Genomic DNA, 52,853 nt, shown 5'->3' with positions numbered 1-52,853 from the left:
TTGCGCTTCAGCGCTAAAGAAGGCGCTGAAGCGCAACAACGTACTAGAAAGTCTTAACTTTCTAAAGAGAGATGAATTTACTCAATGGCTTTGATTTGCTGGGGGAGTAGGAATACTCAAGATACAACTTTGACGATGAATTATTTAGTGGCAGTTTTGTCCGATCGCATCCAGGTAGAACAAGCATATACTGAACTGGAGAAACAAGGAATCCCAACGCAGCAAGTAAACATTTTGGGTAATGGTTACAAAAGTGCTGATGAGTATGGCTTAATTAATCCAAATCAAAAAGCACGTCAAGGTGCAACTAAACTCGCTGTTTGGCTAGTACCATTTGGATTTGTCGCTGGCTATGCCTTTAACCTTTTAACGGGGATTAGCATTTTTTCCACATTAAATGCCTTCGGTAATCATGTTATTGGAGGGCTTTTGGGTGCTGCTTCTGGGGCTTTGGGTGCTTACTTTGTTGGTGGTGGCGTTGGTTTAACGGTGGGTAGTGGAGATGCTTTGGCATATCGAAATCGCTTGAATGCTGGCAAGTATTTAATTATTGTCCAAGGTACGGAAGAATTAACTCGTCAAGCAACTCGCGTGTTGCGTCAGTTTGAACCGGAAAATATTCAAGGATACGCAGAACTAAAAGGTGCTTAAGGAGAAAGAAATCATGCGCTTAAATTTAATGCTGCTGTGGGTAACTCTGTCTTTTGTGTTAGTTGGAACCATTATGTTGTTACTTCAACCACAAATAGACTTTCATTAATGATAAGACAAAGAATTTTCTATTTTGATTTTTCCGCTTGCTCTGAGAGTCCCCCTGCTCCCCTGCTTTAGTTTAGTCTTTTTTTAAGATCGATTAAAAAGAATTTTGTCTTGGCTCTAAGAGTTCACTGTCATGAGATCCTAGATTATGGTCTCATGGTCATTAAGAGTTGGAAGACAATGGAACAAAATCGGAAGTCAACTGTTGTAATTACAGGTGCCTCTTCTGGAGTTGGCTTGTATGCTGCTAAGGCATTAGCGAAACGGGGATGGCACGTAGTTATGGCTTGTCGGGATTTAGCGAAAGCTGAAGCAGCTGCCAAAAGTGTGGGGATGTCGCCGGATAGCTACAGTCTGATGCACATCGATCTGGGTTCCCTGGACAGTGTTCGCCAATTCGTGAAAAACTTCCGGGTAAGCGGTCGATCGCTAGATGCTTTGGTGTGCAATGCCGCAATTTATATGCCTTTAATAAAAGAGCCATTGCGAAGTCCAGAAGGTTATGAGCTCACTATGACTACTAATCACCTGGGTCATTTCCTACTCTGTAATATGATGCTAGAAGATTTGAAAAAATCACCAGCACCGGATAAGAGAATGGTGATTTTAGGCACTGTAACCCATAATCCAGATGAGTTAGGTGGGAAGATTCCTCCCCGTCCCGATCTAGGAAATTTTGAGGGTTTTGCCTCTGGATTTAAAGATCCTGTCACTATGATTGATGGGAAGAAGTTTGAACCCGTGAAGGCTTATAAAGATAGTAAAGTTTGCAATGTGCTGACTATGCGAGAATTGCATCGTCGCTATCATGATTCAACGGGGATTACTTTCACTTCTTTATATCCGGGATGTGTGGCAGATACACCTCTGTTCCGTAACCATTATCCGTTGTTTCAAAAACTTTTCCCTTGGTTCCAAAAGAATATTACTGGAGGTTATGTTTCTCAGGATTTGGCTGGCGAAAGAGTTGCTATGGTAGTGGCCGATCCTGAATATAAACAATCTGGTGCTTATTGGAGTTGGGGAAATCGACAAAAGAAAGATGGTAAGTCTTTTGTGCAGAAGGTTTCTCCCCAAGCGCGTGATGATGAAAAGGCTGAAAAGATGTGGATTTTCAGTCAAAAGTTGGTCGGATCTTTTAGTTAATCCGATCGCCATAGTTTAAGTTTGTTGTGAGGACTTTAGTCCTAGTTGTGTCAGCATAATTAGGACTGAAGTCCTTACAACGAACAAGCGAAATCTTTATTATTAAACGACAGCGTTAGGAATGGTTAATTTAGCAGTTTGATGGATGGGAATGGCGATCGCAAATTCTGTACCTTTGCCTAATTCCGATTTACAAGTTAAACTTCCTCCATGTTTTTCGACTACAATTTGACGACAAATTGATAAACCTAAACCTGTGCCTTTACCAATTGGTTTGGTAGTAAACTGATAATCAAACAATTTTTGTTGCACTTCTTGAGACATTCCTGGGCCATTATCTTGAATCGAAATTACCACAACTTCTGCTGTTTCAACAGTTGTACGAATCGTAATTTGATTAGGATGAGCCTGAATATCGGCAAAAGTGCGGTTAACATTTTGTTCTTCTAGGGCATCGATCGCATTAACTAAAATATTCATAAAAACCTGATTAAGTTGTCCAGCATAACACTCAACTAAAGGTAAGTTTCCGTACTCTTTAATAACTTGAATTGCTGGACGTTCCGATCTAGCTTTTAACCGATGTCCTAAAATCATTAAAGTGCTATCTATTCCCTCATGAAGATCTACAGTTTTCACTTCTGCTTCATCTAGGCGCGAGAAACTTCGCAAAGATAAGACAATGGCGCGAATTCTTTCTGTACCTACTCGCATTGAAGACAGTAATTTAGGTAAATCTTCCTGAATAAACTCTAATTCGATTTCTTCTGTTAGTTCCTCAATCTTAGGCGGAACTTTGGGAATTTCAGCTTGATAAGTTTCTACGAGTTCAAGTAACCCCGTAACATATTCGCTGGCGTGTTCTAAATTGCCATGTATAAAGTTAATTGGGTTGTTAATTTCGTGAGCAATTCCTGCTACTAATTGTCCTAAACTAGACATTTTTTCGTTCTGCACAAGTTGAGTTTGTGCTTGTTGCAAACTACTCAAGGCTTGTGACAATTCAGATGTACGTCGTTCGACGCGCATTTCTAATTCGTGAGTTAGTTTTTGTAAGGCTGCTTCTACTTGTTGGCGATCGGCAATTTCTTGTTGCAGAAGTTGATTTTGTTTGTCTAGTTCTTCTTCAGCTAATTCCCGGCTTTCTTCACTCAAAACTAACCACCAAGTAACAATTCCGGTTACAACTAACAAAGCAGCATATACAACTATAAATATTTTCAGAATTGGGTAATGAATGGCTGTTGGTACTTCTGGTGAATTTAACACTCCTTCATAGTAAACTAAACCCATAATTGTGCCAATTAATCCAGCACTCAGGGAAAATATGCCGCCAAATCTAATTACTCTTATTCCCATTTTAGGAGAGAGTTTACCATCTAGGACGTGATAATAAAGGTTTTTTGTCAGGGTTTTGATATAGCTATCAGAGGGTTTACATTTATCATGACAATGGGCATCTAAACTGCAACATAAAGAGCAAATTGGCCCATCATAAACTGGACAAAATGCTGTATCAGCAAGTTCATATTCCTGTTCGCAAATACAGCAGGTTATTAAAGAATTTATATCGTTTGTTTGGCAATGCGTGTTTTCCCTAGCAATGTAGTATTTGCCTTTGGTAATAACGGCAATAATTGGTGAGAGAACAAAGGCTACACCCAAGGCGATGAAAGGGGAATAGGCTTGAGCATAATTGCCAAAAGCGCCGATAAAGGCGATTATTGCCACTCCAGAAGCGATCGCCATTGCCCCAAAACCAACGGGATTAAAATTATAGAGGTAAGCTCGTTTAAATTCAATGTAAGAAGGGCTTAAACCCAAGGGTTTATTGATAACTAAATCTGCAACTACAGCGCCTACCCAAGCGATCGCAATATTAGAGTATAAACCTAAAACGGCTTCTAAAGTTTGAAATACTCCTAACTCCATTAGTAGGAGTGCGATCGCTACATTAAATATTAACCAAACTACTCTTCCGGGATGGCTATGAGTTAATCTGGAGAAAAAGTTTGACCAAGCTAAAGAACCTGCATAAGCATTAGTTACATTGATTTTAATTTGGGAAATAATTACAAATAACGTAGCAACAGATAACACCACTTTTGGGTCAGAAAAAATACTCGCAAACCCCGCCAAATACATTTGAATTGGTTCTTTAGCAACCGAAACTTCCACGCCATGTTTAATGGCTAAAGTAGCTAAAAAAGCCCCGCCTAACTGCTTTGCACATCCTAAAATAATCCATCCTGGACCCGCTAAAATTACCGCAAACCACCACTTAAATCGATTTTCTTTACCCAGAGTAGGCAAAAATCTGAGATAGTCTACCTGTTCTCCTAATTGAGCAATTAAGGAAAATGAAACTGTTGCGGCTGTGCCAAATAATAAAGGATTAAAAGCTGCTCCGCTTGGTGAGTTTCCCGCAAAATTTAGCCAGTTTTCTAAAGCATTTGGTTCTTTGTAAAGGACAAAAATATAGGGTAAAATCATTAATAAAAGCCAAATTGGTTGTGTCCACAACTGCAATTTGTTAATTAGCGTAACTCCGTAAAAAACCAAAGGTATTATTACTAAGGAACAAACTAAATAGCCTATTGACAAAGGCAAATTGAAATAAAGTTTCAATGCCTGAGCCATAATTGCTGCTTCTAAAGCAAAGAAAAGAAAAGTAAAAGACGCATAAATTAGAGAGGTAATTGTTGAGCCAATATAACCAAAACCTGCGCCTCTGGTTAATAAATCTATATCAATATTGTATTTAGCGGCGTAGTAAGTAATTGGTAAACCTGCGAAAAAAATAATTGCACCAACAACGAGAATTGCCCAGCAGGAATTAGCAAAGCCATAATTAATAACTAGTGAACCGCCAATAGCTTCTAAAGCTAAAAAAGAAATTCCACCTATGGCAGTGTTTGCTACCAGGAATTCTGACCATTTACGAAATGATTTCGGAGCATAACGTAAAGAGTAATCTTCTAAGGTTTCGGTGGCGACCCAAGTGTTATAATCTCTCCGTTCTTTGACAATTCTTTTAGTAATTTTAATCATGGTTGAATCTTTCCCCTTGAACCTTTTCCTTGCTTGTCTGAGATCTTGCCGCAGGGGAGGTAGAACCTCCTGTGTCCTCGTTCCCAGGTTCAACCTGGGAACGAGAAACAGAGGCTCTGCCTCTTGGTGGAAAATTTGAGTTTGTCGAAGGTTGTTTAATTTGAATCTTTTGCGGTATTGATAGTCGTTCAATTTATCTCCTAATTAGTATGTCCATGTGGACCAAAATAAATATGTTACATTTCTTCAAGTTAATTTGAGACAGTAAGATTACTAGTTTAATAAATATTTTGTTACAACAAATCCACTATAAATACGTAATTAAGTCGCTTGTAACGACTAGCACTAACGCGCCGCTATCACTAACAGTCGTGTTATTTGAAAAAGAACGACTGAAGTCGTTACAACGGACTGGATTTAATTGGTTTGATTATGCGATCGCTTTGAGAAAGAACGACTGAAGTCGTTACAACAAACTTGATTATTGGGAGTTGATTAAGCGATCGCAGCTACTTTACCTTTAAACTGACTTATGTAAAGATCATAATAGAATTGATGTTTTGCCATTAATTCTTCGTGAGTGCCTCGTTCAATGATTTCTCCGGCTTTAATTACTAATATTTGATTGGCATCTCGAATTGTACTTAATCGGTGAGCAATTACAAAACTTGTGCGTCCTTGCATTAACCGATTTAATGCTTGTTGAATCTTTTCTTCGGTGCGTGTATCTACGTTGCTGGTAGCTTCGTCTAAAATTACCATGCGGGGATTTGCTACCATCATTCTAGCGATCGTTAATAATTGCCTTTGTCCTTGACTAAGATTACCTCCTCGCTCGGTTAAAACTGTGTCGTAACTGTTAGGTAAACGCAAGATAAATTCGTGAGCATTTGCCTGTTTTGCGGCGGTAATACATTCTTCATCTGTTGCGTCTAATCTAGCGTAACGCAGGTTATTCATTACCGTATCTGAAAACAGGAAAGGTTCCTGTAATACAATGCCAATTTGCCGACGCAAACTGTCTTGTTGTACATCATAAATACTGTGTCCGTCGATGGTAATGTCGCCTTTGTCGATGTCATAATATCGAGTAATTAAGTTGATAATTGTACTTTTGCCTGCACCTGTTGGGCCACACAAGCCAATTTTTTGACCGGGTAAAGCTTCAAAGCTATTCTGTTTTAGAATTGGTCTACCTTGAACATAGCTAAAGTCTACATCTTTAAATACAACATGACCTTGTATTGGTGGCAGGGGAAAAGCGTTAGGTTTGTCTACAATTACTGGTTTTTCATCTAAAATGGCAAAGACTCTTTCGGCAGATGAAATTGATGCTAACAAACTATCTAAAGTATTAGCTAGGTTGGTGATGGGAATTCCAAATTGTCTTGTGTATTGTAAAAATGTGGAGACTATACCCACATCTGCTTGATTATTTAATACTAACAAACCGCCAACTAAGGCTACTAATGCAACATCTAAGTTGGTCAAAACTAGTGTAACTGGGCGACTGAGTAAGGCAATAAATCGGGCTTTAATTCCCGCTTGCATTGCGGCTAAACTGATTTCTTGAAAGTTGTCGATCGCTTCCTGTTGCCTACCGTAGGCAATGACTACTTTTTCGCCGCTGACTGTTTCTTCCATTAAGCCATTGAGTTCGCCAATTTGTTGTTGCAAATTATTAAAAATCGGCCCTGATACTCGACTAATAAAGCCTAGTAATCCCATGACTAAAGGTGAAATTACCAATGCTGTAATTGCTAATTTCCAGTTCAGCCAAAACATGGCGATGACAATAAAAACTAGTTTGATACTTTCGCTCAATAACAGATTTAAACCACCGCGAAAGAATGTAGCAATTACTTCTGTGTCATTGGTGACACGGCTCATTAATTGTCCGATCGGTTGTCGATCGAAAAAATTGATAGAAAGGGTTTGGATATGCTCAAACAAATCGCGCCGCAGGTTATACAAAGCCCGTTGCATTACTTTAGCTATAATTAGCCCTTGTAGTAATAATCCTACCCAGCTTCCGACTGATGCGATCGCCATTAATATGACAATATTTAACAGCACTTTTAAGTTCGGTGAAGTGCTTAAATTGTTGAGTCCTTCTCCCAAAAGATAAGGAATTAACAAATTGAATGTTGTACCGACTAACAACAGTAGTATTACTAATAAGATTTGCCCAGTGTAGCGGGTTACATAACCTAACAACCGAGGCAAAACTTTTCCGGTAGATTCTTTTGGAGGTTCTCCAGCTTTGGAGGGATATTTACGATGCAAAAAAGGTTTAGTCATTTTCTCTATTTTTAGTGTGAATAGCTTGGCAAAATTATTGGCTTTTCCCCAATACTGCTCGGGTTTTGGGTAGGGGCGAAGCATTCGGGCAACAATTTATGACTCAAACCCTAGATTTTCTGCTCCGAATGCTTCGCCCCTACAGACCACAAATTTGCTTAACCGAGCAGTATTGGGCTTTTCCCTATTAAGCTGGTAAGCCTCCGAGTTGAGATTCGTAGATTTCTTGATACAATGAACTAGTGCGAAGTAAGGTTTCGTGATTGCCTTGGGCGACAATTTCTCCAGCTTCTAAAAGGAAGATGTTATCAGCAGTAATTACGGTGCTAATACGTTGAGCCACAAATAAAATTGTGCTATCTCCCATTGAGTTTTTAATCGCATCTTGAACCCTGGCTTCTGTTGCCATGTCTAAAGCACTTGTACTATCATCAAAAATCAAAATTTTCGGCTTGATAGTGAGGGCGCGAGCGATCGATAACCGCTGTCTTTGTCCCCCTGAAAAATTAGTTCCCCTTCTCGCTACATTAGCATCATAACCTTCAGGAATTGCACTGACAAAACCGTGAGCATCTGCGGCTTTTGCTGCTGCAATCATCTCATCTTCGGTAGCTTCCGGTTTGCCGTAACAAACATTTTCCCGCACTTTCCCACTAAACAAAACTGACTCTTGCAAGGAAATTCCTACTAGTTGATGCAAGGTTTCCAAAGGAATATTTCGCACATCTACACCATCGATCGTGATTCGCCCACTCGTCACATCATAAAAGCGAGGAATCAAGTTCACTAAAGTAGATTTTCCCGATCCTGTAGCCCCTAAAAAAGCAACTGTTTGTCCCGGTTCGATGACTAAATTAATATTTTTAAGCACCAATTTAGAATGATTTTCTTCCGGGTTTTGACTGGGGTTAGCAAAATAGCTAAAGCTAACATTTTCAAATACAATGCGTCCTTTAGCAGTAGCAATATCGAGTTCCAAAGTATGGGGTGAATCTGGTATCGTTGGGATTGAATCTATGACTTGAAATATTCGTTCGGCTGAGGCTTCTGCTGCGGTAATTTGCGGTGTAAGTACTGCTAGTAAAACTAGGGGAGTTAAAATAACTGCTAAGTACTGAGTAAAAGCGAGAATTTCACCAACTGTAACTTGTCCTTGGGTGACGGAAACTCCACCAAACCAAAGTATACTGGCTATTGCTAAGTTGACAATTAAATACAGTGTTGGTTGCAAGAAAGAAATGTACTGCATGGGGCGCAGAGATGCTTTGCGAAATTCTCGGTTGGCGCGATCGTAACGGTGGTTTTCATATTCACTTTGTACAAAAGCTTTGACTACTCTCACGCCTGCTAAATCTTCTTGCAAAACACTGTTTAAATTATCAAGTTTTTTCTGTACTACTTGAAAAAATGCTCCAATTTTGTTAATGAAAAATGCTAGCAGAATACTCACAACCGGAATCACAATTAACAAGATCCATATAAGGCTGGGGCTGTAGAAATAAATTAGAATTAATGCCCCAATAAACATCACAGGAGCTTGCGCTAAAGATAAAACTATCTGTTGTATAGCTCCTTTAATTGCATCCACATCACTAGTCATTCTTACCATCAAATCACTAGTGGGAAATTTATCTAAATTGCCAAAGGAAAACTGTTGAATTTTTCGATACAAGTTCATCCGCACCGCATGAGCAGTAAATTCGCCAAATAACACTCCATACCAAGCGTTTGCAATTGTAAATATGGCACTCAAAAAGGCAAATATTACCATCCATAAAACACTCTGTCCTAAAGCATTTCGATCGCCACCTAGTAACCCTTCGTCAATTAGTTCCTGCGTCATTAACGGTATCAGCAGCGTGAAAATATTGGCGATCGCTAACAATATTTGCGATACCCAGAATGGTCGTTCGTAACCTCGATAAATTGTGATAAAACGTCTAAAATTCGGTAACATAGCTGATTTTCTCAAGAATTTGAATCTGCTGTTAGCTATTTCCTTTTTTATGATTTATGTTGCCATAATTTCTTTGATCTGGCAATAATTCTTTAAATTAAAATTTGTTCATGAACTTTTACAAATCATCTTAAAGTTATATTTTGCTAAAGCAAGGTAGAGAAAATAAGCTAAAATTTATTTAGGAATTTATGAAAATCGGAAATAATTTCAGTATTCGCTCTATTAACCAAGAAAACTTCAGAGTCGTGAGGTACTACTGATGGACTCCCAAGCAGTTGCCATTGATCGATCGCAGTCACCATTAACCCCATCTTTCCCCGAACAAACCTTACCGCTAGGCACAGGTAAACCCAAAATTGAGTTAGTAAATGAACAGTTGTTTTTAGAATGGGTAACTTGGTTAAGTTCGCAGCGAATTTGGATGAAGTTATCGCAACAAACTTTAACAGAACTTGTTCATTGCTTACATTATTTTACAGTAGAAGCGGGAACGCCAATTTATCAAAAGGGGCAGAGTCCGATCGGTTTTTATTTCCTCAAATCTGGTACAGTAGAAATTTCCCATTTACTACCAATTTGCCATTCAATTATCCGCTATTATCACCCAGGCGAACTATTTGGCTATGCTAGTTTAGCAGAGAACTGTACAGAAACTTATCAAAGTAGTGCGATCGCTTTAACCAACTGCGAAATCGGCTTTTTATCATTAACTGAATTCCCGGAATTATCCACTAAATATCCCGAAATTTCCCAAACAATTAACGCTATTTTAGCGGAAGAGTTAAACACATTTACCCTGAGAATTTGCCACGAAAAAACGCGAATTCAAACGTGGCAACCTTATATTCAACCAGTACCTAAAGCCGAAACAATTTTAGGTAATAGCAAAGCCACAAAAAAATTAGCTAGCCAAATTCAACAAGCTGCTAATAATCTCCAACCTGTTGTATTTCAAGCGCAACCGGGTACAGGTAAGACTTTTTTAGCCGGAATGATTCATGCTCATTCAGAAGTAGCCGCCCAACCATATATCGAAATAGATTGTGCAGAATTACCCAGCCGAGAAGATGGGACAATTAACACGGATATTTTGTTTGGTAAAATAGGAAAAGAACCGGGAATTATGGCGATTTTAGAAAGAGGAACTTTATTAATCGATCATGTGCAATTGTTGAGTATTGCCGATCGCGATCGGTTAATTCACTATCTAAAAACAGGTTATATTATTCCCAATGCAGAACAGATCGATCGGGAAAGCAAAGCCGAAGATTTAAAATTAGGTAATTGTTGGGGGAAAATCCCAAATCAACCTTTACAATCTTCGGTAAGATTAATTTTAGCTTCTCCCGATTTCTTAGAGTTTCCCGAAATAGAAACAATTCAAATAAAACTATTTACCTTAAACCAAAGAAAGGCAGATATTCCCGAATTTGCAAAATATTTTCTCCAGAAGATTTGCCGAGAAAGCGATCGACCAACCTTACAATTAAATCGCGCCAACTTGCGGCGTTTATTGAGTTATAATTATCCCGGAAATTTAACCGAACTCGCAGAAATTTTACATCGCGCCGTCCTCAACACACCCACAGAAGAAACAACAATTCCCGAACAATTATTTTGGTCTGTACAATCAGATAAAAACGCCTTTCGGATTGACTTATTAACTCATGTAACTTGGTTGCGTCCCTTATTACTAAGTCGTTGGTATCCTGAAGGATTATGGGGAATTATGATGGCAATATTTAGCCCCGTAACTTTGTTAGGATTTTTCGGCCCCCAAACACGAGATAGTAGTATTACTTTAAACTTATTTTGGGCTTGGTGGTGGCCCATGTATTTATTTTTCTTTGCTTTTGTTGGTCGTTTGTGGTGTGCAGTTTGCCCATTTATGGTGACAGGAGAATGGATACGTCGCTTCTCTTTATGGTTGTTTCCCCGTCAGCAACTCCCCTGGAATAACAAATGGTTAAATCGTTGGGGTGCGTGGATTTTATTTGCAGGATTTGTAGCAATTTATTTATGGGAACAACTGTGGGATTTACCCCATAAAGCTTATCTTTCTGCTTGGTTGCTAACAATTATTGCACTAGGAGCAGTAATTTTTAGTTTAATTTATGAACGTCGATTATGGTGTCGCCACTTATGCCCAATAGGGGGAATGAATGGTTTATTTGCCAAACTTTCTATATTAGAATTACGTTCAACTCAGCAAATTTGTGCCAGTCAATGTCAAACATTTAGCTGTTATAAAGGTAGCACATCGACTGCGATCGCTTATGGCGAAGCCCTACCCACAGAAGGACAAGCAACCGCAGGTTGTCCCCTGTATTCTCACCCAGCACAACTATTAGATAATCGAGATTGTATACTCTGCATGAGTTGTTTAAAAGGTTGTCCCAACCGTTCCGCCCAACTAAACTTAAGATTTCCCGCCTCAGATTTAATCGACCATCATCGAGGTTTTGCAGCGGAAGTTGCCTTACTATTATTATTATTAGGCGGCGTGTTTATGCACCATGCCGAAAAGATTTTAACTTGGTTAGGATGGTCTAATTTAGCGATCGACTCAGAACATTTACTAATTTCAATTCCCCTAGTTATTTTGTTGCTGAGTATTCCCACAATTTTGACATATTTTACTCATGCGATCGCACATTGGCAAGACCCTGAAATGCCCGATTATCTCACAGTAATCTACGCCTATCTTCCCTTCACCTTAGCCGCAAACTTAGCCTACTATATTCCCTCTGGAATTACCGAAGCCGGAAAAATTCTCCCCGTATTCGCCCGAACTTTAGGTTACAGTGGTGTAGGATTACCCACACTTACTTGGAGTGCAGATGTAGCCACTTTTCTCCAAGGTTTAACCTTACTCTCAGCCCTAGTTTTTAGTATTTATCCATTACTCCGAATTACTCACCGTCCTTGGTTAAGTAATTTACCCCATTTCTGTTTACTAATTGCTTTGACAGTGACTTGTTTTTGGTTAATTTGAGAGCCAAGTTTTATTTTTGTTCTCTGTTCCTTTGTTTCGTTATGAAGTAGTCTTCTATCATCTGAATAAATGAAATGCTTGATTTATCAGGAATCCTAGTCCCCTTGCACTCCAAGAGCCGAGAGTTTGACTCGTGCCGTACTTCTAGGACAGGGCTTGTATCCCATTATTTCCGGTCAACCAGATGTGGTGGGCAAAGGTATTGTTGGCTGAATACTAGGTGGATTGGGATTAGGTATGGGGGTATTGAGCGAAGGATTTTGGGGATTTTGGTTAAAGTACTGATAAGTAGTGCTAGAGATTTGTTGAATAATTTTTTGGGCGCGGACATCTCGGCGGGGACGTTGTACCATGACAGCAATTACATATTGCTTACCAGAAGGTAAATTGACTATTCCCACATCAGCCAACATGGAACCGATGTTACCAGTTTTATGAGCGATTTTCGCTCCTTCACCGATTCCTTTAGGTAAGAGGGAGTCATTTTCTGTTTGTTGCATAATTTCGATCATGCGATCGCGCGAAGCCGCTGACAACAACTCACCCCGCATCACTCGCGCCATTAACACCGCCAACTCTTTAGGACTACTAGTATTCGTCCCTTGCACATCTGGTAATGGGTTACGCAGTGTAGTTGTAGTTAAACCCCACTCTTGAAACCGCCGATTTAAAGCTTCAATTCCACCCAAGCGATCGATCACCATATTAGTAGCCGTATTGTCGCTAATGGTAATCATCCTCGTCAATACATCCAAAGCAGTGTATTCAGTGCCAATTTTCCGATGCCGCATATTGCCACTACCCGAAGCACGAAACTCCGATTTTAGGGTCAATTTTTCCGACCATTGAATTTTCCCTGCTTCCACATCTTGGAGAAAAGCAATCAAAATTGGCACTTTAATTGTACTTGCCGAAGCAATAGCATTATTGGCATTCAAATCTGCATAATTACCAGTTTCTACATCAATCACAAACACCCCTGGCGTAAATAACAGATTTTCCGCAGATAAAGCCGCAATCTGCGTTTTTAGAGGCGTAATTTCTTGGGTGAGATTGAAAGTTGCAGTGCTACTAGGTACAGAACTTTCCGGGTTAGCCGGACTTATTACAGCCCCTGTAGTGGGCGGAGTTTGTCCTGTAGGAGTAGCCCCAGATGGTTGGCGTGTTGCTGGGTCTAAAATTGACAACAGCGTACCCACAAACACACCCAAACCAATTCCCAAAATTAGCAACCTTGCACCATACACCAAAGGTGAAAGTGGCTTTTTTTGGGGACGAGGTTTGCTCCTTTGAGAAGATGAAATCGCACGAGGAGTGGACTTGTAACCATTTTCCCAAAACTCATAACTACCATTACCGGAGACGGGAGGCTGTCTACCCACAGGCTTAATCAGCTCTAATTTTCGTTGTTGTCGCTCTTTAGGATTATTGTTATTTCTGGGTTTTAATTCCGTGACCGAGGCGTAGCGAGGCGGCGTATCCACTGCCACTAAATTGCCTCGACCTTTCTGGGCTTTTCTAGCGGGCGATTTGGTTTTTTGAGAAAATAGTTTCTCCCACCAGTTGCGACTCTCAGCAGAAGTAGAACTTTGCCTTGGTTGATTTGGTTGCGCTTCCTTTGGGGATAGCCTTTCCAAGATTTGTTTAGCACCAGACGACCCAGACCGCTTGCTTGGTGTCTTGGCTGGTTGCTGCCGTTGTGGTGCTTGCTGTTGTTTTGTTTGCTGTCGCCGTTGGCGGCGCTTAGGGCGATTATCGAAAGCTGCCACTAATGACACCTCTTAAAAGTATTCCACCAAGAACAAGAAAATGCAGGCGATCGCTCCCACTATACAAAGTCTTTGGGAATGATGCTACCGAAAATCAATACAAAGGAAATTTACACCAAAATAGCCTCAAATCGATAAGAATAATTACTGATTTTTTAACTTGTTGTCAGGGAAAGGGGACTGGGGACTAGGGGTTAGGGGGTAGGGGGTAGGGGTTAGGGGTTAGGGAAGAATTCCCTTGCTCCCCTGCTCCCCTGCTCCCCTGCTCCCCTGCTCCCCTGCCTAATGCCCATTCCATTTGGCTGATAATACCTTTGAGCATTGCTACTTCGTTGGCAGAGGGTTGGGCGCGGTTGAATAGTAAGCGGAATTTTACCATGCGGCTTTCTGCGGTGTGGGGGTAAAGATAGCCAATTTTTAAGAGTAAGGATTCTAATTGCTGATAGTAGCGCTCTAAAGCATCTAAAGAGGCGGTTGTGTCTTCGGTTGTTTTTTCCTCTAAATATGTCTCAACTACTCCTTGGTTTTCTAAACAGTTTTGGTAAAGCTCGTAACAGCAAACTGCTACCGCTTGCGCCAAATTTAATGAGGGATAGACTGGACTCGAAGGAATTTGCACAAATCGCTGGGCATATTTTAAGTCTTCGTTAGATAAGCCTTTGTCTTCCGGGCCAAAAATTAAGGCTGATGAGTCGGCACCGAATAACCAGGGTAAGGCTGTACGCGGGTTTTCTGGGATGACGGATAAGTGACGAGAACGGGCAGAAGTGGCGATCGCTCTTTGGCAACCAGTCAATGCTTCTGGTATACTCTCCACTATCCTCGCCGCTTCCAGAACATCAAGCGCGTGCAGTGCCATTTTCCGCGCCTCTTCCCCCAAAGGATCGCATTGCGGTTCTACCAGCACTAACTGACTCACCCCCATGTTTTTCATCACCCGCGCCACAGACCCCACATTCAAAGCGCCAAGGGGTCTGACTAGCACTATTTTGATTCGGGCTAAGGCTGTTTCATCCATGTTAAATACTGGGGATGACAGGCAAGATGCCTATCCTACAAGACTGGAATTCTTTAAAATTGGAAAGAGCAATTTATTATAAAACATCGTTTAATTGATTATGGCAAGGCAGCGTTCTAAATCTGACTTACCAACGAAAATTTGTCCAGTGTGTGAAAGACCTTTTGCTTGGCGTAAAAAGTGGGCCGATTGCTGGGATGATGTGAAGTATTGCTCAGAACGTTGTCGTCGTCGTCGCACGCAAGCTTCTAGTTACGAAGATTGAACCGCTCAAGGCGCAGAGAACACAGAGGAAGAACTAGAGAGGTTAATTGTAATGTCAGCACAGCAGGTGCAACCTAAACTTATTATTCATGGCGGTGCCGGAAGTTCTCTCAAGGGTAAGGGAGGAGTTGAGATTGTTCGTAAATCTCTTTATAAAGTGTTGGAGGAAGTTTACCCGATGTTGTTGGGGGGCGCAAGCTGCTCCTTAGCTGTGGTTCGTGGGTGCCGTTTGTTGGAAGATGATCCCCGGTTTAATGCTGGTACGGGTTCGGTTTTACAATCAGATGGTCAAATTCGCATGAGTGCGTCTTTGATGAATGGCGCAATGCAGCGTTTTAGTGGTGTGATTAATGTTTCTCGCGTCCAAAATCCGGTTTTATTGGCTGAGGCTTTACAAGCTTCTGACGATCGCGTACTCTCAGATTATGGTTCGGGAGAACTTTTGCGCGAGTTGCAACTTCCGATTTATAACCCTTTGACTGATATCCGTTTACAAGAGTGGATGCAGGAACGGGATGAGAATTTTGTCAAGGATGCTGCGGGAGTTGTGGCGGAAAAGGCTTTAGTTGATAGTGAGGCGGGACGTGGCACTATTGGCGTGGTAGCTATTGATAGTGAGGGAAATATAGCTGCGGGAACTTCCACTGGTGGTAAGGGTTTTGAACGCATCGGTAGAGTCAGTGATTCGGCTATGCCTGCGGGTAATTATGCCACAACTCAAGCGGCGATTAGTTGCACTGGTATTGGTGAAGATATCATCGATGAATGTTTGGCGGCGAAAATTGTGATTCGGGTAACTGATGGTTTGTCTTTGCTGCAAGCTTTTGAGAAGTCTTTTGCTGAAGGTGCAAAGAATAAGCGCGATTTTGGCGCGATCGGGATCGATCGCTCTGGTACAATAGCCTGGGGCAAAACGAGCGAAGTTCTCTTAGCTGCCTATCACACTGGCGAAAGAATCGGTGATACTTTGGAATGGTCTGGAACTAATCTTACAGATTCTATTTCCTAATTTTAATTAATTAACTAATTAATTAACAAATGGTGGGCTATGCCCACTTTTTTTGTATTAATTCAAATTTTCAATCCAACAAACTTGAGAAAAAAGTACATCTCTCGAAAGCGCATTATAAAATCTTTCATCTGCTGTTACCATTTGACATTGATTTGTAACAGCTAAGGCAAGATAAACACAATCATAAACAGCTTGGTCAATTCGCACCGCAATTTCTAACGCCAATGGCATTAAAGACTGCGAAGAATACACTTGTAAATCACCGCTCATCAATACAGCTAAATCATGTTGAGCTTGTTCTAAAGTTGTTTCTCCTCTCCGTACTCGTTTCCATAAAATATTGCCTATTTCTGAGAAAAAGAAATCAGGGACCAGTAATTCATAAGAGTCGTCTAAGAGACGCATAGCAATTTCAGAATGAACCTCAGATAATACCCATTTGATTGCTACATTGGCATCAACAACAAATTTAGTCAACGGTTTCTATCCTCTCTTAGCAGTTCTACGCTATCACTAAACAACTTATTGCCATGTCTTTGCCTTGCTTCTGCAAGTCTTTCCCGAAAACTTGCTCTAACCGAGGGTTGAGAAGGGATTTCTGCTGTAGCTTGGGCGAGAATGCTTTTAATTTCATCCTCTAAGCTTTGGTTATGCTTTTGCGCCAAATTGCGGATTTTTTCTAAAACATCTGGATGAATATTGTCTAAAATTATTTGAGCCATATTGCCTCCTAAATAAGCTTTGAGTTCTGATTTTTATAAATCTCTGTCTGTTTAGATGAACTTAGCATAATTTCGAGATCTTGTCTGCTGGGAATTTCAACCAAGTATTCCGCAGGAAGTAAATTAATAAACTGACTTCGAGATTTACCTTTGTGCTGAGAATCTCTCAGAAAAGTCGAAATAAACAAATGTTTCTTTGCCCTTGTCATAGCCACATAAAACAAGCGTTTTTCTTCTTCTAACTTACCATCACGCAGACTGAAATAACTGGGAAACTCTTCCTCTGATATACCAGCGAGAAAAACTGTGTCAAATTCTAAACCTTTTGATTGATGAACTGTGACGATCGGAACTTGATTATTATCTTGTGAGATTTGGTCTAAGTTTTTCGCTAAAGCAGTATACTCTATAATGCTTCGTAGTGCTGTATCTGGATGAAGTGCTAAATCATCTTGTTCCTGAAAAATTTTTACCAGCCTCTTAATATTTTCCAACCTTTTAGACTCTTCATGCTGATAATAGTCATATAAACCAGACTCAATAAAAACTTTACCCAATAAATCAGCAGGTCGCAATTCTTGACTTGCTTGCCTCCAATTTTCGATCTGTGTAGCGATAGTTTCAAACTCGTCTCCGTATCGGTACACTAAAGCTTGCCGATAGTCAGCACGAAGCTGAATCACAGGGATTAAAGTTGCTAAAAGTTCGATCGTTGTCCGAGTATCATCAATAGCACGATGACTGGGTAATTGAGTCAGCCTTAATTTTTCTGCCAAAGCTGACAAGCTATAGCTATCTGATTGTACAAAACGGTTAGCCAGATTCCAAGTATCTGCCCATTGAAACTGAGGAGTCAATACACCAACTTTACTAGCATTGGCTATGAGCATCTTGATATCAAAACTAACATTATGTCCCACTAACAAAGCATCCTTGGCAAAGCTTAAAAATTCTCCAAAAACGTCAAAGGCAGGTTTGCCATTCGCCGCTAGAAATTTATCACTATAACCATGTATTTGTTCTGATTCTCCCACTGGAACAGTATTAGCAATATAGGAATGAAATTCATCTTCTAGCTTACCCTTAACTAATTTAGCAGCAGCAATTTCTACAACTTCATCCTCACTTGCTGAAAACCCAGTTGTTTCCACATCAAAAACAACAATTGTTCCCTCATTATAAGCTCTTAGTAAACTACTAAAAGGGTCGCCATCTATAAAGGTTTGAGTAGATGCCATATCAGTGAGTTTAAACCCACAAGCTTCCCCCTCTTTAATGACATTTTCAATAGTGACAGAACCAATTCCTCGACTGGGACGTAGTAACATCCTCAGCATTGAACCTGTATCAAAAGGATTTAAAATTAACCGCAGATAAGCAAGCGCATCTTTAACTTCCTGACGCATAAAGAATTGATGCTGCTCAACTGTTACACAGGGAATATTGAATTTTTCTAATACTTTACTAATTACCTCAATGCGTTTATGATTACGAGTTAAAACCGCAACTCGGTTATAAGCAAAACTTGGGTCATTGTTGGCTAATGTTTGAATTTGCGTTGCAATCCATCGAGCTTCATCGAATTGATTTTTTGCTGCATAAACTGGAATTAATTCACCAACCTCACAAGTAGGTGCAGGAGTAATGTTTGTATGTCTATGCGTAAAAGAGTCAGCAAAAGCAGAAGCAGCATTAAGTAAAATTTTGGTGGCGCGGTAGTTCCAAGTTAAAGAATATTCTTGAGGTTGAAACTCTTGTTTAAATTGACTGATAACTTTTTCAGGTTCCGAACCTCTCCACTCATAAATAGTTTGATCTAAATCCCCAATCATGGCAATATTGCCAGTACGAGAAGCTAAACAACGGACAATTTCATATTCCGATAGATGAGTATCTTGTACTTCATCAACTTGAATAAAATCAAAACGTTTCTCCCATCTTTGTCTAATTTCTGGATAGGAATAAAGCATCGATCGCACATAAAAAATTAAGTCAGCAAAATCCAAAGCATGACGTTCTTGAAGAGTAGCTTGGTATTGACTAGCTAATTGTGCTTCCCGTATTCCTAAAGAGGCAAACAGTTTTTCTAAAGGATAATTGGGAGATAATTGGAAATGACTTGCTTTGAGTTTACAATTAGATACTTGAGAGAATTTATTTTTAAGTTCTTGATGCTCACTTAATCCGAAAATATCTTTAATTAGCCCCAGACAATCAGCATCATCATAAACTATAAAATCTGCGGGTAATCCAATTTGCCGAGCTTCTATTCTCAGCATGGAAGTACACAAACTATGAAAAGTTTTGATGGTGATATGGCGAAATTCTTGAGGACACATTTGTGCTAACCGTTCTTGCATTTCTTTAGCAGCGCGGTTAGTGAAAGTTAAACAAAGGATTTTTTCAGGAGGAATACCGCTATTAATAGCTTGAACTACTCTTGATGATAAAACACGGGTTTTACCAGTTCCCACTGGAGCAAGAACTAAAATTGATCCATTGATATGGTTGATGATTTTTCGTTGTTCTGGGTTTGGTTGAGTTTGTGACATGGAAAGTATTATGGTTTCTACAGTGAATATTGTTTATCTTTGGTAACTGATTGTTGTGTCGGATTGTAATATTGTCTAACTCTGGCAGGTTCGACTTCTTTGAAGAGTTCGGAAACTTTTCCTGATTCTGCAAGTTTTAAAGCATCTTTGATTAAATAATCATTTTTCTCTTCATCTGTAAGGAGAATATTATCTGGCAAGTCGTAATTGTACATTCCTAAAATTAAGATGTAGTTTTTCTTGAGTCGAGTAAATGGAGGAGGATCACTTTTCAAAGCGTTGACAATATTTTGCAAATGTTGAGGTTGTACATAAGGTTTAGCAAGCTGTCCTAAATATAGCCAAGTTTCTGTTGCTTTCAGTTTTTCAATCTTAGATTTAGCTGCTGTTGAACAGTCAAATATTAATTGCCAATCATCTAATTCAAGTATTGGTAAAAAGCGAAATGATTCGAGTAGAATAGCACGGACATATTCACTGGATTCTTCAGTTGCTATTTTTCGATAGTATTCCCATAGTTGTTTAATGGCATCTGAATGTCCTTGAGAAGCTAAACCGATGATTACATCAAGTAAATCACGGATTACAAATAAATCAGGATCACAAATGAGGTCAACAAGTTCTTCCCAAATATTATCAAATCCTAAAATTAGTAATTTATTTACAGATGATCTGATTCGAGTTTCTAATTTTCTCCTTTCTATGTTTAACTCCCGCTTTTCTTTTTCACTGAGAACATCAGATTTCTCCTTAATAACTGCTGTGATAGCTTGTAGTTTTTTTAAGCTGTCCTGAAAAAGTTTAACAACGTTAGACTTGATTGTATTTTTCTGATAAATCCAAGTACGATTCAATTCTTGAAATTGACTACTCCATTTAGAAATGATGATAAAGTTATCACTTGTAGGAAAGGATGGGAATTTTAATTGCTTTTTAGTGTTTAAATTTTTTGAGGCTAATTTTTGATAGATTTTCCGACTCAACCGTATTTCTGGGAGATGAATTCCCAGAGAATATAAACAATGCTGATATATTTTGATCAGCTTCCACCAAGATTTTTCATCATGACTGCTATTAGCTAACTCAAATTCAGTGCGGTAATCATAATTCATTTTCCATAACGGAGAAAGGATTCGATTAAACTCCTCATTTAGTTTATCTAAATCAGTATCTAGTTCTGTACTTGGTATAAAATCTGATATATTTTGATAATGCTCAGTTTTACCTTTATTAAGATCCAGTCCTAGTTCGCTGAGTTGATTTTGTAAGTCTATTTCCAGTGCTTCAAGATAACTACCACTCGGAACAACTGCAATAATATCATCAACATAACGATGAAATTTGATTTTATGTTTCCATTTCGGCTCATTAGCAAAATAATCATCAACTGCTTTTAGATACAAATTTGCATAAAAACCAGATGTCAAAGTTCCTTGTTTAAGTCCTCTACCATTTTCATGTCCATCCAGATTTTGTTGAATCATTTGCCTCAGTAACCACTTAATACGTTGACTGGTAAATTTTAATTCTCTTTCAGTAATATCAAGTAACTGTTCTTGAATAACTTTGACATAATAGGATTGTATGTCAGTTCTTAAAACAGCACCGTTGGGATGGCTATTAGCGCTTTCTCTTGATGCTTCTAAAAATTTTTTGTACCCAGGAAAGTAATTTTCATATAGATCTTCTGTTTGTTCCCTTTTGAGTCGATAGGAATAAAAATCTTGGTTGTGTTTATCGCCAATCGTTAGCATAATAGCAATAGCCAATATTTCTTCTTCTAAACGAGTTAGCTGTTTTGGACGACCTTTTGACCTACTTTTGACGAATTTATAGTCAATATCTTGATTGGACGGTAGTAAATTATCCGAATATAACCTGTCAGCTAAGTTATCAACAAGTATCTGCAAGTTCTCATCCAGATTATTTTCAAATAACCGAATTTCTACCTCATCATAAAAAGATTCATTGAATAGGTTATTTCTAGCTTTAACCCAAGCCAACTCTAGATTTGCCAAACTGATTAACTTATTCCATTCGTTGTCTTCCTCAAGTTCGCTATTTTTTATTGTTTGACAAACAGCATTAAACTGAGCAACATAATTTAAAATATTTTGTTCTTGCCAATAACTATTAACCGGATTTTCAAAATAAACTGATTGTTTGCCTTCAATAACAGAAGAAATTTTATGGGTTTTACCAATGAACTTATCAAGCGCTTCGCCTATAGCATTGATTCCTTCGCTGATGTCACTAAGTTGAATGATTTCTTTCAGAGACTTTTCTAAGTTTTTTGTTCCTATAGTCGTTAGATGCAATTTTTCAACGGGTACTTCCTCCAATAAGCGTTTTAAGGATAGTGCTTCATCTTGCCAAAAATCTTTTTCTAGCTCTGTATCACTTTCAGGTGCTAATCCTAAAGCTTTCAGTTTTTTATTTCTTTCTCTTTGTAAAATCTCATCTTGACTAATAGACGAGGCTAAATCAAGCTGCATGATAAAAAGGTTAGAGATAGCTTTTGCCGCAGCGTTTTTATCATTTATCTTGTTTTGTAAGTGGCTAATTGTACTGAGAATAGCTGGGGCAAGAGGCTGATTAATTGCTTTAAAATCCAAGTTAATGTTAAATGGATGAATTTTCTCTTGTAATTCCTGCATCAATTTCTGATAAATAGCATAGCCATAAATATTTGGAGCTATACCTACACAAATAATTTCTATTTTTTTTGATAGAATACCCTCTTTTGGTAAAGTTAAAATTTTGTCAATAAATCCAGCCGTAGCAGCACCCATCGCACAACCAATATCTAGTAAGTAAATGCGTGGGTTATATCTCAGCCTATTGAGTAATCTGTTGGATTCAATAACATTATCTAAAATATGAACTGCTTGAAAATAATAACGTGGAAATACTGTGTAAAACTGAAATGCGACACTTGTTAAATCTGTTTTATTTAAGCAGTCTAAAATATCTTTTGAATAGTCAAGTTCTCTATATCCCTTTGCTTCTGGGATTTCAGCTAACCATTGATGTACAGCACAGTAAGCAGATGCAATAACAGGATGAAAAGAGCGATAAATTTTAGCTTCCTCAGCGATTACTAAGTTAGTCACTTGTTTCGACTTCTGCGCGGGAAGTCCTAAAAGTGCTTGTAACAAGAGTTGCTTGGCTATGTCATTAATAGTCTTTCCTTCATTGTCGGCTCTCTGTTTTAAAGCTTCTATCGTTTCATCCTCTAGACGAACAGTAACTATTTTTCCAGGTTCCCATAAGATAGTTAGCTCTCCGTTGAGAACCTGAACAATATCTTCAATTGTTTCCAATCTAGATTTACCGGGATTCTCTATTGCTTTACTAATGGAACTGTGATAACGCGAAGCTGGGGAAACATCCCCTCCGGCGGCTCGATATTCCGAAAATTTCTTGGCTAGTGTGTACAGCGTCCAATCCAAATCCTTTAGACGCTGGTCGAAATCATGTTTTTGTATCATTTGTGCCTACTTTCCTATGTATTGGCTGATCGTAAACTCAGCTTTCCTCGATTATATCATTGTAGTAATATAATTATCAGTATAATAATATAGTTTGTCAAAAAAGCCATAAAACTAAAAACTGTTGACAAGGTAAAATTAGTGTGCAACAATAGCCGATAAGCAAAAAATAAGACACTCCACACTTGGAATGCCTTTTAATTGGGTTAACGTCTCCCAGTTGCCTCTGGGACAAGTTGTTAACTTGATTTAATTCAATTGCTTAGTAAGTCAAATTCGCAAATTTCGCATTTAATGAGGAGCGAAAAATGAAACCCACTTCTAACCATAATAACTCATCTTACGTTGAGTTCCTAAACACAGTTGCCTCCCGTGCTGATTCTCTGGCAGAAGGAACTAAATTTCTGGAAAATGCGGCTCCTTTCTTAAAGGCGGAAACCCAGCAAATTCAGGAACTACGAGATGATGAGAGACGTGGTTATTTAATGCAAGAGATTATGCGGTTGCATGAACAGCTAGGAATTGCCTCTAGCAATCAACGCATTCTCAAAGCAATGACAACTCCACAACTTGATGCTTATGCAGAGGAGTTGTACCAACAGTTAAAAAATCGTCCATTTAAACATCTCTCAGCAGCTTAACACAATTACGACTTACGCACTGACACTAAATATGGTGGGATGGTGCGTTACACTGGCGTTAACGCACCCTACGCATAATGGCTTTGCTGATTTTAATTAATTAGGGCTGGCGTTTATAAAGGTAGAAAGTAAGATATGCAAGGGTGAGATCACATTTTTTGCCCACAACAAGTGCTGTGGTTATCACATCTTTTGGTGCAAAAACCTTGCCTTTTTGGGGGAAATTGTAGGGACACGGCGTTGCTGAGATAACGTAGGAGTTGCAAATGTTAATTATGCCGTGTCCCTACCCTCACCAACAGACTTATTCAGCAAGCCCTAATTACTTTCATTAACAAATGGTGGGCAATGCCCACTTTTTTTATATCAAGTTCGTAGTAGCGACTTTAGTCGTACATCCCTCGCATAAAAGGGTTAGTAATTAATTATTTTAACTTAAAACTTTGTCAGGGCGGGTGAGAGTTGTTAATTCTTCTGTTTTGTCTAGAGGCTTATCTGCTCTCACCCGCCCCTACAAACTCAAAACTAATTAACTTTTCTCACTGTCTCGATCGCTTTTTAATCGCCAACCTGGTTTGACTATTTGCCGAGAACGAGCTATGACTAAACTATCATCGGCGACGTTTTCAGTGACAGTGGAACCTGCGGCTATGGTAACATCGGAACCTAAAGTTATGGGGGCGACTAATACGCTGTTGGAACCTGTTTTGGTGCGATCGCCAATTGTAGTTTTATGTTTTTTCACTCCATCGTAATTAGCGGTAATTGTTCCGGCACCAATATTCACTCTTTCGCCTAATGTGGCATCTCCCAAATAAGACAAATGAGCGACATTAGTCTTATTTCCCAACTTGGTATTTTTTAATTCCACAAAGTTCCCCAGTCGGCAATTTTCCCCGACAGTTACATTACCGCGCAAATGAGTATAAGGGCCAATTGTGGTGCCTGATTGGACTACACTACCAGAAATTACTGAATAAAGTGCAGTGACATTTTTGCCAATTTGACTATTTTCAATTAAACAACCAGGGCCAATTCTACTACCCGTTCCTATAAAAGTTTTGCCTCTTAAATGTGTTTGGGGTTCAATTATTACGTCGGGTTGTAATTCTACGGTGTCGTCAATGGTTGTGCTATCAGGATCTATTAAAGTTACACCAGCAGCCATCCAATGATCTTTAACTCTGTCTTGCAAAATTTGATAGACTACTGCTAGCTGTTTGCGATCGTTAATGCCGATAATTTCCTCATAATCTTCCACATCAACTGCCATCACAGGTTGCAGTGCATTTACCGCATCAGTTAAATAATATTCCTTTTGGTCGTTGTCGGATTTTAAAGTCGGTAATATCTTGGCTAAATCAGGCCAATGGAAACAATAAACTCCGGCATTAATTCGATTATTTTGCTTTTGTGCTGCGCTACAATCTCGGTCTTCCACTATTTGTTGAACTATGTTTTGACAATTACAAAATACCCGCCCATATCCTGTAGGGTTGGGTAAATGTGCGGTCAACAAAGTGGCGGAATTTTTATTTTCTTTGTGAACTTCGATTAAATGTTTAATTGTTTGGGGGCGCAATAAAGGTACATCGCCATTTAAAACTAATAAATCCTTAGTGAAACCCTCTAAATGAGGTAATAATTGTTGAATCGCGTGTCCTGTTCCCAGTTGTTCTGTTTGTTCGACAAATTCTAAATCTGGAATATTGTTGAGAGCGGTTTTGACTTTCTCTCCTTCATAACCAATAATGACGATGCGCTTGATCGGGTTAATTTCTAGACAACTTTCAATTACTCTTTCTACGAGGGAACGTCCACCCAAGGGATGTAATACTTTGGGTAGTTGGGATTTCATCCGCGTTCCACGTCCCGCCGCTAAGATTGCTACTGCTACCATTTTTTGAACACAGAGTCTACAAATACCGCAGTATACCTTGCTTCGTACCCAGTATGTATATTGAATTACTCAAGGAATTTTTATTCTGGGGATGAGGTTTTTTTCAGTTGGGTGTAACTAATAAAGTCGATAAATTGCTCGACTAACTGGGGATTCCGCCAACCTTTAGCTGTTTCTTGGTTAATAATGTTTAGGGCTTCTTCGATCGAAAATGCTTTTTTATAAGGGCGTTCGCTAGTTAGAGCATCGTAAATATCGATAATTTGAAAGACCTGTGCTAGGTAAGGAATTTGATTCCCAGATAATTTGTCTGGGTAGCCGCTGCCGTCCCAGCGCTCGTGGTGATGGCGGATAATGGGAAGAACGCCGTGCATGGTTCTTAGGGGTTGGCAAATTTTTTCGCCAATCAGAACGTGCTGATTCATGATTAGCCGTTCTTCTTCGGTGAATTGACCTTTTTTGAGTAATACGGCATCGGGAATGCCAACTTTGCCGATATCGTGGAGATATCCGCCCCACATTAAGTCGCGAATTTCGGAACGAGAAAGTCCCAGGAAAGTACCAAAGGTTTTGCCCATTGCGGCTAGTCTTTCGCAGTGGTCGCCTGTGTTGGGGTCGCGACTTTCAATGGCTCTAGCGATCGAAAATACTACTTGTTCGGCATGATCTAAGTCTTCGTTTAAGCGTTTTTGCCGGACTAGTGATTTGACACGGGCTGCTAGTTCTAGGCGATCGAATGGCTTGGTGAGAAAGTCGTCTCCTCCGGCTTCTATGCCTCTAATGCGCGAGCGGCGATCGTTGAGTGCCGTAATAAAAATTACTGGAACTAGTCTAGTTTGTTCGTCTTGCTTTAACTTATGGCAAACTTCAAACCCATCCATTCCGGGCATCATGACATCCAGCAAAATTACATCGGGTTGTCTTTCCACTACTGTAATTAATGCTGCTGGGCCATTTTCTGCTTCCAGTACTTCGTAGCCTTCTACTGCGAGAAGGGCGGCTGCTGTCATCCGGCTAGCAGCATGATCGTCAACAACGAGGACTTTTGGCTGATCTAAATTGAAGCCATTTCCCGTTGAGGATGGGGTGTCTAGAACACTGGCTGCACCAAATGAATCAACAGCTAGATCAAAACGAGGACTCACGGCCACTTTCGCCTTCCTAAATCTATATGGATTGCGTAAAAACAGATTTTTTCATGACGTACTTTACTTTAAGAGCAAGTTACCATTCATACAAATGATAACTTAAAGAAGATTTTCTCCTTGATGGGGATCACGATCAATACTAACTATAACTATAGAAAAATATATTTCCTGAGTTTGAGCAGTGAGACAAAACTTTAGAATTTGTGATTTAAGTCACAAATTTTCGGCGGTTGGGGATCGCAGATCGGGACGGGTGCTATTGACATACTCCGCGGTTAGAGCGTAGGGGTAATTCATGAATTACCCCTACGCTGTAACGGGGCATTCAATAGCCAGCGTTTTTTCCAGTGGGAGGTGGGTTCTAGGGAGGAAGTTTGTTGTTCTAAGTGACGACGGTGCAAAATTATATCGGCTCGATCGCATAAATTCGGATCTCGGTAGGGAACGGCGGCGCGAGTTTGCAGGTGTTCTTGTTCTTGCTGGGATAGGGGGGGTAAGTCTTTTGCGCTCGAGATGGCGATCGTACCTGGCGATCGTCTACCCACAGGTGTTGTCGCCCCAATTTTTAACCCAGCTGCATTAAGCGCACTCCTGACGGCAGCGGAACAGGAATAGGTGGCAAGTTTACCTTCTGGCTTCAGGTGTTTGGCTACTTTTCCTAAAAATTCTACTGTCCAAAGTTGGGGACAATTGGGTGGGGAAAAGGGGTCAAGGAAAATTGCGTCTGCTTGCCAGTATGGGGGTAATTGTTGGATGGTGGAACGAGCATCGCCAATTAGTAGGGTGGCTTTGAGGTTTTCGGTTTGGATTTGGCGCTGGCTCACTAGTTGACTGAGAATTTCAGGAATAGGCTCAGGCCAATTATTCATCAACTCATAAGCAAAAGCAGCTGTGGGGACTGTGGCATCTAATTCCAAGGCGAATATTTCTACCTGACAATCGGGATTTATTTGCCAAATTGCTTTTAGTGCGGCTGCGGTATTATACCCTAAACCATAACAGATGTCTAGTAATTGCAATTTAGGTTTTTCCGCTTGCTGTGTTAACTGTAATGGTTGGACAAACTTGGCTTCGGCTTCTTGAATTGCACCACTTTGGCTGTGAAAGGTTTCGCCAAATTCAGCGGAAAAAAAGGTAAAGGAACCATCATCTGTAAGTTGGGGAAGGAAGAAATTTTGCTCTGGCATTGATGATTTGTTAAGCTATGACTATGGAAAATTATTAATTTATAAGCAATGTTAATTTCCTAAACCAAATGATATTTTAAATACATTAAAAGAAATAAATCTGGGTGTACTTAAGTAAATTTATCTATATTTTTATTATAAAAAGGTATTTAATAACACATATACTGAGATAGATTTAGATGGAAAAAAATCAAAAAAGTTTTAGAATATGGAACATACTAACTAAACAACAGAAATTACCTTAACTCTAAAAAATATGTCTTAAGCATGGTGCGGTAATAATGCAGTTGTGCATTAGAAGTTACGATGAACAGTCTCTAATAGCTTGGAAAAACTTGAAAAATTAAAAAATGTGGGAAATAATTAAGAATTTCACTTCACCAAGCCAGTTTATTCCTCATGGTCATTGCTATTTGTGGAAACCGCAACTGGTTGGGTTACACTTAGTTAGCGATTTGTTGATAGCGATCGCCTATTTTTCTATTCCATCGCTGCTAATTTACTTTGTCTGTAAACGAAAAGACGTTCCCTTCCATAAAGTATTTTTTTTATTTAGCGCCTTTATTATTCTTTGCGGTTTAGGTCACTTGCTGGAAGTTTGGACGCTGTGGCATCCAGCTTACTGGCTGACAGGAATAGAGAATGCTTTAACGGCTTTAGTGTCCTGTTACACAGCATTGCAAATGGTAAATTTACTACCGCAGTTTTTGGCATTACAAACGCCGGAACAGCTAGAAGCATTGAATGTAGAATTACAAAGAGAGATTATTGAACGACAAAAAGCAGAGTTTGCTTTGCGTCAGGCTTATGAAGAGTTAGAGATTCGCGTCCAAGAACGGACATTTGAGTTAACAGCAGCTAATATGGCGCTGGAAACAGAAATTAAAGAAAGAGTTGCGGCTGAGTTAGCTTTAAGAGAAAGTGAAGCTCGTTTAAAGACAAATAAAGATTTTTTAGACCGGGTACTTAACGCATTGTCCGATCCGATTTTTGTCAAAGACCAAGAACATTGTTGGACAATGGTGAATGATGCTTTTTGCCAATTAATGGGTCATAGTCGGGAAGAGTTAATCGGAAAGTCAGATTACGATTTTTTATCTCCGGCAGAAGCCACAGTTTTTTGGCAATATGATGACTTAGTTTTTAGTAGTGGAACTGAGCAGGAAAGGGAAGAAGAAATAACTGATAGTTTAGGCAATGTTCACACGCTTTTAACTAAAAAAATAGCTTTTCAGGATGAGAAAGATGAGCAAGTTTTAGTGGGGATTATCCGGGATATTAGCGATCGCAAAAGTGCCGAATTAGCTTTACAGCAACAAGCCGCAGCAATGGCAGCGGTGAATGATGGAATTGCGATAGTTGATGCAGAGGATAGATACGTTTATTTAAATGAAGCTTATGTGCGAATATATGGCTACGAAAATGAGCGAGACTTACTGGGGACAAATTGGCGCAATCTTTATGATAAAAATGAATTAGAGCGATTTGAAAGAGATCTTATTCCTGAGTTTGCTAAATATGGAAATTGTCGCATAGAAGCTACAGGAAGACGTAAAAATGGTAGCTTCTTTCCCCAAGAAAAAAGTATGACGAAAATTGATGAAAACTCATCAGTTTGTGTAGTGCGAGATATTAGTGAGCGCAAAAAAGTAGAGTCAACTTTGCGAGAAATAGCCGATCGAGAAAGAGCGATCGCCAGAGTAATTCAAAGAATGCGCCAGACACTGGATATTAAACAAATTTTTAGCGCCACAACTCAAGAATTACGCCAAGCTGTGCATTGCGATCGGGTACTTGTTTATCGCTTTAATCCTGATTGGAGTGGAGAACTTGTCGCCGAATCAGTAGCAGCCGGATGGGATTTATTAGTTGAATCACAGCAACCAGTATTAGCAAAAGTGGCTGTTGGTACAGAAGATTGCTCCGTAAAAACTTTAGATAGTGTAGATAACCAAATTCAAGATACTTACTTGCAAGAAAACCAAGGAGGAATTTATCGCAGTGGAACTAGTTACCGTTGTGTCACAGATATTTACACCGCTAATTTTGACGATTGTTATTTAGAATTACTAGGGAAACTGCAAGCAAGAGCATATATTATCGTGCCGATATTTTGTGGTAATCAATTATGGGGATTATTAGCAAGTTACCAAAATTCTGCTCCCCGACAATGGCAAGAAGCGGAAATTAAAATGGTTGTGCAAATCGGCAATCAATTAGGAGTAGCTTTACAGCAAGCCGAATTATTAGCCAAAACTCAACAACAGTCAGTTGAACTAATGAAAGCCAAAGAAGCTGCTGATGCTGCTAACCGTGCTAAAAGCGAATTTTTGGCTAATATGAGTCACGAATTACGCACACCATTAAACGCAATTCTTGGTTTTACCCAAGTAATGAACCGCGATCGAACTTTAGCAACTGAGCATCAAGAATCTTTGGGAATTATCAGCCGTAGTGGAGAACATTTACTGGAATTAATTAACGAAATTCTGGAGATGTCCAAAATTGAAGCAGGACGAGTCACCCTAAATGAAAATAGCTTTGACTTATATTGTCTGCTAGATAGCATAGAAGAAATGTTTAAATTGAAAGCCGACTCTAAGCAATTAAAACTTACCTTTGAGTATAATTCCCAAGTGCCACAATATATTAAAACTGATGAAGCTAAACTGCGGCAAGTTTTAATTAATTTGCTGAGTAATGCTATCAAATTTACCCAAATTGGCAGTGTAACTTTGCGCGTAGAGATGGAAAATAATGCTCCTACAGAATTAGAAACCACACAATTATTCTTTGAAGTTTCTGATACAGGATCAGGTATTGGAGCAAATGAATTAAGTCAATTATTTACTCCTTTTGCTCAAACCACAAGTGGTTTAAATTCTGGTACTGGCACAGGTCTAGGCTTATCGATTAGTCAAAGATTTGTGGAAATAATGGGAGGAAAAATTTTTGTTAGTAGTGAACTTGGTTTCGGCGCAAAATTTAGCTTTAAGATTCCAGTGAAGATTGGTCAATCTACTCAGAAACCGAGAATCAATTCACAGAAGAGAAAAATTATTGGACTAGCTCCAAATCAACAAAATTATCGAATTTTAGTGGTTGAAGATAAATTAAATAATCGATTATTGTTAATTAAATTGCTGACTTCTTTAGGTTTTGCAGTGCAGGAAGCTGAAAATGGTCAACAAGCTTTAGCTATGTGGGAAGCTTGGGAACCACATTTAATTTTGATGGATATGCGAATGCCTGTAATGAATGGCTATGAAGCTACCAGACAGATTAAAAAGTATTTGCATGGTCAAGCAACCGTGATTATTGCTCTGACTGCTAGTGCTTTTGAAGAGGATCGAAAAGTTATTTTATCTACTGGATGTGATGATTTTGTCCGTAAACCTTTTCAAGAACAAGAGTTACTAGAAAAAATATCTAACCATTTGGGTATAAAATATGTTTATGAACAGGAAGGAATCAAGGATGCAGTGGTACCAGTCAAGGATGATTCTCTAATTTCATGCTTGCAAATGATGCCAATTGAGTGGACAGAAAATCTATATTATGCAGCTGCCCAAGGAAGTGATAATTTAATTTTGGAATTGATTAAGCAAATTCCCCAAGAAATATCTGTTTTGAGTGATGCCTTGAGTAATTTAGTAGAAAACTTTCAATTTGAGCAAATAATGGCGTTAATGCAAAAAATAGGCAAGAGTTAAATTAGTGACTTGAGAAAGTAAAATGATTGAGAGATATAGTAAAGGTAAATCTGCATTTTTCGGAAAAAAGGCAATAAGTCATGAATGTTGACTCAGAATTGACCAAGCAAGCAATAGAAAATCAAAAAGAGGATATATTAATTGTTGACGATACAGCAGAAAATTTACGTCTACTTTCATCATTTTTGGTAAATGAAGGTTATAACGTGCGGAAGGCACTAACTGGACAAATGGCGCTAACGGCGATGGATACGCTTTTACCAGACTTGATTTTGCTGGATATTATGATGCCAGTGATGGATGGATATCAAGTATGTGAAAAGCTGAAATCTAATCCGAAAACTGCGGAAATTCCGGTGATTTTTTTAAGTGCTTTGAATGATGCTTTTGATAAGGTAAAAGCTTTTACGGTAGGTGGTGCTGATTATATTACTAAACCTTTTCAATCTGAAGAAGTTTTAGCAAGAGTTCGCATACAACTAGCCTTAAAAGCGGCAAAGCAGCAAAATCAAAAACTGAATGCAGAATTAGAAGCTAGAGTAAAAGAACGTACTTATCAGTTACAAGCAGTAATTGAAGAGTTAAAACGCGAAATTCAAGAACGGAAGTTGCTACAAACAAAACTGCTTAATATGGCTCTCCATGACTCGCTGACTGGATTACCTAATCGGGCTTTTTTTATGGAACAACTTGTGGAACTACTAAAAGTTGCTCAGGAAAATATTGATTATCAATTTGCTGTGTTGTTTTTGGATTGCGATCGCTTTAAAGTAATTAATGATTCTCTAGGTCATTTAGTAGGAGATGAACTTTTAATCGCTTTAACTCATCGATTAAAGTCTATTCTAACTTCCGAGAATACGATCGCACGATTTGGCGGCGATGAATTCGCTATTCTCCTCAAACAGATTGATAATATTAACAATGTAACTCAAGTAGCAGATCAAATACTGAAAGCCTTTTCATTTCCCTTTCAATTAAAAAGAAACGAAGTTTTTATTAATGCTAGTATCGGTGTTGCTTTAGGTAATTATAGTTACGAACAAGCCGAACATATACTGCGGGATGCTGATACCGCTATGTATCGGGCAAAAACATTAGGTAAAGGACAATATCACGTTTTTGATCCGACAATGCACGCCGCCGCAATGCAAGCTTTACAGTTAGAAAATGACTTACGAAAAGCCATTCAACAAAAAGAGTTTGTTGTACATTATCAGCCAATAATTTCCCTTTGCACAGGCAAAATTAACGGATTTGAAGCCTTAGTTCGCTGGCAACACCCCACCAGAGGAATAGTTCCCCCAGCTTTGTTTATTCCCCTAGCCGAAGAAACAGGTTTAATCAACTCAATTGGTAAAATAGTCTTGTCACAAGCTTGCCATCAAGTACAACAATGGCATCAGGAAAAACTTATAGATGAATCTATTTTCATGAGTGTTAATATCTCTGCTAAACAATTTGCCCAACTCGATATAGTCGAACAAATTGATCAAATTATGGCGGAAACTCAAATAAATCCGCAAAATCTTAAATTGGAAATCACAGAAAGTGCATTTATCAATAATGCTCAATCCGCCAAAGCAATTTTGCAAGAGTTACGCCAAAGAAGAATTCAATTAAGTATTGATGACTTTGGCACAGGATATTCTTCCTTAAGTTATCTGCATAATTTCCCAGTTGATACACTGAAAATAGACCAATCTTTTGTCAGTAAATTAGATGGAACCTTAGAAAGTTTAGGTTTGATTCCGGCTATTAAAAAAATTGCCGAGACTATGAAAATGAGTGTAGTAGCAGAAGGAATAGAAACTGAAAAACAACTGGCACAATTGCGCGAATTAAAATGTGAATTTGGGCAGGGATACTTATTTGCTAAACCTTTACCAGAGAAAGAAGCAACTGAGTTACTTGCTGCCTCTCCCAAGTGGTGAAGGGGGAATTTAATGATGAGCGATCGAGATTATACAAAAGAACTTTTCGGGGAGTTGCGATCGCTAGTAATAGCAACTTGTACTCATCCTCCTAATAGTTTATCACGCTGTTTGGGATTAACAAAATTGATTAGGATAATTCAACAATCTGGTAAGCTTTGGCAAGAGCGATCGCCTCTCTCGGAAGTGCAACAAAATGATAGCGTGCGAGTGATTTTACAAACCCAAGATCTGTTTTTGCAGCGACTCCCTTGGCATTTATGGGATTTATTTGCACGTTATCAGCAAGCGGAAATTGCCCTGAGTCTTCCTAATTATAAGGGTGGAGAATTCAAACCGATCGCAACTCCAGTAAAAATTTTAGCTATTCTGGGAAGTAGCGAAGGAATTGATGTGAAAACCGATCGAAGTTTGCTAGAAAAATTCCCTTCAGCGACGATCGCTTTTTTGGAAAAACCGCGATCGCAACAACTCCAAGATTATTTATGGGAAAATTATTGGGATATTTTATTCTTTGCGGGGCACAGTTCTAGCGAAACTCAAGGCGAAATTCAAATTAATCCTAGCGAAAGTTTAACCATCGAACAGTTGAGATATGCCTTAACAAAAGCGGTAGAAAATGGTTTACAATTGGCGATTTTTAACTCCTGTGATGGATTAGGTTTAGCGCAAGATTTGGCAAGTTTAAACATTCCCCAAATGATTGTAATGCGGGAACCAGTACCAGATAAAGTAGCCCAGGAATTTTTGAAATATTTCCTCGTTAGTTTCGCTAATGGGACACCATTTTATCAGTCAGTTCGCACAGCAAGAGAAAGATTACAAGGAATTGAAAATCAGTTTCCTTGCGCTACTTGGTTGCCAGTTATTTGTCAAAATCCCGCTTATTTACCCCTAAAATGGCCCTTGGTTGAAAAAGCGATCGCCACTCCAGAAATAGCGAAAAAACCCAATGATCAGCAACTTTTTAAACAACTCAGTCAACAAGATTATCGCTATCGACAAATCTTGCTCAATAAAGTTACGAATTACTGGATTAATGGAGTGTTAGAAAATTCCCTACATGGTAAAATCATGATAGAATTAGGATTAGAAGAACGGTTAGATGCGGTGGAACATCCTTGGGGTTTAGTCTGGGAAAGTTGCAACTTGCCAAGGCAAATTTTACCCAAAGGAACCACTGTTAGCGAAAAGTTCGCTCAGTTGGGAGTAGGGCGGAGTTTACTGATTTTAGGCGAACCTGGGGCGGGAAAAACTACAACTTTATTAGAATTAGGGAAAGATTTAATTGGGCGATCGCAATTAGACTTAACTCAACCAATTCCCGTAGTATTTAACTTATCTTCTTGGACAGAAGAAAGACAAACAATTGCTGATTGGCTAGTGAAAGAATTGCACACCAAATATCAAGTTTCACCAGAAATTGGCAGAAATTGGCTGGAACAACAACAATTACTACTATTATTAGATGGCTTAGACGAAGTTAGCCCCAAACGCCGACCCGCTTGTGTGTTAGCCTTAAATAAATTTATCCAAAAATATGGACAAACCGAAATAGTTGTGTGCAGCCGAATTAAAGATTATGACGCACTTTCTCAGCGATTAAGTTTACAAGCAGCGATTTATTTACAACCCCTAACTCCCGCACAAATTCAACAATATATTGTCAACGCCGGAATTGAAGTAACAGCATTTAACCGCGCCATATCCGAAGATGAAACATTACAAGAATTAGTCAAATCTCCCTTGATGTTAAGTATCATCACTCTCGCCAATCAAGGATTATCGATTAGCGAATTAACTAAAAAAAGTAAAGGTGAACTTCACCAACATTTATTTAATGCTTATATCGACAGAATGTTTAACCGCAAAGGTGCGACTATTACTGAGACTAAAGAACAGGTAAAGCACTGGTTGAGTAGACTTGCTAAACAAATGCAATCGGAATCGCAAACGGTATTTTTAATTGAAAGAATGCAGCCGACTTGGTTGATAAATACCCAGGAAAAATGGATGTATTTAATAGGTTTGTTGTTAATTTATTGTCTAGGTATTGTCTCGGTATTTACCAACTTGTACTCAACCAAAAAAGCAATTTATTGGTTGGTAATGGGATTGCTTTGGGCGAGTTTTATAGGAATTAATCAAATTAACCCAGTGGAAACTTTACAATGGTCTTGGAAAAAAACTAGAAAGAACTTGATTTTGGGTTTAATTTTTAGTTTGCCATTTGGCTTGATTTTTAGACCACTTTATGAGATATTATTTACAACTAAAGGACAAATTTTTCACCCAGCAATCCAACATTCGATAATTTTAGGTTTAGGTTGGGGACTGAGTTTAGGGCTGACTTTTGGGTTAATTCGTGGGCTAACTGGTGCAGGAATTGCTACCGTTACTGTTCCGAATCAAGGAATTTGGAATAGTGGCAAAAATTCACTGATGTTGGCATTAATTGGCGTACTTTGTATGGGATTAATTGCTCAAATATTGCATACGCCGCTTTTGTTGTGGACATTTTTGGGGATGTGTTTCGGATTAGTTGTTGGCGGTGGCGAAGCTTGCGTTAAACATTTTGTGTTGCGCCTCGTTCTCTATATTAATGGCGATATTCCTTGGAATTATGCAGGTTTTCTCGATCGCTGTACCAAGCTAATTTTTCTGCAAAAAGTTGGTGGTGGTTTTATTTTCATTCATCGATCGCTCTTAGAACACTTCGCCAGAATGTAATACCAATTACCTAAATGTTTGCGAAAGATGCAAGGGAAAGGGCGGGTTTTGACTTTGATCTTATTCATGAAAGCATTAAAGATTTTGGCTCAACCCGCCCCTACCTATTTGTATTAATCATTTGTGTAAACGATATAATACCAAATCCGGGTTAGCTACCCCCTTTATCTTCTTCGTCTTCTCTTCGCGCTCTTCGCGTCTTCGCGGTTCAAATGAAAAGGGGGTAATAAACCCGGATTTAGTATAACTCCCAAGAAACTCGGTTTCTCCCACTACTTTATAAAGTTTTGTAACAAATCGCAGCGTTAATCCCAGTCCGCCTGACAAGCAGATAAGAGTCAAAACTTTATCTGCGAGCACAACCATGCAACCTAAATCTATTGCCATGACATTGTTGAACATTCTTGGGTCTTTCAGCACAGGCGTAGTCATTACCATAGTTATCTGCCTGCTAGTAGCTATTTTTGCTGCCAACTCAGAGGAGAATTTTCCCCTCTCCAAACCCGATCATAATACTTTAGTTTTTCCGGCAACTATCAGCGATTAAATTATTCCGAAAAACCTCGATCATCACCAAATGGAGAATTTACAACTATGGAAAAGGTAATGATTAACCTAATCACTTTTGGCGTACCTGTTTTGCTACTTTATACTATCAAGTTTCTATCTCACGAAACAGATATTTATCTGACATTAGCCATGATTTATAATCATTTTGGCGGACGGGGAGTAATTGCTATTTCCCTACTGTTAGGATTGATCAGCAATATTTTCAGCAAAGCAGCGATCGAACATCTGCTGTTGAAGTTTTGTCAAAAACGCAGTCAATTTATGCCAGAGCAAAAATTGATTGAAAAAATCGATCGCTTACCCATTTCCACCGATTTAAAAATCAAATTTAAATGGTCATTTCTCCATCAAGACTTCAGTTGGCGATCGAACTTCAAAATTTTGATTCCTTGGGCGTTTATCTTAGCGGCAATTTCTGCCACTTTATTAACTTTTACTGGTTATTTGGGACAACTGCATTACCTTCTAGAAATGACTTCCCATTTCAAATTACAATACTTAGTAGTGGGACTTTGTACCCTATTTTTCTTTCTTCTCACTCGCCGCCAAAAATGGGCAATTGTTAGCCTGATTTGTCTTGTCATTAATTTGGGAGAAATAGTTCCTTGGTATTTACCTCAAGGGGGAAACAATAGTGCGATCGCCTCTCAAATTCGCATCTTGCAATCTAATGTTTTGTGGAACAATAAAAATTACCCTCAAGTCATTTCCTTAGTCAAAGAAGAAAAACCAGATATCGCAGTTTTCCTAGAAGTCAGCAAAATTTGGATGAAAGAGTTAACCGCTTTAAAAGATAGCTTTCCTTACTCTTTCACTAATCAAGATAGTACCGATATGGGTACAGCAATCTACAGTAAAATTCCCCTAGAAAACCCCGCAATTCAAAACTTAGGTGGCGGCAGAAAAACTCTGGTAACAGATCTAAAAGTTAAAGGGCAAATAGTTACTTTAGTTGCCAGTCACCTGAGTATTCCCACCAGCAAAGCTAGTTTTTATCTGCGAAATAAACAATTGGTAGAACTCACTGATTTTGTCAAGGAAATTAAACATCCGATAGTGGCACTAGGAGATTGGAATATTACCATGTGGTCGCCATTTTACAAGCGTTTCGTTCAGAAAACCGCCCTGAAAAATGCCCGCTATGGATTCGGCATTCTTCCCTCTTGGCCCACTACTTTTCCTCTCCTATCAATTCCGATCGATCAGTCTCTATTAAGTCCTGAAATTAAAGTAGTAAACATTCACACCGGGCGGAAAGTTGGATCGGACCATTTGCCTGTAATTCAAGATTTGGCAATTCCAGCTAGTTGAAAAGCGTAAGGACAGGACATCATTGAAATTTTCGATTACCAAGATGATTTTATGATGTTGTGTCCCTTCAGCATTTGGGAATAAATTACCCTCAGAATCGATCGGGAAAATATGCTAAACTTTGAAAAACCAGCGTTTAGCATACATCAAATAAGCGACAGCCCACCAAAATAACAAAGTTATGAAGGCGAAAAGTAAAGAACCGTTCATTTCACCTGCCCAAGAAACAAACCAATTTTGGTAAATCCAATTGGAGACACTAATGGCAGTTTCACCCGTACCAATTTGAATTTTCGCCATTAGTTTCAAGCCTAAAACTGAAGCAACAAAAATAAAAATCGCATTTAATCCCAGAAATTCCAACGGTTTTCCCCAACGGCGTAATTCCCGGACTTCAATTAATTGATAACACCCAGCTAATAAAAGTATTGCCCATCCAGTAGTAAACAACACATAAGAACTCGTCCACAGCTTTTTGTTGATCGGAAATAATAAATTCCAATTCCCACCAATCAGTAGACAAATAATGCCAATTAATGCTAAATTGATACTGGTTCTTGAGTTGGGATTTTGTTTACCTAGCCAATCGCCAGTTAAGTAACCTGAAAGTGTGGTTGCTACAGCGGGTAAAGTGCTAAATAAACCTTCGGGATCTCCCATTGAGTTGTAACCATCTCCTTTATAAAGATGGGTGGGAGTGACGATGAGGCGATCGATCCAAGCCCCAAAATTTCCCTCCCTAGTTAACACTCCTGCACCATAATCAGGAACCGGAATTAAAATCAGCGCCCCCCAATAACCAAAGAGTAAAATTACCGTCAATACCCACAAACCTTTTTTGGGCAATTTCAGAATCGCTAAAGCGGCGAATAAATAAGCTAAAGCTATTCGCTGTAACACCCCCATAATTCTGATATTACTAAAGTCGTAATTCCAAAAGCCATTCAGCAACAAACCTAAAGCAAAAAGAATGATACTCCGGCGAAAAATCCGTCTATAGACCGATGTTGTGGCGAGCTTTCCCTTGGTGTACTTAGAAAGAGAAAAAGACATCGCCACACCGACGATGAACAGGAAAAAGGGAAAAACTAAATCTGCCAAAGTGCAGCCATTCCAGTCAGCGTGACTTAAAAAAGGATATACTTTTCCTAGACTCGCCGTATTGACTTGGATCATACCTGCGATCGCAATACCGCGAAACACATCCAGAGAGGTTAAACGCATCTGTACTAGTAAGTTTCTTGAGTTAATCTGTTTCGGATTCTCATACTTTAGGAGATTTCCGAGAAAAATATCTGGTTTCTCAGAAACTTAGATTAATTAAGGCTTGATATAATGAAACTCCGTAAACTGTTACTATTAACAACTTTAATTACCACGACAACTGCTTGCAACTTTACCGCCAACTCCGGGGAAACCCCCTCGGCAAAACAAACTAAACCAGCAACTAACAAAGCATTACAAACTCAAACCCTTTCCCCCCAACCCATCCGCATTAACATTAACTCTCTACCCAAACCTTTCGCCACCCAAAGCGCCTCTAAATCTCCTCAAGTCGTTCCCATTCCCGCCAACCCAACCTTGCGAGTTCCCAATGGTTTTGTCGTCAATGTTTTTGCCGAAAATCTCAATGCGCCTCGTTGGTTAGCATTAACTCCCAACGGCGAAGTATTAGTTACAGAAACTCCCGCAAATCGCATTCTCCTATTACGAGATACCAACGGCGACGGGGTAGCAGATGTTAGGAAAAGTTTCGCCACCGCAGAAAACGGGTTAAATATTCCCTTTGGTATGGCTTTTGCGGGAAACAGCTTTTTTGTCGGTAATACTAACGAAGTTCTCCGCTTCCCTTATCAAAAAGGTCAGCAGGAAATTCCCGGAAAAGGGCAAAAAATTACCGACCTAACTCCCGGCGGTTATCGTCAACATTGGACTCGTAACGTTGTCGTTTCTCCTGATGGCAAAAAGTTGTATGTTTCCGTTGGTTCCCGTTCTAACGTCGATGTGGAAGAATTACCCAGAGCATCAGTGCAAGTGATGAATTTGGATGGTTCAAATCGGCAAACTTTTGCTTTTGGGTTGCGAAATCCTGTTGGTTTAGATTTTCATCCCCAAACCAAAGAACTTTATACAACCGTTAATGAACGAGATGGTATTGGCGATGATTTAGTTCCAGATTTTCTCACCCGGATTCGACAGGGAGAATTTTACGGTTGGCCTTTTGCTTATTTGACACCCAATAAACTTGACCCGCGCCGAACTACAAATGGAAAAAGCGATCGTCCTGACTTAGCCACCAAAACTCAAACCCCCGATGTCCTTTTCCAAGCTCATTCCGCTGCCTTGGGACTACAATTTTATGATGGCAAAACCTTTCCCCAAAAATATCGCAACGGTGCATTTGTCGCTTTTCGGGGTTCTTGGAATCGTGACCAAGGAACGGGTTATAAAATAGTATTTGCTCCTTTTAATAACGGTCGTCCAGTCGGTGATTACGAAGATTTCCTGACCGGGTTTTTGTTAAATCCAAAAGTGCCAACAGTTTGGGGTCGTCCGGTCGGAGTGTTAGTGCTTCCTGATGGTAGTTTACTCTTTACTGAAGAAGCGAATAACCGGATTTATCGAGTGCAGTATCGAGGGGGTTAATAGTCATTTGCCCGATCGCACCCACCCCCATCCACCCCACCAAAAACCTACATCTACATCTGTGTTTATCTGCGTTCATCTGCGTTCATCTGCGGTTAAAAAACCACTAGCCGCCAATTCACAAATTGGGCATTTTGTCAAGATGCTGTTTCGGGAGGATGTTTCGGAGTGGAAAAAACTTGTTCATCGAGAAGGCAAAAAACGGATAATTTTAGCCCGCTTTTTTCCCTAGTTTGTGGCTGTAACTTTGATTCTCTCGTTACCTTGACCAATTTTTAGTCACAAAAAGCCAAACTAACCTTTGTACACCATGATACCAAATTTCCCAAATAACGCAAGTAGGTTTAATAATTGAGAATCTTTAGCGATAATTTTGCTTCCTAAATCAGCTATTGATTTATTTATCCAAACAATCCGAGCTTAACTTATAAATTAAAATTATAATTACCTGTTACCTCTGGTTAACTTTAATTATTGCAGATTCGAGCAATTAATCACAAGGCAAATTGCTGCCAACTTCGATTTTAGTTCACTTATTTTTGATTTTCTCGCTGGCTTTCGATCAGATTTTGCGTCATTCTCGCTAACTTTTGTAGCATTTCTTCCTGTTGAATAGCTTGTTGTTTGTACTGTTGTTTTCTGTATAATGCTGCTCTGGCTAAATCTTCTCGGTTTCGCTTTAAAGCTTCCTTGGCTACTTTTTCCCAATCATTCATTTCTTTGAGAGTTTGGGTATACTGAGGCTGGATGTTATTCCAAGTAGTGCGGATTTGAGAAAGAGCTTCTTCAAGTAACCGAGTAGTTTCGTCTTTTGGAGTTGTTTCTAAAGAACGGTTCACCGGGTCGGATAAAGTATCTACATCAATATAACGTAGCATCGGAATAAAGTCTACTACCTGTTGACTGTAATTAACTCCTGTTTTACACCAAGTAGCAAAATGCTCGCAGTTATTAAAAAGTAGGTTATATTTTCTTTCGCCTAAACGACTTTCGGCGCGATGCAAAACCACATCGGGAATGAAAGAAGTTTGGTATCGTTTGACATAAATTATCCCACCTTGAGAGAGGGTTTCTAAAGAGGTGCGTTCAATTGTTTCGCTAGGTTTGCGGTAATGAATAGCTGTACCGTCGCCGCAGTCAATACCATGATGTTCGTAAATGCCTTTAATATTGATAAAGTGTCTCATGGCATAGATTTGATCGCCTCGCGCCATTTGTTTTTGCCTTTAGTATTGACTTTTGCAGCTAAGGATAACCCACTTATTATACAGAAAAAGTTTCCTCCCTCTTTACCCGATTAGGAAACATTTTGGCATTTTTTGAACTAAACTGATTAGCAACAACTGTTTTTGTTTGACAGTTGCGGTAATGGTGAGCGATCGCAGTGATGTGTTAGTAACAAATAATGCTTCACAAAATCGTGCTATTATCAGCAAAACCTAACCAAATCAGGAGATAGGAATAATGTTGAAAAGCCGTGAAGGGGAAAGAGTTCCCAATGTAACTTTTAGAACTCGTAAAGATGGTCAATGGTTGGATATAACCACTGATGAATTGTTTGCAGGGAAAACAGTTGTGGTTTTTGCTCTTCCCGGTGCTTTCACTCCCACTTGTTCTTCTACTCACGTTCCTGGCTACAATGAACTGCACTCAACTTTCCAAAAAAATGGGGTCGATGATATTATTTGTATCTCAGTAAACGATCCTTTTGTAATGGAAGAGTGGCAGAAAGATCAACGCGCAGAAAATATTAAATTCATTCCCGATGGCAATGGAGAATTTAGTGAAGGCATGGGAATGTTAGTAGATAAAAGTGATTTGGGTTTTGGTAAAAGGTCTTGGCGTTACTCTATGTTAGTCAAAGATGGAGTAATCGAAAAGATGTTTATTGAACCAGAAGTAGAAGGCGATCCTTTTGAAGTTTCTGATGCAGAAACTATGTTGAAATACATCAACCCTGAAGCAGCGAAACCTCAGTTAGTTTCCCTGTTTACCAAAGTCGGTTGTCCTTATTGTGCTCGTGCTAAATCTGCTTTGAAAGAAAGGGGAATTCCTTTTGAAGAAATTGTTTTAGGTAAAGATATAACTACCCGTTCTTTGCAAGCTGTGACTGGTGCAAAAACTGTACCCCAAGTATTTTTTGACGGAAAATTGATTGGTGGATCGGAAGCTTTAGCTGAGTATTTAAGCTCTCAGAATCTGTAATTTAGGACTCATATCATGTCCGCTTGATGAAACATAATGTAGAGACGTTATATATAACGTCTCTACAAGGTATACATAAGATCCTGAAGGGGTCTTTTGCTTACAGGTTCCTATAATTTAAGGAAATGTTAGGCTAATAGGCATGAATAAACTGTTAGATGCTACTCTTTCAATCCAAGTTGGTCAATCTCTGAAGAAGTTGGCTAAAAATGCCTTTGAAAATGCTTATAAAGCGGCACTACTGCATCCTAATTGTACTTATGTCCAAGGGTTTTTAGTTGTGGCGGGAGAAGATTTGCCTCCGATCGAACATAGCTGGATCGAGTTGGATAATAATGTTGTCGATCCATCCTTTACCCTTTGGGATAAACAGGCGGAGGAACTATATTATTTTCCAGCACATTGTTTGACTGTGAAGCAACTAATAGCCGCAGTCGAAGAAGCGAAGGAAGATTATCCAGAAGATAACCCTCTTCCGGTTTATGGTGCAATGCCTTACGAGTATTACGGTGAGGTGATGTTAGGTGGTAAAGATTACCAAGATGCCTATCAAGCTGCATTGGCATTTTCTCAAGAAATCAATGTTAAGTAAACCGGAAATTAGTATTATTTTTTGATTGCTTTGGAGTCAGGAGAAAGCCAGAATTTTTACTGTTAACTTATCCTTAACCAGGATTGTCTACTTAAAAGCTATGATTGAGAAAGCTTGCCCAAAAGTAGGCAACATTTTATGATAATTATACGTTGATTGGAGAAGACTTTATGGAACTGGAGCTAGGTTTACAGTTACTAGTCCAGGGTTTACCAGCGATCGCACAAATATTCACAGCCTTACAAGAGGAAAGATTAGCAGTAATCAAGCACGAACAAGCTAAGGAAGTTCACCAATTTAAATCTGATGAATCCGGGGAAAACTCTCCCGAAAATCGCCATTTGCAAAAGTGGCGACGGGAACAGGAAATCGCAGTTTACCATCGAGAAACAGTTTTACAATTAGTAAATGCCGGACAAGAAATTGCCCAAAAGTATCCAGAATATCAGAAATTTATTGAGAATTGGCCTTTAAAAATACTGCCTGCCCAATTTTTAACTAACCCGCCGAATAATGCACCTAAACCTTTACGCATCTTCCTCGCGCCAATCAAGATTCAAGGTAACGATATTGAACTGGAAAAAATAGCAAACTGGGAAATAAATTTGGCGCAAAGTTTAAGAGAATTTCTTGGCAAAAACTACCCTTTAAGCAGTCCAGAAAGACCTGTTGAATTTATTGCTAAAGCCTGGAAAAATCAGGAATTTGAGCAAGAAACTAGCATCAAAGCTTTAGTTGAAGTCTTAAAATTTGAACCAACTTTAATTTTAGAATTAGAAATCATTGGCAAGCATTTAAATTTTCGGATCGCGTACTGGGGTATTGCTGAACCTACATATTCTTACCAAACAATTATTTCTGATTTTCCTTATCTGGAAATGGTTTATGCGGCAACTAAAACCCGCACTTTGCAATGGCGAGAAACTGCAAGTAAATTATTAGCTGCTGGTGTCAGTTTAGCAGAAATTCAGGAATTGGGTGGCGAGAATGTCAAGAATTTAGAAGTTTTAGAAAAAGAGTTAAAATGGCAAGACCTGGGGATTGTTACTAAAGATTTGAATTTACCATATCAATGCAATGAACAAGATTGGCAAAGTTTGTTAAAATGGTTAATTGGTTATCATTGTTTTTTGGCGGGTTGGATGGCAGATTTGCATCATTTAGTTAATTATAAAATTACCCCCGGTTTACCAAAATTACTGCCGAACCTCAACCCAAAAGCACCAGAAGATTTGCTAAAAATCGGGATTTCCTTTTATAGTAATCTGTTTAGTAGATGGGAGAATGACGCACCCGATCAAGTTTTGGAGTCATCGGTAAACCTGGCTAAGAGTTTAACTGTTTTAGCTGATAAATATTGGGCGACAGAACAAATTAATTATGCAATAAAATTTTGGTTGAAGCAGAAGCGAATCCCACTAAATGAAAGCAATGTTTCCTTAGAAACTGTACAATCGTTAATTACCGTCGAAGACCGCAATTTTTTAGAGAATATTAAAGCTTGCTTACTAGCAATAGGGGATGAATCTTGTCTGAAACAAGTATGCCGCTTGTTAACGGTATTAGAAGATTTAAGCAGTAAAACTTCAGGAATAGAGAAAAGCCAAAAAAGCTTAATTAAGATTCCCAATAATCTGAGTGCAATTACCAAAAATCGGGATGATTTGAAAGTAGATAACATTTCGATTATTCATACATTAAATGGACATTCGGGAAAAGCTTCTTCGGTTGCTGTAAGTCATGATGGGAGTACTTTGGCGAGTGGCGGGGATGATAATACTATTAAGTTGTGGCATTTAGGAACTGGGGAATTATTGCAGACTTTAAATGGTAATTCTGGCAGAGTTTTAGCCATTAATGTTAGTCCTGATGGACAAATTTTAGCAAGTAGTCATCGGACTAGCGATCGCAGTTGTATCAAAATTTGGCAACTACAAACTGGCGAATTAATTCGCACTTTAACAGGACATCATAAATGGATTTATTCTTTAGCTATTAGTCCTGATGGGAAAACTTTGATTAGTGGTAGTCACAAAATCAAAACTTGGCAGTTAGAAACTGGGGAACCTTTACACAGTATTCCCGGACATAAAAAGTGGGTTTATTCCTTAGCTATCAGTCCTGATGGCGAGAAGTTTGCTAGTAGTGGAGGAGATAAAACAGTAAAAGTTTGGCATTTGAAAACCGGGGAATTAATTCATAATTTAGAAGGGCATTTTGACTGGGTGCGATCGGTAGTAATTAGTCATGATGGAGAAATGTTGGCTAGTGGAAGTGATGACAATACTATTAAACTTTGGAACTTACAAACAGGAAAACTTTTGCGAACTTTAATGGGTCATTCTGATTGGGTTTTGTCCTTAGCTTTTAGTCCTGATGGCAAAACTTTGATTAGCGGCAGTAAGGATAATACAATTAGATTATGGCATCTAAAAACAGGTAAATTATTAGGTACTTTAACCGGACATCAAAAATGGGTTTATTCCTTAGCTGTTAGTCCTGATGGACAGACTTTTGCTAGTGGAAGTGAGGATAAAACGGTTAAGATTTGGCGGACTTTGTGAGGTTTAATTTAAATATGCCCTACAGTCAGTTTACTTTGAGTAAGGTTAAAGAAGATTTTAATTTGTCAACTGTCGAAGGAACTAGGTTTTTCCCAAGTAATATAGAATTAGTTTCGCCTAGTCCGAGATTGATGGGAATTTTAGAGGAAATACCTTGGGCGATCGCAGTTGATACCGAAAAAGCACGTTCTGAAGTAATTATTAATCCGGTTTTGTTGGAAGTGCGACGCATTCTGAATCAGAAAATTAGCTTGTTTTCCGGTGAAGAATTTAACGTCGATGTTGGGGCTGGACTTAATGGCGTATGCGACTTTTTGATTAGTCTTTCTCCCGAACAACTGGTGGTAGAAGCACCTGCTGTAATTATTGTGGAAGCGAAAAAGTCCGATCTGAAGTCAGGGATAGGACAATGTATTGCGGAAATGATCGCTGCCCAAAAGTTTAATCAAGCGAAAAATAAACCAATAACAACAATTTACGGGACTGTTTCTAGCGGTACACAATGGCGATTTTTAAAATTAGAAGAAAAGACGGTAACAATCGATCTTACAGATTACCCTTTACCGCCTGTGGAACAAATTTTAGGGTTTTTAGTTTGGATGGTGAAGGGTTCAGGGGAGCAATAAAACTCTCAGATTGTTATTAGATATCTCCAATAAAGAATCTCTTTCGGCAGGCTCTCCTGCCTACCCCACAAGAATTATTGGGGATGTCTATTGTTTATAGAGAGTCTAATTGATTAGCGATCGCTGCCCCGAAAATCCTACATAATGTTAATGTTGCTGAGGGTCAAGAAATGTTAACCGATTCCCTGCAAGACGGCAAAGCCGAACGCGATTTTCCCATGCAAGGGGAAACCCCTGTTACGCTTACCATCAATGGACAGTCTCAGACTGTTTCGATTGAACCGCGTGTTACGTTGTTGGATGTATTACGGGAAAGGTTAGGACTGACAGGCACGAAAAAAGGTTGCGATCATGGTCAATGTGGTGCTTGTACGGTGCTGATCGATGGCGATCGCATTTACTCCTGTCTCTCCCTTGCCATTATGCAGGAAGGGCGATCGATTACCACGATCGAAGGTTTGGCAAAAGGCGAACAACTGCATCCCGTGCAAGCGGCATTTATTGAAAATGATGGTTTCCAGTGTGGATATTGTACACCTGGGCAAATCTGTGCATCGGTTGCTCTACTGGAGGAAGTTAACCGGGGTTGTGCTAGTGCTCTGACAGCTGATTTAACCAATCCACCGCAACTGGCAAACCTTTCAGAAACAGAAATTAAAGAACGACTCAGCGGTAATCTCTGTCGCTGTAGTGCTTATAACGGTATTGTGGCATCTGTGCAACAAGCAGCAGGACAAACTCCGCCTTCTCCGGCGGCGACAATACTGTTGCAGGAGGTAGCAGGATGAAGAATTTTGCTTATGTTCGGGCTACCTCGGCTGAAGATGCTGTGCAGCGATCGCAAACTACGCAAAATGCCCAGTTTATTGCCGGGGGAACTAATCTGATCGATCGCCTAAAAGTATTCCTCGATCGACCCGAACAACTGATTGATGTCTCTCGTTTAGATTTGAAACAAATCGAAGCTACAACAGAGGGAGGCATTCGCATTGGCGCACTAGCAACTAATACAGCTGTTGCCGATCATCCTCAGATTCGCCGTGATTATCCCCTGTTATCTCGCGCCATTTTGTCGGGAGCATCCCAACAAATTCGCAACATGGCAACCGTCGGTGGTAATTTATTACAACGCACTCGTTGTCCCTACTACTACGACACCGTATTTGCTTGTAATAAAAGACAACCGGGAAGTGGTTGTGCAGCACTTGAGGGAATCAATCGAATGCACGCGATTTTGGGAGCAAGCGATAGTTGCATTGCCGTTCATCCCTCCGATATGTGCGTTGCATTGGCAGCGTTGGATGCAGTGGTGGAAGTGGAAAGCAGCAAAGGACGGCGACAGATTCCGTTTAATGATTTTCATCGTTTACCGGGTGATGCTCCCGAACGGGATAGTAATTTGGAATCTGGGGAACTGATTACGGCTGTGATTTTACCACCTTTACCCTTTGGGAAAACGGGAGTTTATTTGAAGTTGCGCGATCGAGCTTCCTATTCCTTTGCTCTGATTTCGGTAGCAGCTGCGATCGATCTAGCTGGAGAAACCATCCGGGATGCTCGTTTAGCCTTGGGTGGAGTCGCCCATAAACCTTGGCGAGTTCCCGAAGCCGAAACTTTCCTCAAAGGTAAACCCGCTACAGTTGAGACATTCCAACAAGTAGCAGAGATTGTGTTGCAGGGAGCAAAACCGCTAACTCACAACAGTTTCAAAGTAAACATGGCAAAACGGGCAATCAAAAGAGCACTCACCATTTCAGCACAGGGCGGAGGTGTAGCATGAACAAGGTGATCGGTACTGCGGTTAACCGTAAAGATGGGCTGGCTAAGGTGACAGGAAAAGCCACTTACGCCGCTGAACAACAGATTCCAGGGTTAGTGTATGGATATTTGGTGACATCTGCGATCGCTAAAGGAAGGATTCGATCGATCTCCACCCAAGCAGCCGAAACAGCGCCTGGAACGATCGCCGTCTTTACCCACCAAAACGCCCCCAAGATCTTCAAACCTACCAATAACTTTATCACCAGCAAAGTCTACGAAGCCCGTCTGCCCCTTTCTGATGACCAGATACATTATGCCGGACAGATTATTGGGTTGGTAGTAGCGGATAGCTTTGAACGAGCAAGGGATGCTGCCCAACAGCTGCAAGTAGAGTATGAGGTGGAAACACCATTGATTGATGCAGCCAAAGGTACTTATAAGCCTGCGATCGGTATATTTGGCGAAGATATGGTGCTTGAGAAAGGGGAATTTTCCAGGGGAACAGAGGAAATAGAAACCGCAGGAGCAACTGTAGAAGCAACCTACACCACTTCTACAGAACTTCATGTTCCTATGGAACCCCATGCTATTATTGCTCAGTGGCAAGGACAAGAAGCGCTGACTGTTTACGAAGGCTCTCAGTGGGTGATGGCATCCCAGCGCACCTACGCCGAACTATTTGGCATTCCCGCAGAAAAGGTGCGGATTGTTACTCCCTACATCGGTGGCGCATTTGGTTGTAAAGCATTTCCTTGGCCCCACAGCATCTTGTGTGCTGCTGTTGCACGTCAAATACAGCGTCCGCTCAAGGTAGTGGTGAGCCGTCGCCAGATGACTGCTAACACGGGACATCGATCGGAAACGGAGCAAACTTTAAGGCTGAGTGCGACAAAAGATGGGAAGTTAGAAGCGATCGTCCACACCGTTAAGTCCGTTACCTCTCCTGTCGAGCAGTTTAGCGAACCCTGCATCAACATCACCCCAGTCATGTACAGCACGCCCAATATGCAGCTGAAGCAGACCGTTGCGGCATTAAACCTTGGCACTCCCACATTTATGCGGGCACCGGGAGAAACCCCTGGAATGTGGGCAATGGAATCAGCAATGGATGAACTGGCATGGAAACTTAACCTCGATCCCGTAGAACTGCGGCTCCAGAATGAAACTAAAACCCACCTACGGAACAACCTCCCCTTTTCTTCCAAGCATTTTGCCGACTGTCTCAAAGAGGGAGCTAAACGTTTTGGTTGGCAAAATCGTCCTCAACCCCGCACTCTCACCCGCGAAGGTAAATTAATAGGATGGGGAATGGCAGCGGCAACCTTTCCAGCTTTGCGGGGAAACGCCTCAGTTAAGGTGAGATTGTTGCCCGATGGACGAGTAAATGTATTGACATCAGCCAATGACATGGGAACTGGAGCCTATACCCTCGTAGCAATTATGACTGCGGAAACCTTGGGGGTATCGGTGGACAGAGTGAGCGTAGAAATTGGCGATTCTCTATTCCCTGATGGTGGCATGGCTGGAGGTTCGCAAATGACTGCTTCCCTTGCGCCTGCTGTGCAAGAAGCTTGTGAGAACTTGCTGAAGTCCGGGAATTTTGCTACTACAGCAGAGGCGCTCAAGGAGTTACAAAGCTCTGGAAAAGCCGCCTGGGAAGCTACCGGATCGTCTGCGCCTAATGAAGAGGGGAAAAAGTGGGCATTTCAATCTTGGGGAGCTCATTTTTGTGAAGTGGCGATCGATGAAGAAATAGGACGGCTACGGGTAACGCGCTGGGTATCGGTGATGGATGTTGGGCAGGTAATCAATGCCAAAGCTGCTGCCAGTCAGATTCGAGGCGGCGTAATCATGGGCATTGGGGAAGCACTGATGGAAGAATGCGTTTTCGATCCTCATACAGGAAATCCCGTAGTCTATGACTTAGCAACCTACCACTATCCCAGCCATGCCGACATTCCCCGCATTGACGTAACATTTGTCGGTAAACCGGATCTAACGTTTAATCCCTTGGGCGTTCGCGGTGCTGGTGAAATTGGCATTACCGGGGTGGCTGCTGCTGTTGCTAACGCAATCTACCACGCAACAGGCAAACGGTTCCGCAATTTACCAATTACTCCTGACAAATTAATAGCATAGTCGTGAGTGCAGAAGTACGTTGTTGGGCTTTAGCAGAAGTACGTTGTTGGGCTTTAGCCCTCAGAAGTACGTTGTTGGGCTTTAGCCCTCTTAGGAAACGTGGCATAAGAGGGCTAAAGCCCAACAACGTACAAAGAATCAGACTAATCTTATAACTAGCAACTTGGGTTAATATCTTCTCCCTCTTTCCTGGAGCGTCCTCTGTGTCTGGAGCGGTTTATTATAAAAAAGGTTTTTCAGCGCTTATGAACGAACTACAAAGAATTCTACAAGCCTTTGAACATAGCCAACAAGCTGGAAAACGCGCAGTCTTAGCAACAGTTGTGCGAACAAGTGGATCGGTTTATCGTAGACCGGGTGCGCGGATGTTATTAACTGAAGATGGGGAGATGTTTGGTGCGATTAGTGGTGGTTGTTTGGAAAGCGATATTCTGGATCGATCGCACTCTCTCCTCTCTAATAATGCCAATCCCATCCTAGTCAGATATGACACAACTTCCAGTGATGACATTGTGTTTGGTTTTGGATTAGGATGCAATGGCATTGTTGATGTTTTGATTGAATCTTTGAACCATGATGCTGCGATTCATCAACTTTCCTTAATTCGAGATTGTTTGAACGCTCAGCAAATGATTGCGATCGCCACTGTGTTTTCTGTAGAAAATGTGTCGGGGATTAGAGTGGGCGATCGACTAATAATGAAATCTGACACCACAATCATTAACCAAATCACCAACACAGATATTGCTCAAACCATTGCCACAGACCTTAGCAAAATACTGATTGAAAAACAAACTCTTGTACAATCCTACACTCTATCTTCGGGAAAAATTGATGTGTTGCTGGAAGTGATTTCTCCACCCGTTCCCTTGCTAATTTTTGGGGCTGGATATGATGCTATTCCAGTGGTGCAGTTCGCCAAACAATTAGGCTGGCAGGTTACAGTTATAGATCATAGATCGAGTTATTTAACTGGCGATCGCTTTCCAAGAGCCGATCGACTGCTACACTGCAAACCAGAACAACCAGAAACCTATAACCATTTATTAACACCTCAAACCGTCGCTGTTGTCATGACTCATCGATATATTAGCGATTTGGCATTTCTCAAAACCTTGATTCCGTCTGGACTGCGTTATTTAGGCGTATTAGGGCCAAAACGACGAATGCAGCAATTATCGCAAGATTTAGCCGAAAACGGTGTCACGCCAAATCAACAGCTTTATAATCCGATCGGGTTGGATATTGGGGCGGAAACTCCCGAAGAAATAGCCCTTTCCATCGTCGCAGAAATTCAAGCAGTGCTCAGTGGGCGTTCTGGTAGTTTTCTGCGCGATCGCATCGGTTCGATTCATTCTCCCACAAAACCAGCATGGCTAGAATTGGTATCCTAATTTTGGCAGCGGGAGCCTCTACCCGCTTAGGACAACCGAAACAACTCTTATTTTATCAAGGTAAACCGCTAATTCGACAGATGGCAGAAGTGGCGATCGCATCTAACTGTCAACCTGTTGGGGTAGTTTTGGGAGCTCATGCTGAGGCGATCAAGCCACATTTATCAAATCTAGACATTCACATATTTTACAACGAAAATTGGTCAAGGGGGATGGCAAGTTCGATTCAGTGTGGACTGCGGGAAATGTTGAGAGTTTCGGTTGAACTTGATGCGATCGTTCTCATGGTATGCGATCAACCCTTTGTTTCACCCGATCTAATTCACAAATTAATTGCTGGATATCGAGACTTAAACTATCCTATTGTCGCCTCTGAATATGCTGGCATTTTAGGTGTTCCCGCTTTATTTCACAAAACATTTTTTCCCGAACTATTAACACTTCAAGGAGATGTTGGTGCCAAATCAATTATCCGCCAACATCACTCCCATTCCTTAAGCATTCCATTTAACCAGGGAATCATTGATTTGGACACCCCTCAAGACCTGCAATTTCTCTCATAAATAAAGTGATAATAGTTATATGAGGATGGGGCAGGCAGGATGCCCACCCCACTACAAAGCTCTAACTTTTGTGGGGCAGGCAGGATGCCCACCCCACTACAAAGCTCTAACTTTTGTGGGGCAGGCAGGATGCCCACCCCACTACAAAGCTCTAACTTTTGTGGGGCAGGCAGGATGCCCACCCCACTA

35 protein-coding genes are annotated in these 52,853 nt (G+C 40.0%); 21 read left to right on the top strand and 14 right to left on the bottom strand.

Annotated features, from left to right (window positions below; genetic code table 11):
* Positions 1-135 precede the first annotated feature (135 nt).
* Complete coding sequence (locus ACE1CC_RS21940) at positions 136-651, top strand: hypothetical protein (protein WP_413272565.1); 516 nt, start codon at positions 136-138, stop codon at positions 649-651.
* Between the two features lie 288 nt (positions 652-939).
* Positions 940-1,905, top strand: coding sequence for a protochlorophyllide reductase (locus ACE1CC_RS21935; protein WP_413272564.1), 966 nt, complete (start codon positions 940-942; stop codon positions 1,903-1,905).
* A gap of 102 nt (positions 1,906-2,007) precedes the next feature.
* Here ACE1CC_RS21935 and ACE1CC_RS21930 read toward each other — a convergent pair whose 3' ends face one another.
* The 3 genes from ACE1CC_RS21930 to ACE1CC_RS21920 form a co-directional block, all read right to left on the bottom strand.
* Complete coding sequence (locus ACE1CC_RS21930) at positions 2,008-4,956, bottom strand: ATP-binding protein (RefSeq protein WP_413272563.1); 2,949 nt, start codon at positions 4,954-4,956, stop codon at positions 2,008-2,010.
* Positions 4,957-5,451: 495 nt separating this feature from the next.
* Positions 5,452-7,257 carry an ABC transporter ATP-binding protein gene (locus ACE1CC_RS21925; protein ID WP_413272562.1) on the bottom strand — a complete coding sequence of 602 codons (1,806 nt, stop codon included), beginning with the start codon at positions 7,255-7,257 and terminating at the stop codon, positions 5,452-5,454.
* A 187-nt stretch (positions 7,258-7,444) separates the two neighbouring features.
* Positions 7,445-9,214, bottom strand: coding sequence for an ABC transporter ATP-binding protein (locus ACE1CC_RS21920; RefSeq protein WP_413272561.1), 1,770 nt, complete (start codon positions 9,212-9,214; stop codon positions 7,445-7,447).
* A 262-nt stretch (positions 9,215-9,476) separates the two neighbouring features.
* Between ACE1CC_RS21920 and ACE1CC_RS21915 the strand changes: the two genes are divergently transcribed.
* On the top strand, positions 9,477-12,212 hold the full coding sequence (locus ACE1CC_RS21915; protein ID WP_413272560.1) for a cyclic nucleotide-binding domain-containing protein: 2,736 nt from the start codon (positions 9,477-9,479) through the stop codon (positions 12,210-12,212).
* A gap of 176 nt (positions 12,213-12,388) precedes the next feature.
* Here ACE1CC_RS21915 and ACE1CC_RS21910 read toward each other — a convergent pair whose 3' ends face one another.
* Positions 12,389-13,981, bottom strand: coding sequence for a serine hydrolase (locus ACE1CC_RS21910; protein ID WP_413272559.1), 1,593 nt, complete (start codon positions 13,979-13,981; stop codon positions 12,389-12,391).
* A gap of 187 nt (positions 13,982-14,168) precedes the next feature.
* Positions 14,169-14,999: an RNA methyltransferase gene (locus tag ACE1CC_RS21905; RefSeq protein ID WP_413272558.1), complete on the bottom strand. Its 831-nt coding sequence runs from the start codon at positions 14,997-14,999 to the stop codon at positions 14,169-14,171.
* Between the two features lie 100 nt (positions 15,000-15,099).
* Between ACE1CC_RS21905 and ACE1CC_RS21900 the strand changes: the two genes are divergently transcribed.
* Together ACE1CC_RS21900 and ACE1CC_RS21895 are read left to right on the top strand one after the other, a co-directional pair.
* Entirely contained in the window at positions 15,100-15,264 is a 165-nt protein-coding gene (locus tag ACE1CC_RS21900) for a DUF2256 domain-containing protein (protein ID WP_413272557.1), read from the top strand.
* Between the two features lie 51 nt (positions 15,265-15,315).
* A complete protein-coding gene (locus ACE1CC_RS21895; protein WP_413272556.1) occupies positions 15,316-16,272 on the top strand; it encodes an isoaspartyl peptidase/L-asparaginase in 957 nt (318 codons plus the stop codon).
* A 57-nt stretch (positions 16,273-16,329) separates the two neighbouring features.
* On the opposite strand, the gene ACE1CC_RS21890 is transcribed toward ACE1CC_RS21895, so the two are convergent.
* From ACE1CC_RS21890 to ACE1CC_RS21875, 4 genes are read right to left on the bottom strand one after another with little or no spacing between them, the layout of a single operon-like run.
* Positions 16,330-16,752, bottom strand: a complete 423-nt coding sequence (locus tag ACE1CC_RS21890; protein ID WP_413272555.1) for a type II toxin-antitoxin system VapC family toxin — start codon at positions 16,750-16,752, stop codon at positions 16,330-16,332.
* Positions 16,749-16,997, bottom strand: coding sequence for a FitA-like ribbon-helix-helix domain-containing protein (locus tag ACE1CC_RS21885; protein ID WP_413272554.1), 249 nt, complete (start codon positions 16,995-16,997; stop codon positions 16,749-16,751). Before ACE1CC_RS21885 ends, ACE1CC_RS21890 begins: the two co-directional genes overlap by 4 nt.
* 8 nt (positions 16,998-17,005) lie before the next feature.
* On the bottom strand, positions 17,006-19,549 hold the full coding sequence (locus ACE1CC_RS21880; RefSeq protein ID WP_413272553.1) for a 3'-5' exonuclease: 2,544 nt from the start codon (positions 19,547-19,549) through the stop codon (positions 17,006-17,008).
* A gap of 17 nt (positions 19,550-19,566) precedes the next feature.
* Positions 19,567-23,040: an RNA-directed DNA polymerase gene (locus ACE1CC_RS21875; RefSeq protein WP_413272552.1), complete on the bottom strand. Its 3,474-nt coding sequence runs from the start codon at positions 23,038-23,040 to the stop codon at positions 19,567-19,569.
* A 308-nt stretch (positions 23,041-23,348) separates the two neighbouring features.
* On the opposite strand from ACE1CC_RS21875, the gene ACE1CC_RS21870 reads away from it, so the two are divergent.
* Positions 23,349-23,681, top strand: a complete 333-nt coding sequence (locus tag ACE1CC_RS21870; RefSeq protein ID WP_413272551.1) for a hypothetical protein — start codon at positions 23,349-23,351, stop codon at positions 23,679-23,681.
* A gap of 529 nt (positions 23,682-24,210) precedes the next feature.
* Here the strand turns inward: ACE1CC_RS21870 and glmU are convergent.
* From glmU to ACE1CC_RS21855, 3 genes are all read right to left on the bottom strand, one after another.
* Positions 24,211-25,581, bottom strand: coding sequence for a bifunctional UDP-N-acetylglucosamine diphosphorylase/glucosamine-1-phosphate N-acetyltransferase GlmU (gene glmU, locus ACE1CC_RS21865; RefSeq protein ID WP_413272550.1), 1,371 nt, complete (start codon positions 25,579-25,581; stop codon positions 24,211-24,213).
* 80 nt (positions 25,582-25,661) lie between these two features.
* On the bottom strand, positions 25,662-26,726 hold the full coding sequence (locus tag ACE1CC_RS21860) for an HD-GYP domain-containing protein (RefSeq protein ID WP_413272549.1): 1,065 nt from the start codon (positions 26,724-26,726) through the stop codon (positions 25,662-25,664).
* 296 nt (positions 26,727-27,022) lie between these two features.
* Entirely contained in the window at positions 27,023-27,916 is an 894-nt protein-coding gene (locus tag ACE1CC_RS21855; protein WP_413272548.1) for a tRNA (5-methylaminomethyl-2-thiouridine)(34)-methyltransferase MnmD, read from the bottom strand.
* A 350-nt stretch (positions 27,917-28,266) separates the two neighbouring features.
* Between ACE1CC_RS21855 and ACE1CC_RS21850 the strand changes: the two genes are divergently transcribed.
* From ACE1CC_RS21850 to ACE1CC_RS21830, 5 genes are all read left to right on the top strand, one after another.
* Positions 28,267-31,629, top strand: coding sequence for a PAS domain S-box protein (locus tag ACE1CC_RS21850; protein WP_413272547.1), 3,363 nt, complete (start codon positions 28,267-28,269; stop codon positions 31,627-31,629).
* An 80-nt stretch (positions 31,630-31,709) separates the two neighbouring features.
* On the top strand, positions 31,710-33,563 hold the full coding sequence (locus ACE1CC_RS21845; protein WP_413272546.1) for a GGDEF/EAL domain-containing response regulator: 1,854 nt from the start codon (positions 31,710-31,712) through the stop codon (positions 33,561-33,563).
* 12 nt (positions 33,564-33,575) lie between these two features.
* A complete protein-coding gene (locus tag ACE1CC_RS21840; RefSeq protein ID WP_413272545.1) occupies positions 33,576-36,293 on the top strand; it encodes an NACHT domain-containing protein in 2,718 nt (905 codons plus the stop codon).
* A 364-nt stretch (positions 36,294-36,657) separates the two neighbouring features.
* Positions 36,658-36,840: a hypothetical protein gene (locus ACE1CC_RS21835; protein WP_413272544.1), complete on the top strand. Its 183-nt coding sequence runs from the start codon at positions 36,658-36,660 to the stop codon at positions 36,838-36,840.
* A gap of 47 nt (positions 36,841-36,887) precedes the next feature.
* Positions 36,888-38,174: an endonuclease/exonuclease/phosphatase family protein gene (locus ACE1CC_RS21830; protein ID WP_413272543.1), complete on the top strand. Its 1,287-nt coding sequence runs from the start codon at positions 36,888-36,890 to the stop codon at positions 38,172-38,174.
* Positions 38,175-38,288: 114 nt separating this feature from the next.
* On the opposite strand, the gene ACE1CC_RS21825 is transcribed toward ACE1CC_RS21830, so the two are convergent.
* Complete coding sequence (locus ACE1CC_RS21825; RefSeq protein ID WP_413272542.1) at positions 38,289-39,398, bottom strand: acyltransferase family protein; 1,110 nt, start codon at positions 39,396-39,398, stop codon at positions 38,289-38,291.
* 111 nt (positions 39,399-39,509) lie between these two features.
* Here ACE1CC_RS21825 and ACE1CC_RS21820 point away from each other — a divergent pair, with 111 nt between their 5' ends.
* The gene (locus tag ACE1CC_RS21820) at positions 39,510-40,820 is read left to right on the top strand and encodes a PQQ-dependent sugar dehydrogenase (protein WP_413272541.1); all 1,311 of its coding nucleotides are present in this window, start codon (positions 39,510-39,512) and stop codon (positions 40,818-40,820) included.
* Positions 40,821-41,353: 533 nt separating this feature from the next.
* On the opposite strand, the gene ACE1CC_RS21815 is transcribed toward ACE1CC_RS21820, so the two are convergent.
* Positions 41,354-42,034 carry a lecithin retinol acyltransferase family protein gene (locus tag ACE1CC_RS21815; RefSeq protein WP_413272540.1) on the bottom strand — a complete coding sequence of 227 codons (681 nt, stop codon included), beginning with the start codon at positions 42,032-42,034 and terminating at the stop codon, positions 41,354-41,356.
* 250 nt (positions 42,035-42,284) lie between these two features.
* Between ACE1CC_RS21815 and ACE1CC_RS21810 the strand changes: the two genes are divergently transcribed.
* The 9 genes from ACE1CC_RS21810 (at position 42,285) to ACE1CC_RS21770 (ending at position 52,664) form a co-directional block, all read left to right on the top strand.
* The gene (locus ACE1CC_RS21810; RefSeq protein ID WP_413272539.1) at positions 42,285-43,025 is read left to right on the top strand and encodes a glutathione peroxidase; all 741 of its coding nucleotides are present in this window, start codon (positions 42,285-42,287) and stop codon (positions 43,023-43,025) included.
* Positions 43,026-43,167: 142 nt separating this feature from the next.
* Positions 43,168-43,617, top strand: a complete 450-nt coding sequence (locus ACE1CC_RS21805) for a hypothetical protein (protein WP_413272538.1) — start codon at positions 43,168-43,170, stop codon at positions 43,615-43,617.
* Positions 43,618-43,787: 170 nt separating this feature from the next.
* Positions 43,788-46,181, top strand: a complete 2,394-nt coding sequence (locus ACE1CC_RS21800) for a WD40 repeat domain-containing protein (RefSeq protein WP_413272537.1) — start codon at positions 43,788-43,790, stop codon at positions 46,179-46,181.
* Positions 46,182-46,195: 14 nt separating this feature from the next.
* The gene (locus ACE1CC_RS21795) at positions 46,196-46,807 is read left to right on the top strand and encodes a hypothetical protein (protein WP_413272536.1); all 612 of its coding nucleotides are present in this window, start codon (positions 46,196-46,198) and stop codon (positions 46,805-46,807) included.
* Positions 46,808-46,926: 119 nt separating this feature from the next.
* A complete protein-coding gene (locus tag ACE1CC_RS21790; RefSeq protein ID WP_459563893.1) occupies positions 46,927-47,595 on the top strand; it encodes a (2Fe-2S)-binding protein in 669 nt (222 codons plus the stop codon).
* Complete coding sequence (locus ACE1CC_RS21785; RefSeq protein WP_413272534.1) at positions 47,592-48,587, top strand: FAD binding domain-containing protein; 996 nt, start codon at positions 47,592-47,594, stop codon at positions 48,585-48,587. The genes ACE1CC_RS21790 and ACE1CC_RS21785 overlap by 4 nt, the downstream gene beginning before the upstream one ends.
* Positions 48,584-50,707: a xanthine dehydrogenase family protein molybdopterin-binding subunit gene (locus ACE1CC_RS21780; RefSeq protein WP_413272533.1), complete on the top strand. Its 2,124-nt coding sequence runs from the start codon at positions 48,584-48,586 to the stop codon at positions 50,705-50,707. Before ACE1CC_RS21785 ends, ACE1CC_RS21780 begins: the two co-directional genes overlap by 4 nt.
* A gap of 245 nt (positions 50,708-50,952) precedes the next feature.
* A complete protein-coding gene (locus ACE1CC_RS21775) occupies positions 50,953-52,101 on the top strand; it encodes an XdhC family protein (RefSeq protein WP_413272532.1) in 1,149 nt (382 codons plus the stop codon).
* Positions 52,080-52,664 (top strand): nucleotidyltransferase family protein, encoded by a 585-nt coding sequence (locus ACE1CC_RS21770; RefSeq protein ID WP_413272531.1) that lies wholly within the window; start codon positions 52,080-52,082, stop codon positions 52,662-52,664. The genes ACE1CC_RS21775 and ACE1CC_RS21770 overlap by 22 nt, the downstream gene beginning before the upstream one ends.
* Positions 52,665-52,853 lie beyond the last annotated feature (189 nt).

Source organism: Floridaenema aerugineum BLCC-F46, from assembly GCF_041929345.1.
Lineage (GTDB): Bacteria > Cyanobacteriota > Cyanobacteriia > Cyanobacteriales > Aerosakkonemataceae > Floridanema > Floridanema aerugineum.
Note: the sequence above shows the minus strand (reverse complement) of the source record. Positions and strands in the feature narration are given on the sequence as shown.

Bases quoted from the DNA above. Each gene is read 5' to 3' on its own strand.
- ACE1CC_RS21840 (WP_413272545.1), top strand. From the start codon at position 33,576: ATGATGAGCGATCGAGATTATACAAAAGAACTTTTCGGGGAGTTGCGA.
- ACE1CC_RS21835 (WP_413272544.1), top strand. From the start codon at position 36,658: ATGCAACCTAAATCTATTGCCATGACATTGTTGAACATTCTTGGGTCT.
- ACE1CC_RS21935 (WP_413272564.1), top strand. From the start codon at position 940: ATGGAACAAAATCGGAAGTCAACTGTTGTAATTACAGGTGCCTCTTCT.
- ACE1CC_RS21885 (WP_413272554.1), bottom strand. From the start codon at position 16,997: ATGGCTCAAATAATTTTAGACAATATTCATCCAGATGTTTTAGAAAAA.
- ACE1CC_RS21800 (WP_413272537.1), top strand. From the start codon at position 43,788: ATGGAACTGGAGCTAGGTTTACAGTTACTAGTCCAGGGTTTACCAGCG.
- ACE1CC_RS21805 (WP_413272538.1), top strand. From the start codon at position 43,168: ATGAATAAACTGTTAGATGCTACTCTTTCAATCCAAGTTGGTCAATCT.
- ACE1CC_RS21920 (WP_413272561.1), bottom strand. From the start codon at position 9,214: ATGTTACCGAATTTTAGACGTTTTATCACAATTTATCGAGGTTACGAA.
- ACE1CC_RS21815 (WP_413272540.1), bottom strand. From the start codon at position 42,034: ATGGCGCGAGGCGATCAAATCTATGCCATGAGACACTTTATCAATATT.
- ACE1CC_RS21870 (WP_413272551.1), top strand. From the start codon at position 23,349: ATGAAACCCACTTCTAACCATAATAACTCATCTTACGTTGAGTTCCTA.
- ACE1CC_RS21785 (WP_413272534.1), top strand. From the start codon at position 47,592: ATGAAGAATTTTGCTTATGTTCGGGCTACCTCGGCTGAAGATGCTGTG.
- glmU (WP_413272550.1), bottom strand. From the start codon at position 25,581: ATGGTAGCAGTAGCAATCTTAGCGGCGGGACGTGGAACGCGGATGAAA.
- ACE1CC_RS21830 (WP_413272543.1), top strand. From the start codon at position 36,888: ATGGAAAAGGTAATGATTAACCTAATCACTTTTGGCGTACCTGTTTTG.
- ACE1CC_RS21880 (WP_413272553.1), bottom strand. From the start codon at position 19,549: ATGTCACAAACTCAACCAAACCCAGAACAACGAAAAATCATCAACCAT.
- ACE1CC_RS21925 (WP_413272562.1), bottom strand. From the start codon at position 7,257: ATGACTAAACCTTTTTTGCATCGTAAATATCCCTCCAAAGCTGGAGAA.
- ACE1CC_RS21915 (WP_413272560.1), top strand. From the start codon at position 9,477: ATGGACTCCCAAGCAGTTGCCATTGATCGATCGCAGTCACCATTAACC.
- ACE1CC_RS21845 (WP_413272546.1), top strand. From the start codon at position 31,710: ATGAATGTTGACTCAGAATTGACCAAGCAAGCAATAGAAAATCAAAAA.
- ACE1CC_RS21905 (WP_413272558.1), bottom strand. From the start codon at position 14,999: ATGGATGAAACAGCCTTAGCCCGAATCAAAATAGTGCTAGTCAGACCC.
- ACE1CC_RS21895 (WP_413272556.1), top strand. From the start codon at position 15,316: ATGTCAGCACAGCAGGTGCAACCTAAACTTATTATTCATGGCGGTGCC.
- ACE1CC_RS21780 (WP_413272533.1), top strand. From the start codon at position 48,584: ATGAACAAGGTGATCGGTACTGCGGTTAACCGTAAAGATGGGCTGGCT.
- ACE1CC_RS21810 (WP_413272539.1), top strand. From the start codon at position 42,285: ATGTTGAAAAGCCGTGAAGGGGAAAGAGTTCCCAATGTAACTTTTAGA.
- ACE1CC_RS21855 (WP_413272548.1), bottom strand. From the start codon at position 27,916: ATGCCAGAGCAAAATTTCTTCCTTCCCCAACTTACAGATGATGGTTCC.
- ACE1CC_RS21940 (WP_413272565.1), top strand. From the start codon at position 136: ATGAATTATTTAGTGGCAGTTTTGTCCGATCGCATCCAGGTAGAACAA.
- ACE1CC_RS21930 (WP_413272563.1), bottom strand. From the start codon at position 4,956: ATGATTAAAATTACTAAAAGAATTGTCAAAGAACGGAGAGATTATAAC.
- ACE1CC_RS21900 (WP_413272557.1), top strand. From the start codon at position 15,100: ATGGCAAGGCAGCGTTCTAAATCTGACTTACCAACGAAAATTTGTCCA.
- ACE1CC_RS21820 (WP_413272541.1), top strand. From the start codon at position 39,510: ATGAAACTCCGTAAACTGTTACTATTAACAACTTTAATTACCACGACA.
- ACE1CC_RS21825 (WP_413272542.1), bottom strand. From the start codon at position 39,398: ATGCGTTTAACCTCTCTGGATGTGTTTCGCGGTATTGCGATCGCAGGT.
- ACE1CC_RS21795 (WP_413272536.1), top strand. From the start codon at position 46,196: ATGCCCTACAGTCAGTTTACTTTGAGTAAGGTTAAAGAAGATTTTAAT.
- ACE1CC_RS21875 (WP_413272552.1), bottom strand. From the start codon at position 23,040: ATGATACAAAAACATGATTTCGACCAGCGTCTAAAGGATTTGGATTGG.
- ACE1CC_RS21775 (WP_413272532.1), top strand. From the start codon at position 50,953: ATGAACGAACTACAAAGAATTCTACAAGCCTTTGAACATAGCCAACAA.
- ACE1CC_RS21850 (WP_413272547.1), top strand. From the start codon at position 28,267: ATGTGGGAAATAATTAAGAATTTCACTTCACCAAGCCAGTTTATTCCT.
- ACE1CC_RS21770 (WP_413272531.1), top strand. From the start codon at position 52,080: ATGGCTAGAATTGGTATCCTAATTTTGGCAGCGGGAGCCTCTACCCGC.